The sequence below is a fragment of the Stenotrophomonas maltophilia R551-3 genome, assembly GCF_000020665.1.
In the GTDB taxonomy this organism is placed as follows: domain Bacteria; phylum Pseudomonadota; class Gammaproteobacteria; order Xanthomonadales; family Xanthomonadaceae; genus Stenotrophomonas; species Stenotrophomonas maltophilia_L.
The window spans coordinates 230,241-286,372 of the sequence record NC_011071.1; the positions used below are offsets into that span (position 1 = coordinate 230,241).

Consider the following 56,132-nt stretch of genomic DNA (forward strand, 5'->3'; position numbering starts at 1 on the left):
TCGTACCTGAAGACCTTCCGCCGCCATGCCGACCGCGTGCTGCCCGAACGCGGCCAGGTGACCATGACCCAGCCGTTCCTGAAGGCGTATTCGGAGCTGTTGATCCAGACCTGCCATCGCCGCGGTGCGCATGCGATGGGCGGCATGGCTGCGCAGATTCCCATCAACAACGATGCCGCTGCCAACGAGCAGGCGATGGCCCGCGTGCGTGCTGACAAGCTGCGCGAGGTCACTGCCGGCCACGACGGTACCTGGGTGGCGCACCCGGCGCTGATTCCGGTGGCGATGGCGATCTTCGACGAACACATGCCCGGTGCAAACCAGCACAGCGTGCTGCGCCAGGATGTGCGCGTCGGCCGCGACGAACTGATCGCGCGGCCGCCGGGCACCATCACCCGTGCCGGCTTTGAGGGCAACGTGGAAGTCTGTGTGCGCTACCTGGCGGCGTGGCTGGATGGCAACGGCTGCGTGCCGATCCATCACCTGATGGAGGACGCGGCCACCGCCGAGATCAGCCGCAGCCAGCTGTGGCAGTGGCTGCATACGCCGGGCCAGCAGCTGGACGATGGCACTGCGATCGATCTGGCGCTGCTGGATTCCACCCTGTCGCAGCTGCCGGCACGGCTGGGCGATACCGCCGCGCTGCCCGGTGGCACACACATCGGCGAGGCCATCGCGCTGCTCGGCGAACTGAGCCGCAGCGACGAACTGACCGATTTCCTGACCCTGCCGGCCTACGCGCGCATCGACTGACCGACCGCCCGCAATTCTGCCGTTTCCCTCCCCGCTGCACGCACGAACCGAACTGGAGAAAGACATGAGCAAGCTGCCCACTGCCGAACAGATCCAGCACGACTGGGACACCAACCCGCGTTGGGAAGGCATCCAGCGCAACTACAGCGCTGCCGACGTGGTGCGCCTGCGCGGCACCGTCCACATCGAGCACTCGCTGGCCCGCCTGGGTGCAGAGAAGCTGTGGGCATCGCTGCACGAGCGCGAGTTCGTCAACGCGCTGGGTGCACTGACCGGCAACCAGGCCATGCAGCAGGTCAAGGCCGGGCTGAAGGCGATCTACCTGTCCGGCTGGCAGGTGGCGGCCGACGCCAACCTGGCCGGGCAGATGTACCCGGACCAGTCGCTGTACCCGGCCGATTCGGTGCCGGCGGTGGTCAAGCGCATCAACAACACCCTGCTGCGCGCCGACCAGCTGCACCACGCCGAAGGCAAGGACGACATCGATTTCCTGCAGCCGATCGTGGCCGATGCCGAAGCCGGCTTCGGCGGCGTGCTCAACGCGTTCGAGCTGATGAAGGCAATGATCGAGGCCGGTGCCGCTGGCGTGCACTTCGAAGACCAGCTGGCGTCGGTGAAGAAGTGCGGCCACATGGGCGGCAAGGTGCTGGTGCCGACCCGCGAGGCGATCGAGAAGCTCAACGCCGCGCGCCTGGCCGCCGACGTGCTGGGCGTGCCGACCCTGCTGGTGGCGCGTACCGATGCCGAAGCCGCGGATCTGCTGACCAGCGACATCGATGGCAACGACAAGCCGTTCGCCACCGGTGAGCGCACCGTGGAAGGCTTCTACAAGACCCGCAATGGCCTGGACCAGGCGATCAGCCGCGGCCTGGCCTATGCGCCCTATGCCGACCTGGTGTGGTGCGAGACCGGCAAGCCGGACCTGGAATTCGCACGCAAGTTCGCCGAGGCGATCCATGCGAAGTTCCCCGGCAAGCTGCTGGCCTATAACTGCTCGCCCAGCTTCAACTGGAAGAAGAACCTGGACGACGCCACCATCGCCAAGTTCCAGAAGGAGCTGGGCAGCTACGGCTACAAGTTCCAGTTCATCACCCTGGCCGGCTTCCATGCGCTGAACTACGGCATGTTCAATCTGGCCCACGGCTATGCACGTCGACAGATGAGCGCGTTCGTGGAACTGCAGGAAGCCGAGTTTGAAGCGGCCGAGCGCGGCTTCACTGCGGTCAAGCATCAGCGTGAGGTTGGCACCGGCTACTTCGATGCGGTGACCCAGGCGATCCAGCAGGGCCAGTCGTCGACCACCGCATTGACCGGTTCGACCGAGGAAGAGCAGTTCCACGGCGGGCGCAGCGAACGCGCGGCGTGATGCGGTAGTGCCGGCCGCTGGCCGGCAACCACGCGATCCTTCGGGCACCACAGGGAAGCCGGCCAGCGGCCGGCTCTACCGAAGCCTCGAAATCCGATCAGGGTGGCCAGGGAAGGGCCAGACAACGCCGGCCGGTCGGGGGACCTGCCGGCGTTGTTGTATCGATCAAACGGTCGCCAATCCTGCCAGCGTCAATCAGGCGCACCCTGGGGCCGGAGAACTTGGCCGAATCCCTGTGAAGATGCCCAGCAGATTGATCCAGCAGGGCTTTTGTGCGGACACTCATGACCAGAACGGGCCATGCTGAATCTTCACATCGGATCGGTTCGCCGGAAGACTCAAAATGAGATAGGGCGCACACTTTAAAGCGGTGCTATGCTCCGCGGCTCACCAGGGGACGCTGGCGGCAGGTGCAGGGAATGACCGGCAGGGGTGCGGCCGAGAACAGTGATGTGACGTCAGGTATCGCCCGGGTGGCGATGGCCGAGATCGTGCATGCACTGTTGTCCGATGCCGAGGTTGCATTGTTCGCCAGATTCGCCCGCGCATGCAAGCTTCATGCCGGACAGTGGCTGTTCCAGCGTGGCCATCGCGGCGAGCGGATGTACGTGATCCTCGAAGGCCGGATCGAACTCGACTTCGGCGAGGACCTGGTGATCAAGACCCTTGGCCAGCATGAGTTCTTCGGAGAGCTCGGCCTGCTGGTCGGCGACCACCCGCGCAGCGCCAGTGCCCGCGCGCTGGTCGACTGTGAAGTGCTGGAGCTGGGGCCTACTGATTTCCATCGCCTGGTCGAATCCGATCCGGGCCTGGTCGCCTACTTCCTGCGCCGCACGATCATGCGCGTGCTGACCAACGAGCAGGCCCTGATCAGCCAGCTGCGCCGGCGCAACCACGATCTGGAAACCGCGCTGGACAACCTGTACATCACCACCCATCAGCTGACCCACACCCGTGAGCTGGTGCGTACCGATGAACTGACCGGGCTGCACAACCGCCGTGGCCTGACCCTGTACCTGCAGGAATGCCGAGCCGAGGCCGAGGGATTGCCGCAGGCGCTGCTGCTGATCGACTGTGACCGCTTCAAGCAGATCAACGACCGCCACGGCCACCAGGCCGGTGACCGCGTACTGCAGAGCATGGGCAACATCCTGCGTTCGATGGCCGGTGAGCAGGATCTGGCCTGCCGCCTGGGTGGCGACGAGTTCTGCCTGATCCTGCGCCGAGGCAACCACGAGATCGTGCAGCACGCCGCCGAGTTCATTCTCAGTGCGGTACACGGCCTGCTCGAGCGCAGCAATGGCACTCCGCATGTCAGCCTGGTCAGCATCGGCGCCAGCCTGCTGCCGACGGAATCGGGCTGGAGCGAGTGGTACGCCAACGCCGACCGCGCGCTGTACCAGGCCAAGCGCGATGGTGGCAACTGCCTGCGCTGGGCGGATGCAGCGGACATACCTTGATCGGGAGAGACCGGCGATGAATGGCGACAACGGAACGTCGACGCCGCACAACCAGCAACTGCGTGCGCTGCTGTTCACCGATCTGTGTGATTCGCTGCTGCTGGTCGAACGCATCGGCGATGTGGCTGCCGCCGAGCTGTTCCAGGAACACGACCGCTTGGTGCTGGCGCTGCAGCAGCGCTGGCACGGCCAGCTGATCGACCGCTCCGACGGATTGTTCATGCTGTTCGAGCGCCCGATTGATGCGCTCGGATTCGCCCTGGATTACCAGCGTGGCCTGCAGCCGCTGGGGCAGGCGCGTGATCTCCGACTGCAGGCGCGGGCCGGGTTGCACGTGGGTGAGGTCATCCTGTGGAACAACAGCTCGGAATCGATCGCGCTTGGAGCCAAGGCTGTGGAGGTGGAGGGCCTGGCCAAGCCGATGGCAGCGCGCCTGATGCAGTTGGCTCCCCCCGGACAACTGCTGATGTCGGCGGCTGCTGAATCGGTGGTGCGCCGTGCAGCGACGGAGCTGGGTGAACTGGGCGGTCGCCTGCAGTGGAGGTCATTCGGTCGCTGGCGCTTTCGCGGTGTGGCGCAACCGATGGAAGTGCTGGGCGTGGCGGTGGCGGGGAAGGGCATGCTTTCCCGGCCGCGTGCCAGCGACAAGGCACGCCCTGATGTTCCGGTCTGGCGGCGTCCGCTGGCGATGGCCGCGCAGGCGGCCCTGATTGTCTCTGTCGGGCTGGGCCTGTGGCTGCTGGCCCGGCCACAGCCGGCGATTGCCTTCGCCGAACGCGACTGGGTGGTGATGGCCGATGCGCGCAACCTGACCGATAACCCGGTCCTGGACGACGCCCTGAACCAGGCGTTGCGCATCGGGCTTGAGCAGTCGCGTTACGTAAACGTGATCAGCGACGTGAAGGCGCGCGACACCATGGCGCGCATGTTGATGCCAGAAAACACCGAGATCGATCGTACCGCCGCTGTCCAGATCGCAATGCGCGATGGCGCGCGCGCGGTACTGGATCCCTCGATCCGTGAGGTACACGGCCAGCTGCGTGTGGCCGTCGATGTCGTCAATCCTGCCACTGGCGAGACCGTCTACTCGGTTTATTCCGATGGCAAAGGCCTGCCTTCCGCGCTGACCTCCAGTGACCAAGTGGTGGTGCAATTGCGATCGCGGTTGGGCGAAGCGATGGCGCAGATCGGCAAGACATCGGCACCGTTGCCGCAGGTGGCAACAGCCAACCTCGACGCACTGCATGCCTACGCACGCGGACAGCTTGCCTATGGCCGCGGACAGACCGAGTCGTCATTGAAATTTTTCCAGATCGCAACGCGCATCGATCCCGACTTCGCCATGGCCTATGTCGGGCAGATGCGATCGATGTTCAGCCAGGGCCAGCTGGAGGACGCGCGCGGTTTGCTGACCAAGGTCAGGACGCTGCGTCATCGGCTGAGCACGCGTGAGGGCCTGTATCTGGATGCATGGCAGGTGGAGCTGGAGTCCGGTTCTGAATCCGCCGCTGGCGAGGCCTGGAAGGTACTGGCCGATCTGTATCCGGATCATCACGGGGCCAGCGTCAACCATGGTCTGGCCGAGTTCGTGCTGGGCCACTACGAAAAGGCGGAGCAGGCCGTTGCCCATGCCAACGTGGAGCAGAACCCGTTGCGCAGCGTGACGCTGGAGCTGCTCGGGCGCATCCAGTTGGCACGGGGAAAGGTCGATGAGGCGGTAGCAACGCTGCATCGTGCCATGCAGCTCGCCGAAGGTCGCCCGAACCGGCAGCTGGTTGCGGCGCTGGCCGTGTCCGGGCGAAATGCAGAGGCCAGTGCAGTGCTGGCGCGGTTGCCGGAGAACGGGCCGGGACGGTGGCTGGAAGGGACTTCACTGGCCATTGATGAGGGGCGATTCGAGGAGGCGTTGGCAGCCTCGGTCGCGTCCGCAGGCCGGTGCAATGGCGGTCCCTTCGCATGTGATCTGCTGGGCACGGTCAATTTGGCTGTTCACGCCGCGGCGGCTCGATGCGTAGCGCCACGCGACTTCGCAACGCAGGCCAGCGCGCTGCTGCGGAATGCGGCACGCCCCGACAACGGTGAACGCGGACAGTATCTGTATTTCGCTGCGGCCAGCTTGTATGCGGCACAGCGCTTGGGCCTGCAATCCTCGATCGGCCGGCAGGTGGCCGAGCTTGACGTATTGGCGGCCGACGCCGTCGACCCACGTGCGCGCCAGTTGGCGGCGGTGGTCAAGGCCAATGCGTTGCATCTGTCCGGTGACAGCGCGCAGGCAATCAAGATGCTGCAGGCGATGGTTGATGGCAGCGAGCTGTTCCAGGTCCACAGCGTGCTGGCAGCGGCCTACGCCGCACAGGGCGCGATACAGGAGCAGCAGTCGCAGCTGGACTGGATGCGTCGGCACCGCGGGCGCGCCTATACCGAATTCGCAGGCTCGTCCGTGTTGCAGGCATTGAATGTAGGCGACAGCCAGCGTGGGCCATCACGCCCGGGATGCGCCCTCTCACCGGACGCATCCTGAGCGATCGGCACCAAGGTCAGGGCGTCGGTGCCTGCGAACCGTCGATGAAGCAATGCGGATGGCTGAACACCGCGCGCTCGGTCAGCTGCTGCACCAGATTGTCGCGTGCAGCGGCCAGATCTTCATTGGAGGCCAGGTCGGCGGACAGCATGCAGCCCTGCGCGGCGGCACCCGCCTCGACACTGATCTGCTGCAGGGCTGTTGCCGGGTCCTGCTTGAATGCTGTGCGGAAGTCTGCGTCGGTGGTGAGCAGATCAAGCAGCGTGGTGGCGTCAGCGAGGGACAGTGGGGATTTGCGGTTGGTCATGAGCGTGGGATCCAAGGAGACAGGGAAGGTCGAACAAGTGGCGCGTGCCTTTGACCGTAGTCATAGCGGCGCGGATCGATGGGTCTTGAACGCGGTACTGGGCCATACTTACCCAGCTCCACCGGCAGCACATTGCCGGAATCCCATTTGCCACAGGAACGTCGATGACCTCTTCGCGGTACCGCCGATGCCACGCGCTGGCTGTTGTTCCCGATGAACAACCATCGTTCTCCCTGAACAGCCTGCTGGCTGGTGGAACCGGTGTGGAGTTCGTGCAGCAGTTGCAGGTGCGTGCTGCCCATCTCGATCAGCCTGTGACGCTCGATGCCGACGCTTGTGCGTTGCTGTTGCAGACCAGCGCGGAGCGCTGGCAGGTCTTGCCGGATGACCTGCAGAACCGCGCCCGAGTCGCATCGCTGCTGGAGGCGGGGTTGCTCATCGCCGAGGAGGGCGCGCCCGAGGCGGCGCGACAGGCCGACCAGCGTGTTCGCGACGGGCACTGGTGGGCCTTGTCAGCCATCCATCATCGCCATTCCCGCTGGGCGGGCGTAGACAGTGCCGGCGATATGGAGAAGCACCGGATGGTGACCGCACAGGACCTGGTGCAGCAGCTCGGCAAGCCACCGACCGAAGCCCCGGAGCGGCAGCCGGGTGCCATCGCTCTGCCGGTCGCGGCACCCGATGCCGTGGCGCAGCTGTTGGCTGCACGTACCACCTGCCGCAACTACGCCGAGGACAAGCCTCTATCGCTGGAGATGCTGGCCGGCATGATGCAGCACGTGCTGATGGCGCAGGCACAGGTGGAAACCGAACCCGGCGTGCGCTTCCTGAAGAAGAACGTACCGTCCGCGGGTAGCCTGCATCCGCTGGAAGCGTACGTGATTGCGCGCAAGGTCGATGGCCTGCAGCCTGGGTTGTATCACTACCATGCCGTGGCTCACGAGCTGGCACGGCAACAGGCGCAGCCCGCCCAGCTGGACGATTTCTGCCTGCGCCTGTTGTCGGGCCAGCACTGGTTCGCTTCGGCCCACGCCATGGTGGTGCTGGTCTGCCGTTTCGGTCGCAACTTCTGGAAGTACCGCAACCACGCCAAGGCCTATCGCGCCGTGAGCCTGGATGTCGGCCATGTGTCGCAGGCACTGTATACAGCGGCCACGGCCAATGGCTTGGGCGGCTTCGTCACCGCGGCGATCAATGAGACGGAGATCGAGTCGCTGCTGGGGTTCGACCCGATGGTCGACGGCGCAATGGCGGTGTGCGGATTCGGTTGGCGTGCGCAGAGCATGACCACGGCGGAGCTGGACCCTGCGGGGCATGTCTGGAAGCGCGAGGCCCGCGATTGAACAAGCCCGGCAGGGCGCTGGAGTACCCAGCGCCCCTTGTCGGGTGCATTACTGGATGATGCGGTGGACGTGACCGGCTTCGAAGGTGAAGACCACGGTCATGGCTGCGCGGTGGCTGGAGAGATAGTTCACCAGGGCATCGCGGGCCTGGCTCAGCTCTTCCTTGCTGGCCAGCTTGCCGGTGCTCAGGCAAGGCGGCACCTGCGCCATTGAGTCGAATGCCAGGCCGATCTGTCGGCAGGCCGGCAGCGGATTCCTGCTGAACTGCGCACGGAACACGTCGTCGCTGCACAGGCGATCGAGCAGGGCAATGGCGGTTTGCGGCTCAAAGCGCGGCGACTCGGTGGTGGTGTGTTCGCTGGAGAACGGGGCACGAGTGAACGGCAGCATCGGATTTACCTCTGAAGTGGATTGAGGGGCGTTCAAGCGGCCTGCGGTACGGCGGAGTGGTGCACGCTTCCCTGCAGATGCCCGGATTCGAACATGAAGGGGACATTGAATGCGGCGCGCTGGGCCAGGAGCGCGGCGATCTGCTGGCGCACCTGTTGGAACTCTTCCTTGCTGGCCAGGACGTTGTGGATGGCGCAGGGGCTTGTGCCGGAGTGTGCCTGCAGCCCATGCCGCGCCATCGCAGCGCCGGCATCGGCTGTGAACTCTGCGCGGAAGGCGTCGTCAGAACACAGCAGGTCGAGCAGCCGACCGGCATTGACAGTGGTCATCGGGGACTTTGCGGACATCGGAAACACTCCATGTGGGTCAATGTCCGCCGATTAAACCACGTGTGACTACCGCGAGCGTGCCGCAGCGCAGCGTCAAGCAAGGCGCGCCGAGCCGGTACAGGCCAGTGGTCCTGCTGGGCATGGCACCGTGGTTCCAGAAACGTTGGAAGAGCGCACCGGAGAGGCCAGCTTGACGTTCCTGCGACACAGTTTCAGGGCGGTGTCCAGGTCGGAGGCGTCGTCGGCGACCTGGCCCATCGAGCACGAATTTGGCCTAGATCCGCGTTCCGAGGGCGTCCTCGCCGTATGCGGTTTTGGCTGGCGCGCCCCGACCATAACCACGACCGAACTGGACCCGGCAGGTGTGATCTGGAATCCCGAGGACCGCGCGGTCTGAACCCGCGCGGCCCCCGCCACATCACGCCGCTTCGAAGTCCACCAGCACCGCACCGTCACCCACCTGGTCGCCGGCCTTGGCGCGGTAACCCTTCACCGTGCCGTCTGCCGGTGCCTGCAGGGTGTGCTCCATCTTCATCGCTTCCAGCACCACCAGCGGCGTGCCGCGCTTGACCTCGGTACCGGCCGCGACCAGTGTCGCGACGATCTTGCCCGGCATCGGTGCCAGCAGGCTGCCAGCGTCGGCCACGGCAGTGTCCGATTCGCCCACCGGATCATGCAGGGTGAAGCGGTGCTGGCCATCGGCGCCGAACAGGTACAGCTGGTCGCCCTCGCGCAGCAGCTGCAACGACCAGCGACGCTCGCCCAGCTGTACCGTCAGGCCCTGCGCATTGGCCGTACCGATTACCTGCACCGGCGCTGCGTCATCGCTTTGCACACGCCAGCCATCGGCCTGCACCCACACCTTCAGCGTGTGCGTGCGTTCGCCCTGCTGCAACGGCAGCGCGCGCGGTGTGGAGGCACCAAGGCGCCAGCCATCCTGCGCCTGCCACGGCGAATGCGGGTCGCGCGCGTCGATGCCGGCGTCTGCGGTGCTGGCAACAGCAGCCACCGCCGCCAGCTGCCACAGTGCGTCGTCGCTGTCGCCTGCCGCGCTCAATGCCGCCTGTTCGCGCTCGATCAGCGCAGTATCCAGCTTCGCGTGCGCAAACGAATCGGTGTTCACCAGCCGGCGCAGGAAGCCGGCATTGGTGGTCACGCCCACCACCTGGCAGTCGGCCAGGGCCTGGCTCATGCGGCGCAGCGCAGCGTCGCGGTCCACGTCCCAGACGATCAGCTTGGCAATCATGGGATCGTAGTACGGGCTGATGCTGTCGCCTTCCTCCACGCCGGTATCCACGCGCACATTCGCCGATGGCATCGGCAGGCGCAGGCGGCGCAGGGTGCCGGTGGAGGGCAGGAAGCCACGGTCGGCGTCCTCGGCGTACAGCCGCGCCTCGATCGCATGGCCATGGATGGCCAGCTGTTCCTGGCGAAGCGGCAGCGGCTGGCCCGAGGCCACGCGCAGCTGCCACTCGACCAGATCGGTGCCGGTGATGTATTCGGTGACCGGGTGCTCGACCTGCAGGCGGGTGTTCATTTCCATGAAATAGAAATCGCCGTCCGGGCCGGCAATGAACTCCACCGTGCCCGCGCCGACGTACCCCACCGCGCGCGCGGCATCGACCGCGGCCTTGCCCATCGCGGCGCGACGTTCGGCGCTCATGCCCGGCGCCGGTGCTTCTTCCAGCACCTTCTGGTGGCGGCGCTGCACCGAGCAGTCGCGCTCGAACAGGTAGACCGCCTCACCGTGGCTGTCGCCGAACACCTGGATCTCGATATGGCGCGGGCGCTCCACGTACTTTTCCACCAGCACGTGGTCGTTGCCGAACGCCGAGGCGGCCTCGCGCTGGCAGCTGGCCAGTGCATCGACGAAGTCCTCGCTGCGCTCGACCTTGCGCATGCCCTTGCCACCGCCACCGGCGCTGGCCTTGATCAGCACCGGGTAGCCGATGCCGTCGGCCTGCGCGCGCAGGAAGTCCGGTGCCTGCTGGTCACCGTGGTAGCCCGGGGTCAGCGGTACACCGGCCTTGGCCATCAGTGCCTTGGCCGCGCTCTTGTCACCCATCGCACGGATCGCACTGGCCGGCGGGCCGATGAAGGTGATGCCGGCGGCGGCGCAGGCATCGGCGAAGTCGGCGTTCTCAGACAGGAAGCCGTAGCCGGGATGGATCGCCTGCGCACCGCTGCGGCGCGCGGCGTCCAGCAGCACGTCGCCGCGCAGGTAGCTTTCGCGCGCGGCGGCCGGGCCGATGTGGATGGCTTCATCGGCCAGGCGCACATGGCGCGCGTTGCGGTCGGCATCGGAATACACCGCCACGGTAGCGATGCCCAGACGTCGGCAGGTAGCGATGACGCGGCAGGCGATTTCGCCGCGGTTGGCGATCAGGACTTTGGTGAACATGGCAACAGACTCGGTCATGGCACGGGTTACATGCGGAACACGCCGAAGCGCGTCTGCTGCGGGGCGGCGTTGAGGCTGGCCGACAGCGCCAGGGCGAGCACGCGGCGGGTGTCGACCGGATCGATCACACCGTCGTCCCACAGGCGCGCGCTGGCGTAGTACGGATGACCCTGCTGCTCGAACTGGTCGCGGATCGGCGCCTTGAACGCATCTTCTTCCGCCGCCGGCCACTGGCCGCCCTTGGCTTCGATGCCATCGCGCTTGACGGTTGCCAGCACACTGGCGGCCTGCTCGCCGCCCATCACGCCGATGCGCGCGTTCGGCCACATCCACAGGAAGTTGGGCGAGTACGCGCGGCCGCACATGCCGTAGTTGCCGGCACCGAACGAGCCACCGATCACCACGGTGAACTTGGGCACTTTGGCACAGGCCACGGCCATCACCAGCTTGGCCCCGTCCTTGGCAATGCCACCCTGTTCGTACTTGCGGCCGACCATGAAACCGGTGATGTTCTGCAGGAACACCAGCGGGATGTTGCGTTGGGTGCACAGTTCGATGAAGTGCGCACCCTTCAGTGCCGACTCCGAGAACAGGATGCCGTTGTTGGCGATGATGCCGATCGGGTAACCGTTCAGATGCGCAAAGCCGGTGACCAGCGTGGCGCCGTAGCGTGGCTTGAACTCATCGAAGCGCGAGCCATCGACCAGGCGCGCGATGACCTCGCGCACGTCGTAGGGCTTGCGCGTGTCGGCCGGGATCACCCCGTACAGATCGTGTGCCGGCAACAGTGGTTCCTCGTTGGCCTGCACCGCCATCGCCGGCTCCGGCTTGCGCCAGTTCAACTGCGCGATGATCGCGCGCACCCGTGCCAGCGCCTGCAGGTCGTTGTCGGCCATGTGGTCGGCCACGCCGGAAATGCGCGTGTGCACGTCGGCACCGCCCAGTTCTTCGGCCGTCACCACTTCACCTGTAGCCGCCTTCACCAGCGGCGGGCCGCCGAGGAAGATGGTGCCCTGCTCGCGCACGATCACCGTCTCGTCGCTCATCGCCGGTACGTAGGCACCGCCGGCGGTGCAGCTGCCCATCACGCAGGCGATCTGCGGGATGCCCCGCGCGGACAGATTGGCCTGGTTGTAGAAGATGCGGCCGAAATGATCGCGGTCCGGGAACACCTCATCCTGCAGCGGCAGGAAGGCGCCACCGGAATCGACCAGGTAGATGCACGGCAGATGGTTCTGCTCGGCGATCTCCTGCGCGCGCAGGTGCTTCTTCACCGTCATCGGGTAGTAGGTACCGCCCTTGACCGTGGCATCGTTGGCCACGATCACGCATTCCATGCCGCTCACGCGGCCGATGCCAGCCACCACGCCGGCGGCCGGCACGGCGTCTTCATACATGCCGTGCGCGGCCAGCGGCGCGATCTCCAGGAAGGCGCTGCCCGGATCGAGCAGGGCGTCGATGCGATCACGCACCAGCAGCTTGCCGCGTGCGGTGTGCTTGGCGCGTGCGGCTTCGCTGCCACCCAGCGCGGTGCGGGCGAGGGTGGCGTGCAGGTCATCAACCACGGCCTGCATGGCCGCGCGGTTGCTTTCAAACGTTTCGCTGCCCGGTTGCAGCTGGCTGTTCAGGACGGTCATCGCGGTGGCCTTACAGGGTGCGCTGGAACAGTTCGCGGCCGATCAGCATGCGGCGGATCTCCGAAGTGCCGGCGCCGATTTCATACAGCTTGGCGTCGCGCCACAAGCGGCCGGTCGGATATTCGTTGATGTAGCCGTTGCCGCCCAGGATCTGGATCGCCTGGCCGGTCAGCCAGGTGGCCTTCTCGGCGGCGTACAGAATGGCACCGGCGGCATCCTGGCGGGTGGTGCGGCCCTGGTCGCAGGCACGCGCCACGGCGTACACATAGGCGCGGCAGGCACCCAGCCCCACGTACATGTCGGCGATCTTGGCCTGGATCAGCTGGAAGCTGCCGATCGCTTCACCGAACTGGTGGCGCTCGTGCACGTAGGGCATGACCACGTCCATGGCCGCGGCCATCAGGCCCAGCGGGCCACCGGACAGCACCACGCGCTCGTAGTCCAGGCCGGACATCAGCACGCGCACGCCGCCACCGACCTGGCCCAGCACATTCTCTTCCGGTACTTCGCAATCCTGGAACACCAGCTCGCAGGTGGGCGAGGAACGCATGCCCAGCTTGTCCAGCTTCTGCGCGGTGGAGAAGCCCTTCATGCCCTTCTCGACCAGGAACGCGGTGATGCCCTTGGCGCCGGCGGCCATGTCGGTCTTGGCGTAGACCACCAGCACGTCGGCGTCCGGGCCGTTGGTGATCCACATCTTGTTGCCGTTGAGCACGTAGCGGTCACCGCGCTTGTCCGCGCGCAGCTTCATCGACACCACGTCCGAACCGGCACCCGGTTCGCTCATCGCCAGCGCGCCGACGAGGGCGCCGCTGCACAGGCCGGGCAGGAAGCGCTGCTTCTGTTCTTCGTTGCCGTTCTTGCGCAGCTGGTTCACGCACAGATTGGAGTGCGCACCGTAGGACAGGCCGATGCCGCCGGAGGCGCGCGAGATCTCTTCCATCGCCACCACGTGGGCCAGGTAACCCATGCCGGTGCCGCCGTATTCTTCTTCCACGGTGAGCCCGAGCAGGCCCTGTTCGCCCAGCTTCGGCCACAGTGCCAGCGGGAACTGATTGGTGGCGTCGGCTTCGGCGGCCAGCGGTGCGACCTCGGCGGCGGCAAAATGGGCCACGCTCTGGCGCAGCAGGTCGATGTCTTCGCCAAGGTCGAAGTTCAGGGATGGCACGTGCATTGTGGTGGCTCCACGACGGGATTGCAGGGAATGGACGCACCCGGCGGGGAGCGGGCGGCGGTTTCAGGGACCGCCACCCGCACGGGCGATTGGGCCCCAGCGTAGCGGGGTTCGGGAAAGAAGTGAATACAAATTCAACAATTGAATCTAGAATCAAAACATGGCCTACAAACGCTCCGCACTGATGGAAGAACGCCTGGCCGGGGTCCGCGAACGGATCCTGCTGGCGACCCGTGAACGGGTCGCCGCCGGCGGATGGCGCAACGCCCCGGTGACCGCTGTGGCAACCCAGGCGGGGGTGTCCACCGGCCTGATCTACCGGCACTTCCCGTCCAAGGCCGAGCTGTTCGTGGAGGTGCTCAACGCCGCGGTGGCCCACGAGGTGGCGATCATGGAGCGCATCGCCAGCGGCCCGGAGGTGGCCAGCGAGCGCCTGCGGCTGGCGATCACCGCCTTCGTCCGCCGTGCCCTGGCCGGACCGGGGCTGGCGCACGCCTTCATCGTTGAACCGGTCGATCCGGAGGTGGAAGCCGAGCGCATGCGCGGTCGCCGCGCCTTCGGCGACGTCTTCCTGCGGCTGGTGGAGGAGGGCGTGGCGGCCGGTGAGCTGCCGGCGCAGGACGCGCACGTGGCCGCCGCCTGCCTGGTCGGCGCCTTCACCGAAGCGATGGTCGGCCCCACCGCGCCCAGCCGGGAAGCACACCGCGACGAAGACGCGCTGGTGGACGCGATCTGCAGCTTCTGCCTGCGCGCGATCGGCGCTCGGTAATTCGGTAGAGCCGGCCGCTGGCCGGCTTCTGCACGATCTATCCGGCGGGATGGCGAAGCCGGCCAGCGGCCGGCACTACCGGGTCCGCATGCTGCGCCGCACCAGCAGTGACGCCTGTTGTCGCACGCAAAGCGCGTTCTATACTCGGTCCATCACGCAGTCGCTCAGCCGTGGTCCAACGACTATCAGCCAGGGGTAACGAAGAGTGCGGAATTACGATCTGGAGTTCCTGAAACGCTTCTCAATGGTGATCGCGCTGCTGGCGACCATCACCCTCGGCCTCATCCTCCTTGCCGCCTACATCCACACCCGGATTCCACCCGAGGTGTCGCCCACCGCGGTCAAACGCACCGAACAGCGCATCTCGCCCACCGGCGCGGTCTATGCCGGCAGCACCGGCGCCGCCGCGCAGGCTGCGGCAGCCGCAGCGGCACTGGCCAAGGCTGCGTCGCAGGTGGCGTACGGCGGCACCAAGGACGGCAAGGTGATCTTCGACAACCTGTGCACCGCCTGCCACACCACCGGCGTGGGCATGGCGCCGACGCTGGACCACTCGCACTGGGACAAGCGCATCGCACAGGGCAAGGACACCCTCTACAAGCACGCCATCGAGGGTTACACCGGCCCCGATGGCGGAATCATGCCGCCCAAGGGCGGCAACCCGGCGCTGACCGAGGAGCAGATCCACGCCACCGTGGACTGGATGCTGGGCAACCTGAAATAACCGGTAGTGCCGGCCGCTGGCCGGCAACCACGCATTGCACGAAGGTCATGAGGTTGCCGGCCAGCGGCCGGCACTACCAGGCTTTGCCCACCAAGGCCTGATCGCCCATATACCCCCGCTGCGCAGGCGGGGTTTCGCATTTCAGGGTTAGTCTGTGCGCCTCTTCCATGGAGTCGCCCGTCGATGCGTCGCCGTTCCCTCGTTCTTGCCCTGTCCCTGCTGCTGCCGGCCGGCGCCTTCGCCCAGGCCCAGCCGCAGGTCGCACCGGTCGCGTCACCCGCCGCCGCGCGCAACAGCGCCACCGTGGTGCTGACCGCCGCGCCGGCCGACTGGCGTGCACTGGATGGCCAGCACGTGCGCATCGCTGCGCCACTGATCCTGGCCGGCACCGATGGCCTTGAGCGCTTTGGGCAGCTCACCGTGGCCTTCGATGGCCGCCTCTGGCAGCCGACCGAAGTGGCCGCGCCGGGTACTGCCGGCTACGAGCAGGCGATGGCCGACAACCAGCGCCGTCGCCTGGTGCTGGACGATGGCAGCGATGCCCGTGATCCGGCCAGCGTGGCCTACCTGCCGGCCAACCCGGTACTGCGCACCGGCATGCAGCTGCGCAATGTGGAAGGCGTGGTGAACGTGGATGCACAGGGTCGGCCGCGCCTGCAGGTCGAAGGCGTGCTGAAGCTGCCGGAGCTAAAGCGTCCGGCGGTGCCGACGGTACCGGGCAGCCTGCATGTGGCCGCCTTCAACCTGGAGAATTTCTTCAATGGCGACGGCCAGGGCGGTGGCTTCCCGACCCTGCGCGGTGCGCGCACGCCGGATGAGCACAAGGCGCAGGTGGCCAAGCTGGTGACCACGGTCAACGCGCTGGGCGCCGATGTCGCTGCACTGATGGAGCTGGAGAACGACGGCTACGGCCCGCAGTCGGCCATCGCCGAACTGGTCGATGCGCTCAACCGCGATCGTGGCGGGCAGGGTGACTGGCGCTTCGTCGACGCCGGCAGCGGCCCCGGTGAAAACCCGATCCGGGTCGGCATCATCTACCGCAGCACGCGCCTGCAGCCGGTCGGCAAGCCGGCCACGCTGACCGGAGGCCCGTTCGTCGAGCACAGCCGCGTGCCGTTGGCGCAGGCCTTCCAGGGCAAGCAGGGCGCACCGTTCGTGGTGGTCGCCAACCACTTCAAGTCGAAGGGCTGCCGCGATGCGAGCGGCGCCGACGCCGACCGCAACGACAACCAGGGCTGCTGGAACGCCACCCGCGTGACCTCAGCGCAGCAGCTGCACGCCTGGCTGCAGACCGACCCGACCGGTACCGGTGCCAAGGACGCGGTGCTGCTGGGTGACTTCAATGCCTACGCGATGGAAGACCCGATCCGCACCCTGCATGACCTCGGCTGGCAGGACGCATTCAAGGTCGCCAAGGTCGAGCATCCCTACAGCTACGTCTACAACGGCTATACCGGCCGCCTCGACCACGCCCTGCTGAATCCGGGCATGGCCAAGCGCCTGCGCGGTGCCGCCGAGTGGCACAGCAATGCCGACGAACAGGACGCCAGCGGCTACCAGGGCCGCAACGTGCAGGGCCCGTGGCGCAGCTCCGACCACGATCCGCTGCTGCTGGGTTTCGACAAATAACGCACCGCCGGGGTCGGATCCCATTCCCATGGAATGGGATCCGACCCCGGGAATCGCTCACCCCCAGGCGATCAACCCGATCGCCAGCACCGCCAGTGCAAGACCGGCGCGGTTCCACTTCGTGGTCGCTTCGCCGAAAGCGAACACACCCACCAGCGCGCCCAGTACCACCACGCCGATGTTCATCCCGGCGAACACGGTGGCAGGGCTGTCCGGCATCGACTGGTGTGCATGTACATAGAAGAGAATGTTGCCGCCGTTGAGCAGGCCCAGCAGCGCGCCGGCGCCGAGGTTGCGCCAGGCCAGCCGGCTGCGGCCGCTGGCGTGTCGCCACAGCTGCAGCGCCAGCATCAGCACGAAGGCCACGCTGAAGCTGGCCAGCACCGCCGCCATCGACGGCGTGCCGGACAGCGCCACCTGCTTGAGCAGCACGTCCACCACCGCGAACCCGGCCCAGACGCCCAGCAGCCAGCCCCAGCCACCCGGTGAGGACGCCACCGCCGGTCCGCGTGGGCGCAGGCTGATCGCCACCATCGCCAGCAGGCCCAGGGCGAGACCCGCCAGCTTCCACGGCGTCGCAGTCTGGCCGAAGAACAGGAACGCGGCGGCCAATGACAGCAGCAGCGACAAGCGCTGTGCCACGTCGCTGCGCACGATGCCGGCCACCGCCACCGCGCGGCCCAGCACCAGGAAGATCGACGGCAGCACCACCGCCAGTGCCAGCAATGACAGCCACGGCGCATGTGGCGCGCGCAGTGCATCCAGCGGCGGCTGCAGCACCACGGCGGTGAGCGTTGCGGCCACCAGATAGTTCCAGGTGACCATCTGCGAAACATCCAACTGGCGGCGGCTGGCCAGCTTCAACAACACCGAAACCAGCACACTGCAGATCACGGCCAAGGACAGGTAGAGCATGGGGCGGGCACAGGGCAGGGGCGGGGGACGCTATCATGGTGCCATGCACAAGCCCTCGTTCCCTGTCGCCGCTGGCGAAACTGCATGCCTGGTGCTGGATGGCCCGGTTGGTCCGCTGGAGGTGGTCGTCGACCTGCCCAAGGCCGATGTGCCGGCGCAGCCGATCGTGGCGATCATCTGCCATCCGCTGTCCACCGAAGGCGGCACCCTGCACAACAAGGTGGTCACCATGACCGCCACCACCCTGCGCGAGCAGGGCATCGCCACGGTGCGCTTCAACTTCCGCAGCGTCGGCGGTTCGGCCGGTGAGTTCGACCACGGCGTGGGCGAGCAGGACGACCTGAAGGCGGTAGCCGCCTGGGTGCGCAGCCAGCGTCCGGATGACCGCCTGTGGCTGGCCGGTTTCAGCTTCGGCTCGTTCGTTTCGTTGAAGGCCGCTGCCGAGCTGCAGCCGGAAGCGCTGATCTCGATCGCGCCGCCGGCCGGTCGCTGGGACTTCGATGGCATCGCACCGCCGGCGCGCTGGCTGGTGATCCAGGGTGAGCAGGACGAGATCGTCGACCCGCAGGCCGTCTACCAGTGGCTGGACACGCTGGACTTCCCGCATGAGCTGGTACGCATGCCGGAGACCAGCCACTTCTTCCACCGCAAGCTGATCGATCTGCGCGGCGCGTTGACCCACGGCGTCAAGCACTGGCTGGGCGCGGCGGCATGAGTGCAACCGAGTTGACCCCGTCGCAGCGGTACGCGGAAGGGGTTGCCCGTGGCGATTGGCAGAACGACCCGGCCCAGCACGCAGCGCTGGCCGAGCTGGACCGCATCCACCTGGGCCTGCTGGACAGTGCCGAGGACGGCTGGCTGGATCGCCTGTCCTCGTTCTGGAAGAAGCCCGAGCCGGTCAAGGGCCTGTACTTCTGGGGCGGCGTCGGCCGCGGCAAGACCTTCCTGGTCGACCTGTTCTACGACGGCCTGCCGATCAAGCAGAAGTACCGCACCCACTTCCATCGCTTCATGCGCAGCGTCCATGAGCGCCTGCGCGAGCATCAGGGCCAGAGCGACCCGCTGGCGAAGATCGCCCAGGAATGGCGCAGCAACCTGCGCGTGCTGGTGCTGGACGAATTCTTCGTCACCGACATCGGCGACGCCATGTTGCTGGCGCGGCTGCTGGAGCGGATGTTCGCCGAGGGCGTGACCCTGGTCACCACCTCCAACACGGCGGTGGAAAACCTGTACCTCAACGGCCTGCAGCGTGAGAGTTTCATGCCGGCCATCGGCCTGCTGCAGCGCTTCTGCGTCGAGCTGTACGCCGAGGGCACCGAGGACTACCGCATGCGCGCGCTGACCCGCTCGCCGGTGTACCGAGCACCGCTGACCGCCGACAGCGACGAATGGCTGGCCACGCGCTGGAACGAACTGAGTGGCGGCCAACCTGCCAAGACCGGCAACATCGAGATCGAGGGCCGCAAGATCCCGGTCCGTGGTCGTGGCAAGAGCATTGCCTGGTTCGATTTCGCCGCCCTGTGCGAGGGCCCGCGTGGCCCGTCGGACTACATCGAGATCGCGCACGAGTTCAACACCGTGCTGCTGGGCGGCATCCCTGCGTTCGACCGCCTGAACGAAGATGCCGCGCGCCGCTTCGTCAATCTGATCGACGAGCTGTACGACCGCCATGTCAACCTGGTCTGTACCGCCAGCACTTCGCCGGTCGAGCTGTATTCCGGCACCCGCCTGCAGGGCGCGTTCGAGCGCACCGCCTCGCGCCTGATTGAAATGCAGAGCGCCGAATACCTGGGTACCCCGCACCGGGCGTGAGGGCGCCACCCAGGTAAATGCGTTGCCGGCCAGGGTTCCGGTAGTGCCGGCCGCTGGCCGGCATCCGCCGCGCAGTTATCGGGAGGGTGCCACGGCGTTGTCACGCGGCCGTTCATCCGGCCCGGCCGAGACATGCAGCCCTGAGCCGTTCCCGTGTTCCACCCGCACGCTCTCGCCGCGCTCCAGCAGCCGTAGCGGCTGGCCCTGGTAGCGCACCTCCAGCGCATCGTGGGCCTCTGCCAGTGACTGCACCAGCGGGCATAGCGCCATGGCCTTGGCCTCCAGCTGCTGGCTGCGCGCTTCCATGCGGCGGTCGACTTCGGCATCGAGGCGGTCGGCGCGGCGCTCCATGGCGCCGACGCGGCCGGTGAATACCTGCCACAACACGCTGCGGGTCATCGACCCGGCCATCGTCTCGGCCATCTGGTCGATGTGCGCGTCGAAGCCGTCGCCGAAGGCTTCCTGTTCCCAGTAGCCGCGGCCCAGGCTGGCGTCGATCCAGTCCTGCATCTCGCCGCGCATGGCACGCATCTGGCGGTTGCGGGACTTGCCGGTGATGGCCTCGAAGGCGGCATCCAGTGCGTCGAAGGTGACCCCGGAGACTTCGTGGGCCAGCGCCGTGGCCGCCGGCATCAGCCGGCGGGCGCCGGTCTCCATCTGCCGCAGGCGGGCGGCGTCGGCGGTGCTGACCGTCACCATCCTGCCGTCCAGGCTCAGCTCGCCGTCGTGGAACACCACTTCATGCGGTGCCTGTGGGCCGTGCCGCAGCCAGATGCCGCCGCTGTCCACCAGCACGTCGTAGTCGGTATGGATGCCGCACTGGTCTGAACGCAGTTCCGGTCCTTCGGCGGCCAGTGCCGGGGCAATGAACAGGGCGGGCAGCAGGGCCAGGGCGGGCAGTGACAGGCGCATCGGAACATCCTTCTCCGGAACCGAAGGTCCCCAGCATCCGCTGTCTGGGCGAGGCCGTCACCGGCCGGAAGTCACCCGTCCACCGGATTCCCACCGGCTGCCCACCACCTATCCACAGGGTTGTCCCTAGCCAGTTTCATCACTGTCATGTGAAGCTGTCATCGTTCCGCTGGTGGGGCGCTGATTGCTACCGCCGTGACGCTTTTCGGGCTTGACTGCGCAGCCCGTTCCAGCAGGTTCAAAGCGTCCAAACCAGGCGCCGACGGCCCGATCCTTGCGGCGCAAGGGATTGCCGAATTTCACTACATTTGGCGTTGACGGACCCCCTGACCCCCACTATCTTGTGGCTGACGGCGTTGGGAACCCCAAGCCGCCGGGTCCATGGAATGGATCGCCGGACCCTCCGGTGATGCGCCCTCCACGCCCGAAGCGGCACCGGTCAGCACTACCAGCAGCAGCCACAGGCGCAGGTCTCAATTCCTGCGACGCCGGTCTGCAATGCTGGGGTGTCATGTCCCGGGCCGCGTCATCCGATGCACCGAGCCACCATCCATCACGCCAAGAGGACTCACGCCGTGACCACCGAATCCAGCGCCACCATCGAGAAGGAAAGCGAATTCCTGTTGACGTCGCCGCCGACGGCCAACGCGATGAGTGTGACCAAGCGCAATGGCACGACCGAGCTGGTGGATCTGAACAAGATCGTGCGCGCGGTGCAGCGTTCCTCCGAAGGCCTGCACGCCGTCGATCCGATGCGCGTGGCAACCCGCACCATTTCCGGCCTGTACAACGGCGCCACCACCCGCGAGCTGGACGAACTGTCCATCCGCACCGCCGCCCTGCTGATCGGTGAAGAGCCCGAGTACGGCCGCCTGGCCGCACGCCTGCTGGCCAACTACATCGCCAAGGAAGTCTCGGGCCAGGAAATCTACGCCTTCTCGCAGTCGGTTGGTCGTGGCCACGAAGTGGGCCTGATCAACGACCGCCTGCTGAACTTCGTGCAGACCAACGCACGCAAGCTCAACGATGCGATCGACATGTCGCTGGACCTGAACTTCGATTACTTCGGCCTGCGCACCCTGTACGACCGCTACCTGCTGCGCCATCCGCACACCCGCAAGGTGATCGAGACCCCGCAGCAGTTCTTCCTGCGTATCGCCAGCGCGCTGAGCGAGGACGTGCCGGAGGCCCTGGCGCTGTACAAGCGCATGGGCAACCTGGACTACCTGCCGTCCAGCCCGACCCTGTTCAACTCCGGCACCACCCACGAGCAGCTGTCCTCGTGCTTCCTGCTGGATTCGCCGCAGGATTCGCTGGAGTCGATCTACTCCAAGTACGGCGATATCGCCCAGCTGTCGAAGTTCTCCGGCGGCATCGGCGTCAGCTACACCCGCGTGCGTTCGCGCGGTTCGCTGATCAAGTCCACCAACGGCCATTCCAACGGCATCGTGCCGTGGCTGAAGACCATGGATTCGTCGGTGGCTGCAGTGAACCAGGGCGGCAAGCGCAAGGGCGCGGCCTGCGTGTACCTGGAAACCTGGCACGCCGACGTCGAGGACTTCCTTGAACTGCGTGACAACACCGGCGACGAATCGCGCCGTGCGCACAACCTGAACCTGGCCAACTGGATCCCGGACCTGTTCATGAAGCGCGTCGAGGCCGACCAGGAATGGTCGCTGTTCGATCCGCGCGTGGTGCCGGAGTTCACCGACCTGTTCGGTGAAGCCTTCGAAGCCGCCTACCTGCAGGCCGAGGCACAGGGCAAGGCCAACCGCACCATCTCCGCGCGCAAGCTGTACTCGCGGATGATGCGCACCCTGGCCGAGACCGGCAACGGCTGGATGACCTTCAAGGACAAGTGCAACCGCGCCAGCAACCAGACCCTGCGCGCCGGCAACGTGATCCACCTGTCCAACCTGTGCACCGAAATCCTGGAAGTCACCTCGGCCGAAGAGACCGCGGTGTGCAACCTGGGTTCGATCAACCTGGGCAACCACTTCGACGGCAACGGCGAGTTCGATTTCGACAAGCTGGCCGACACCGTGCGTCTGGCCGTGCGCCAGCTCGACCGCGTGATCGACCTGAACTTCTACCCGATCGAATCGGCGCGCCGTGGCAATCTGCGCTGGCGCCCGGTCGGCCTGGGCTGCATGGGCCTGCAGGACGTGTTCTTCCGCAAGCGCCTGCCGTTCGACGGCGCCGAAGCCCGCGCGCTGTCGAAGAAGATCGCTGAGACCATCTACTTCCACGCGCTGGAAACCTCGGTCGAACTGGCCCAGGAACGCGGCAAGCACCCGTCCTTCGCCGACACCCGTGCGGCCAGCGGCGAGCTGCAGTTCGATGCCTGGAACGTGGTGCCCGAAGACGCCGAGCGTTGGGATAGCCTGCGCGAGCGCATCAAGGAACATGGCCTGCGCAACTCGCTGATGATCGCCATCGCACCGACCGCGACCATCGCCTCGATTGCCGGCTGCTACGAGTGCGTTGAGCCGCAGGTGTCCAACCTGTTCAAGCGCGAAACCCTGTCCGGTGACTTCCTGCAGGTCAACCGCTACCTGGTGAACGAGCTGAAGAAGCTGGGCCACTGGACCCCGGAAATGCGCGACGCGATCAAGCTGGCCGAAGGCTCGATCCAGGGCATCACGCAGATTCCGGAAACGCTGCGCCACGTCTACCGCACCGCGTGGGAACTGCCGATGCGTTCGCTGATCGACATGGCCGCCGACCGTGGCGCCTTCATCGACCAGTCCGCCTCGCTCAACCTGTTCATGGAAAGCCCGAACATCGGCGCGATGTCCTCCATGTACATGTACGCCTGGAAGCAGGGCATCAAGACCACCTACTACCTGCGTTCGCGTCCGGCCACCAAGATCGCCAAGACCACGGTCAGCCACGCCGCAGGCGCGGCCCCGGAGAAGGTGTTCAGCCCGGAAGAGGCCATCGCCTGCTCGCTGGAGAACCCGGAAGCCTGCGAGGCTTGCCAGTAATACACCGCGCCGTGGATCAACGCGCGGTGGGTGCCGACCGTTGGTCGGCACTGCTGCTCCACTACGGAAACATCAAGGTAGCGCCGGGCCACGCCCGGCGTTTTGACCCGAGAAGACAAGGAAACACCCATGGCCGACAAGCCCAAGCAGATGCTGCTCGATCCCGGTTTTGAACTGACCCTGCGCCCCATGCGCTACCCGCAGTTCTATGACATGTACCGGAATGCGATCAAGAACACCTGGACGGTGGAAGAGATCAACTTCCAGATCGACATCAGCGACCTGCACAGCAAGATGTCGCCGGGCGAGCGTCACCTGATCCACCGACTGGTCGCGTTCTTCGCCACCGGCGATTCGATCGTGTCCAACAACCTGGTGCTGAACCTGTACCAGCACTTGAACGCACCCGAGGCGCGCATGTACCTGTCGCGCCAGCTGTACGAGGAAGCGCTGCACGTGCAGTTCTACCTGACCCTGCTCGACAACTACCTGCCGGATCCGGACGAGCGCGTCAAAGCCTTCGCCGCGGTGGAGAACATCGACTCGATCAAGAAGAAGGCCGATTTCTGCTTCAAGTGGATCGACTCGATCCAGAACCTGAAGCGCATCGAGACCCGCGAAGAGCGTCGCCAGTTCCTGCTCAACCAGATCTGCTTCGCTGCGTGCATCGAAGGCCTGTTCTTCTTCGCCGCGTTCGCTTACGTCTACTACTTCCGTTCGCGCGGCCTGCTCAACGGCCTGGCTTCGGGCACCAACTGGGTGTTCCGCGACGAAAGCGCGCACATGGACTTCGCCTTCGAGTGCGTGGACGTGATCCGCGAGGAAGAGCCGGACCTGTTCGACGACAAGATGAAGCAGGATGTCTATGACATGCTGGCCGAAGCGATCGAGTGTGAAGTGCAGTTCGCCGAGGACGTGCTGTCCGGTGGCGTGGCGGGCATCTCCACCCGTGACATGCGCCAGTACCTGCAGCACTGCGCCGACAACCATTTCCATCGCCTGGGCATGGAGCGCAAGTACAACGTGCGCAACCCGCTGAGCTTCATGGAACTGCAGGACGTGCAGGAACTGACCAACTTCTTCGAACGCCGCGCCTCGGCCTACCAGGTGGGCGTGCAGGGCGAAGTCGCCTTCGACATGAACTTCTGATCGAACCAGTCAGGCCTGTCGCAACGAGAAACCCCGGCCAACGCCGGGGTTTTTTGTTGGTAGCGCCGGGCCATGCCCGGCGGAAACCGTCCGGCACGACGGACAACGTCGGCCGCGCTGCGCGCTCGCCGGGCATGGCCCGGCGCTACCGTATGTCTTACCGCCGCCCTTCCACCGCCATCCGCACCGCCAGCCCGGCCAGCACCGTGCCCATCAGCCAGCGTTGCACCACCTGCCAGGTCGGGCGCGCGGCGAGGAAGCCGGCGATGCTGCCCGCGGTCAGCGCGATGATGCCGTTCACGGTCACACTCACCGCGATCTGGGTGGAGCCCAGCACCACCGATTGCAGCAGCACGCTGCCTTCGCTGTCCGGGTGCAGGAACTGCGGCAGCAGCGACAGGTACATCACCGCCACTTTCGGGTTCAACAGATTGGTCAGGAAGCCCATCGTGAACAGCTTGCGCGGGCTGTCCTGCGGAAGCTCGCGTACCGCGAACGGCGAGCGGCCGCCGGGCTTGAGCGCCTGCCAGGCCAGGTACAGCAGGTACAGCGCGCCACCAATGCGCAGCGCGTCGTAGGCGAACGGTACGGTCATCAGCAGGGCGGTGATGCCCAGCGCCGCGCACAGCATGTAGAACACGAAGCCCAGCGCCACCCCGCCCAGTGAGATCAGGCCTGCCACCGGCCCCTGGCAGATCGAACGCGAGATCACGTAGATCATGTTCGGCCCGGGCGTGAGCACCATGGCCAGCGAAACCAGCGCAAAGGCCAGCAGGTCGGAAGTGGCGGGCATGGGCAGTCCTGGCAGTGGGCGTGGCGCAGTGTAACGCCTGCCACAGGCGCGGCCTGCGCAGGCACCGCTGCCGGGTGACCGTTGCACGTGCATTTCGATGGCCATCACGCCGGTCGCTTAGAATCCGCAGCACCCCACACTGAAACACCCCCATGACCCCGATCCACGAGACCGTGCCGCCCACCGAAGTACGCATGGCCGAAATCGTCTTCCCCAACCATACCAACCACCTTGGCACCCTGTTCGGTGGCCAGGCGCTGGCGTGGATGGACAAGGCCGCCTTCCTGGCCGCCGCACGCTATTCGCGCCGCACCGTGGTGACCGCGCGCAGCGACCAGGTCGACTTCAAGCTGCCGATCCGGATCGGCCAGATGGTGGAAACCATTGGCCGCATCGTCGAAGTCGGCCGCAGCTCGATGAAGGTGGAGGTGGAACTGGTCGCCGAAGACCTGCACAGCGGCGAGCGCAAGCTGTGCACCCGCGGCCACTTCGTGATGATCGCGCTGGACGAGGAAGGCCACCCGATCGCGGTGCCGCCGCTGCCGACAGCCTGATCCGCCGGCTGAACCTGCGCTTGCGGGGGCGGCGCCGCGCCCCCATCTGGCAGCCATGACCCCGCCACTGACCGACTTCATCGACCGCGCCCAGCGCCTGTTCGTACTGACCGGCGCCGGCTGCAGCACCGCCTCGGGCATTCCCGATTACCGCGATGCCGACGGCCAGTGGAAACGCACGCCGCCGGTGACTTACCAGGCCTTCATGGGCGAGGCGGCCACCCGCCAGCGCTACTGGGCGCGCAGCCTGCTGGGTTGGCCGCGCTTCGGCCTGGCCCAGCCCAACGGCACCCACCAGGCCCTGGCGGCCCTGGAAAGCCGCGGCACGCTGCAGGTGCTGCTGACCCAGAATGTGGACGGCCTGCACCAGCGTGCCGGCAGCCACAACGTGATCGACCTGCACGGCCGTCTGGATCTGGTGCGCTGCATGGGCTGCGAGCGTCGCAGTGATCGTGAGGACTTCCAGCAGCGCCTGTTGGACGCCAATCCCGGCTGGGACGCGCTGGAGGCCGGCATCGCGCCCGATGGTGATGCCGATCTGGAGACCGATTTCTCTGCGTTCGTGGTGCCCGAGTGCCCGCACTGCGGCAGCGTGCTGAAGCCGGACGTGGTGTTCTTCGGCGAGAACGTGCCGCGTGAACGCGTGGCGGCGGTGCACGATCACCTGCAGCAGGCTGACGCCGTACTCGTAGTGGGTTCGTCGCTGATGGTCTATTCCGGTTTCCGCTTCGTGCAGGCCGCAGCCAAGGCGGGGCTGCCGGTAGCCGCGCTGAACCGTGGCCGCACCCGCGCCGACGACCTGCTGTTGTTCAAGGACGAGCGGGATTGCGCGGAAGCACTGGCTGGGTTCGTCCTCGGGTAGCGCCGGGCCATGCCCGGCGGAAACGGGGTGCCGCGCTGCGCGCCGGCGCTACCCACATCGCGCCCCCACGAAACAGCGATCCATCCAGACGGTTGATTCGCAGGCCGTGCGGCGGTGCAATACGCCCCCCCATCCGCTTCTCCCCCGCCTCGCCGTGACCCAGCTGTTTTCGCCGATCTCGTTCGGCCCCCTGACCCTGTCCAACCGCATCGTCATCGCGCCGATGTGCCAGTACTCCGCCGAAGACGGTCGCGCCAGCGATTGGCACGCCATGCACCTGGGCAACCTGGCGCAGTCCGGTGCCGGCCTGCTGATCCTGGAAGCCACCGCGGTCGAACCGCGCGGCCGCATCAGCTGGGCCGACCTGGGCCTGTGGGACGACGGCACCGAGGCCGCGCTGGCACAGGTGCTGACCAGCGTGCGCCGCTGGTCGCCGATGCCGCTGGGCATCCAGCTGGGCCATGCCGGCCGCAAGGCCTCGGTGAGGCGTCCGTGGGACGGTGGTGGTCAGTTGCCGGCCGACGATGCGCGTGGCTGGGCCACCGTGGCGCCGTCGCCGCTGCCGTTCCATGCCGCCGATCCGGCACCGCAGGAACTGGACGAGGCCGGCATCGCCGAGGTCATCGCCGCCTTCGCCGCCAGTGCGGTTCGCGCCGAGCGCCTGGGCTTCGAGCTGATCGAGCTGCATGCCGCGCACGGTTATCTGCTGCACCAGTTCCTGTCGCCGCTGAGCAACCGCCGCACCGATGGCTACGGTGGCTCGCTGCCGAACCGCCTGCGCCTGCTGGTGGAGGTGTTTGATGCTGTGCGTGCGGCGGTGTCCGACAAGGTCGCGGTGGGCGTGCGTATTTCCGCCAGCGACTGGGTCGATGGTGGATGGGACCTGGTGCAGAGCGAAGCGCTGGCACAGGTGATGGACGCGCGCGGCTGCAACTTCCTGCATGTCTCCAGCGGCGGCCTGGACGAGCGCCAGAAGATCACCGTCGGCCCGGGTTACCAGGTGCCGTTCGCGGCGGCGATCAAGGCCAAGGTGCGCATGCCGGTTATCGCGGTGGGCATGATCACCGAACCGGAGCAGGCCGAGTCGATCCTGCGCCATCGCCACGCCGATGCGGTAGCGCTGGCGCGCGGCATCCTCTACGACCCGCGCTGGCCGTGGCATGCCGCCGCCGCGCTGCGTGACAGTGTGGACGCGGCGCCGCAGTACCTGCGCTGCGAGCCGCGTGATGCGCGCGGCGTGTTCAAGACGCGCTGAGGCTCACACCCGCCAGGCCGGCGCCATGCCGGCCTGCAGGTGCTCGAACAGCGCGCGGATCTTGGCGGTGAAGTCGCGGCGGTCGCTGACGCAGAAATAGACCTCCATCGGCGCCGGGCGCCATTCGCTGTCGGCACCGAACACCGCCTGCAGGCGGCCATCGCGCAGGTAGGGCTCGGCCACGAATGCAGCCAACCGCGTGATGCCGGCACCGGCCACCGCCAGCGTCGCCAGCGCATCGATGTCATCGCAGACCATGCTCGGTGGCAGTGCCGCGTCCACGCGCTGGCCATCCTTCAGCAGTCCCCAGCGCAGCGGCCGGCCGTCGGTGGGAAAGCGGTGCAGCAGCCCGCGATGGCCGCTCAGCTCGGAGGGTTGCTGCGGGGTGCCGTGTGCCTTCAGGTAGGCCGGCGAGGCGCAGAACACGAACGGCACGCGCGCCAGCTGCCGTGCGACGACCCCGTCCTCCAGCTGTGCACCGATGCGGATGCTGGCATCCACCGCTTCCGGGCCGTGCTGCACGGCGCGATCGGTCAGCCGCAGCTCCAGCTGCAGTTGCGGGTAGCGCTGCTGCAGCGAAGGCAGCAACGGCGCAAGCACGTGGCGACCGAACGCGCTGCTGCTGGCGATGCGCAGCGGTCCTGCCGGTTCGATGTCACCGGAGGTGACCATCGCCTGCGCGCGCGCCAGGTCGGCTTCGATGTGGCGCACCTGCGCCAGGTACAACGCGCCGGCCTCGCTGAGGGCCAGCTGGCGCGTACTTCGGTTCAGCAACCGTACGCCCAGATGCGCCTCCAGCCGGTTGATGTTCTGGCCGACTGCGGTGGCGCTGATGCCAAGGATGCGGGCCGCAGCGGCAATGCTGCCGGTCTCTGCGGTGCGGGTGAAGCTGCGGATCAATTGCAACAGGTTCATGACCGACCAGCTTGCCATGGAGAAACCCAAGTATCGCTTGGGACTGAACCAAGCAGGTCGGTTGCATCGGTGACCATCGATCCGCCGGGCCGGGCGCTGCCCTACACTCGGGCGATGCGCCCCGATTCCATCCTGACCCTGTCCTGCCCCGACCGTACCGGTATCGTCTACCGCGTGTCCGGCCTGCTGTTCGACCACGGCTGCAACATCCTCGACGCCCAGCAGTTCGGCGACGAGGAAAGCGGCCGCTTCTTCCTGCGCGTGCATTTCGACCGCGATGCTGGTCTGCCGCTGGAGACCGTGCACGCGGCCATGGCTACGCTCGCCGCCGGCTTCGGCATGGACTGGCAGCTGCACGATGGCCGCCGCCGCGCGCGCCTGCTGGTGCTGGTCAGCAAGCAAGGACACTGCCTCAATGACCTGCTGTTCCGCGCCCACAGCGGCCAGCTGAAGGTCGACATCGCGGCGGTGGCGTCCAACCACGCCGATTTCGCAGCGCTGGCCGCGTCCTACCAGGTGCCGTTCCACCACCTGCCGGTGACCGCCGATACGCGTGCGGTGCAGGAACAGCAGATCATCGACCTGGTCGAACGCGAACGCATCGACCTGGTGGTACTGGCGCGCTACATGCAGATCCTGTCACCCACGTTGTGCCGCGCCCTGGCCGGCCGTGCGATCAACATCCACCACAGCTTCCTGCCCAGCTTCAAGGGCGCGCAGCCGTATCATCAGGCGCACGCACGCGGGGTCAAGATCATCGGTGCCACCGCGCACTACGTCACCGAGGATCTGGACGAAGGTCCGATCATCGAACAGGACGTGGCCCGCGTGGACCACGCGATGGTTCCGCGCGAACTGGTGCGGCTGGGCAGCGATACCGAATCGCTGGTGCTGGCACGCGCCGTGCGCCGCCATGTGGAACACCGCATCCTGCTCAACGGGCACCGTACGGTCGTGTTCCGGTAGTGCCGGCCGCTGGCCGGCAACAGCAGAGATCCCGGGGTTGCCGGCCAGCGGCCGGCACTACCGTTTCGGGTCGGATTACCGGTAGCGCCGGGCCGTGCCCGGCGGTTGTGGGTCAGGCGATCGCGATCCCCGCCTTGCCAAGCGCCTCGCGCACCATCGCGTCGTTGGCGTCGGTTACCGGCTTGGTCAGCTCCCACAGGAATCTCACCCGGAAGCCGGACTTCACCGCGTCCTGCGCGCTCCACAGCACGCAGTAGTCGCGGGCCAGGCCGCACACGTGCACCTCGCGGATGCCACGCTCGTGCAGGCAACCGGCCAGGCCGGTGGCGGGGCGGGTACCGTCGGGCCCGTGGTTCTCGCGGAAGGCACTGTATGAATCCACTTGCTGGCGGGTGCCCTTGCGCAGGATCAAGTCGGCCACGGTCCAGTCCACGCCGGGATGCAGGGCGGCACCGGCGCTGCCCTGCACGCAGTGGTCCGGCCACAGGGTCTGCGGCTGCGCGTGCAGCAGGATGGTCTCGAAGGGCCGTCGGCCGGGGTGCTGGCTGGCGAACGAGGCATGGTCGGCCGGGTGCCAGTCCTGGGTCGCCACCACGGTGCGGTAGCGGCGCTGCGCCAGCAGTTCGGCAATCGGTGCTACCAACGCATCGCCCTGGTCGCAGGCCAGTGTGCCACCGGGCATGAAGTCCGGCTGCAGGTCGATCACCAGCAGGGCGACATCGGCGGGCAGGGCGGTCATGGCAGATCCGGTACAACGAAAGGGGCGACCAGCGTGGCCGCCCCATGCGCACACGTCAATCGCCCTGCGGCGTCTCAGCGTCCTGCCCGTAGTACAGCAGGCCGATCTTGATCCGTTCGCGGCCGTTCTCGCGGCGGTGGCGGTTGGCATCGCGCAGCGAGTACACGCAGCCGCAGTATTCCTGCTGATAGAACTGCTCGCGCTTGCTGATCTCGACCATGCGGCTGGCGCCGCCGCCCTTGCGCCAGTTGTAGTCCCAGTACTGCAGGCCTTCATAGCGGGATGCGGCGCGGATGCCACAGTCGTTGATCTGCGCCATGTTCTTCCAGCGCGAAATGCCCAGCGACGAACTGATGGTGTCGTAGCCATGCTCGTGCGCATACAAGGCGGTGCGCTCGAAACGCATGTCGAAGCACATCGTGCAGCGGATACCACGCTCGGGCTCGTTCTCCATGCCGCGTGCACGGCTGAACCAGTTGTCCGTGTCGTAATCGCAGTCGATGAAGGGAATGTTGTGCTGTTCGGCGAAGCGGATATTCTCCTGCTTGCGCAGCTCGTACTCCTTCACCGGGTGGATGTTGGGGTTGTAGAAGAAGATCGCGTAGTCGATCCCGGAGGCGGTGATCGCCTCCATCACTTCGCCGGAGCAGGGTGCGCAGCACGAGTGCAGCAGCAGGCGCTGGCCGTTTTCGGGCAGGGACAGGGTGGGGCGTTGGAGCTCGGTCATCGTCAGGTACCGCATGGACCGCCGGCAACGGCGGTGGCCATGCATCAGCGCGTGGGTGAACAGGTCTGGCCGGAAACCGTGAACAGGACGCACGCGGCCGCACCGCCTGCACGCGCAGGACAACGACGGCCCCGGCAACCTCCCCGCGGAGATTCCAGGTCGAGTCCGGGGACAGTCGTGTCCCCCGGCCGGGGCCGGTATTCGGGCTGATGGACACGGGCCGCAGCCCACCTACTACCCGCCGCTTCCCAGGCGTGAGCCCAGTGCTGTTGGCAGGATTCGTTTCCATTCACCGCTGCGGGGCAGCTCCGGAATGGGCGCGCGAGGCGCCTTCACCGGATTCCCGTTTAAATCCCTGCCGCCATCAACGCCACGGCAGGGATACCTTCGGCGTGCCCACGGTGGACGCGTCGAGGGCAATGGTCAAGGGCCAATGAAAGCGCAGGGCTGTGGCTCGTTTCTCAGGCTGTGAGAGCGCCTCTTGCGATACTGGGCACCGACAGACGGGAGGTGGCTCGTGGCGGCGAAGTACTGCGATCTGGTCATGAAAGGCGGCATCACCAGCGGCATCGTGTATCCCAATGCGGTACTGGCGCTGGCCCGCGAATATCGTTTCAAGAGCATCGGCGGCACCTCGGCCGGCGCCATCGCCGCGGCGGTGGCGGCCGCGGCGGCGTGCGGTGATCGCCGCCAGCAGGCGGGTGAACACCTGCCCGGCGATGCAGGCTACAGCGGGCTGTCGGCGGTGTCGGCGCAGCTGTCGCGGCGTGGCTTCATCTACAGCCTGTTCCAGCCGGCGAGAGGCGCTCGTGCAGCGTATCGGCTGCTGGTGGTGCTGACCGGCAATGCCCGCCTGCCGCACAAGCTGCTGTGCCTGGCCGTTGCGGTGTTCGAGATTGCACCGCTGGAAGTGCTGGTATCGCTGTCGCTGCTGCTCGGCCTGGGCTGGTGGGGCGGTGGCTGGAGCGGCGTGGCTGCCACGCTGCTGCCATCACTGCTGTGCGCTTACGGTGCCGGCGTGGCCGGTGCCGCGCTGCGGGTGGCCCGGGTGGCGCGGCGCAATCTGCTGGGCCTGTGCAGCGGCCTTGGCCGTGATGCACGCAGACCGGCATTGACCGAATGGTTGCATGAAAGCCTGCAGCAGCTGTCCGGCAAGCCGCTGGATGCACCGCTCACCTTCGCCGACCTGCACGATGCGCCGCGCTATGCCGGCGAGCCGGACAGCCCGCATGCAATCAGCCTGCAGATGATCACCACCTGCGTGTCGCACAACGAGCCACGTACGTTGCCGCTGGGTGGCGCGCAGTTCTGGTTCCTGCGCGAGGAGTTCGAGCAGCTGTTCCCGGCCAGCGTGGTGCAGTGGCTGGTGACGCAGGCCGGCCCGCCGCTGGAGGTGGAGGGGCGCCGGTACTACCACCTGCCGCAGGGGCCGAAGCTGCCGGTGCTGGTGGCCACGCGCATGAGCCTGAGCTTCCCGTTGCTGATCAGCGCGGTGCCGCTGCACGAGCCCTCTCGCCGCGAGCGTCGCTGCGAACCGACCGCACCTGCGGCCGACCAGGAGCACAATGTGGCCGACAGCATGGAAGGGCTGACCAGTGCCGGGCAGACCTGTGGCCCGGTGATCACCGCATTCCGCATCTGCTGGTTCTCCGATGGTGGCATCAGCAGCAACTTCCCGATCCACCTGTTCGATGCCGCGTTGCCGCGCTGGCCGACCTTCGCCATCAATCTGGTCTACCCGCAGCACGCCGAAGACGTGAGCCACGGCAGCAGTGGCCGCCAGGCGCTGGAACACGCGGTGTTCCTGCCCACCGAGAACCGCCACGGTTGGCAGCGTACCTACCAGTCGATCGCCACACCGCTGGCCGCTGCGGAGCTGGGCCGTTTCCTGTTCGCGGTGGTGGCGACCATGCAGAACTGGCGCGACCTGCTGCAGGCGCGCGCGCCGGGTTACCGCGACCGCATCGTGCATGTGAGCCTGCAGGGCGACGAGGGCGGCATGAACCTGGACATGCCGCAGGACGTGCTGACCCGCATCGCCGACAAGGGCAGCCTGGCCGGTGCACGCTTCTGTTCGTTCTCGTTCGAGAACCACTACTGGATCCGCTGGCGCAACCTGGCCTCGGCCTACCAGCGCTACACGCTGGAAGTGGCGCGTACCGATGACCCGGCACAGCAGGTGCTGGCCTACCGCGCAGCGTATGCGATGGTCGCCAGTGGCCAGCCGGCGCCGCCGTCGTACAAGCTGGGCTCGGAAGACAAGCGGCTGGCCTCGCAGCAGCTGTGGGGATTGATGGTCGAGCAGGGGCGCAGCTGGGACGACCTGGGCCCGGACCTCACCGACGGTGCACCGCGCCCGCTGCCGCAGATGAAGGTGACGCCGATCTATTGAGCACTGTCCGGTAGCGCCGGGCCATGCCCGGCGGCTTTTTCCATCGCAGCACTCGCCGGGCATGGCCCGGCGTTACCGTCTATCGCCACGGCGCCACCACCGCATCACCCTGCAATGGCGCATACAACGGCAGCGCCAGTTCCTGCTTCACCCAGCCCGGATTGAGCGCACGCAGTCCTGCCAGATACTCGCGCGCCAGCGCGGTATCGCCCTGTCGCATCGCCAATCGTGCGGCGCGCGCCCAGGTGCGGTCCCAGCCGTGTGCCAGCGACAACGACGTTGCCAGCGCTGCGCGCGCACCTGCCACATCACCCTTCTCCCAACGCTCCTCGGCGTGGATGATCGCTTCGTTCGACAGGCGCATGTCGTACAGCTCGCGCAGCCTCGCCACCGCAAGCGGGTCGGCGTCCACGCGCAGGTCGGTGTCCTGCCAGTCGCCACCGGGCGTACGCACCAGCAGCGCCGCCGACCACTGCCCGCTGCGTTGACCACCCGCTGCCTGACCGGCTTCCAGCGCCGCCAGCAGGCGCACCGCCAATTCACCGTGTGATGCGGCGAAGACGCGTTGCATCGCCGCCAGCACCTCTGGCCCGGCCAGGCCATTGCCCTGCACGCTCAGCATGCCCTCACCCTGCGCACCGGCCCAATCCGCCTGCTGCGCAGTAGCGCCGGTGTACTGCGCATTGCCGCCGCGTGCGCTGACCAGCCCCACCTGGCGCTCGGCAAGCGTGGTGCCATCGAAGTTGCCGTCTTCATCCAACAGCTGCTTCAGCACCTGCGAAGGCGTGCGGCCTTTGGCCAACAGCTCAAGGCCGTTGGAGCCATAGGTCGGGTTGGTCTCGAACTGGCTGGCGACCGCGCCCACCTTCGCCTGTGCCCACGGCACACCCACGCCCCCGACCGCCAGGTTGTGCGTAGCCACCGCCACCCCGCAGTCGCCGACCTCATTGCAGGCCGCAATGGAAAAGGTGGCCCACGCCGGCGCAGCGAAGGCGGTAAGCAGCAGGGCCAGGCAGGAACGCAACGGGGACATGGCCATCTCCAGGGCAGGCATTGCAATGGGATGCAGCCTACGCACGAAAGGTTTAGTAGATCCACGCCATGCGTGGATCTACCGTGTCGACCAAGGTCGACACCCACCAACAGCAGCAGGAAACTGTCGAAGGCGGGGTGGTGTCGGATTGCGGGGTGTCCGCGGCATGGATGCCGCGGCCAAGCCCCCAGGGACGGGTTCACGGCGTCCCCGCAATCCGACATCACCCCGCCATCCCACGGAATGCCAGCTTTTGCCGTTGCTGTTGCCGTTGCTTCGGCCTCTGCAGGTGCAGGGCGCAGCCCTGCCGAACCACCCCTACCTCCCCGGCAACTGCGCGAACGCGCGCTGCATGCAGTCCTCGCGCGGGCACACCCGGCACCCCGGTCCGATCGACACCGAATTACCCGGGCTCTGCACATCCAGCCCCAGTGAATACACCAGCCGCTCGGCGTGCTGCAGATCGCAGCCCAGCGCCACCGCGAACGTCTTGCGCGGCTGGCCATGGCCCACCGGCCCGCTGCTGACCTGCCGCGCCAGCCAGAAATGGCGGCGGCCATCGGGCATGCGCGCGGTCTGCGTCAGGATGCGCCCCGGCTGGTTGAACGCCTCGTAGACGATCCACAGCGGGCACGAGCCACCCACCTGCGAGAAGTGGAAATCGGTGGCGGAGTGGCGCTTGGATACGTTGCCGGCGCGGTCCACCCGGATGAAGAAAAACGGCAGGCCGGGTGCGCTGCGCCGTGCCAGCGTGCTCAGCCGGTGGCAGACCGCTTCGAAGCCGACGCCGAACTGATGCGCCAGCAGTTCGATGTCGTAGCTGCTGGCTTCGGCCGCACGCAGGAAGCGCATGTACGGCATCACCAGCGCGCCGGCGAAATAGTTGGAAAGACCGATCCGTGCCTGCGCGATGCGCGCGTCATCGGTGAAGCCGGCACGCGCCACCACCGCATCGATCTGCGGCAGGTAGCCGTGCAGTGCCAGCTCGGCGGCCATCTGGAATGCCTGCTGGCCAGGCTCCAGATAATCGGGCAGCCACAGCCGCCGCGCACCGGCGTCGTACTGGCGCTTTTCGCGCCCGGCCTGCAGTGCGGCCACCTCCACCAGCACGCCATGGCGGTCGGCCAGCAGCTGGCGCAGCCGTGGTGCCACATGCCCCGGTGACAGCCCCCACTCGGCGAACAGCTGCTCGGCCAACTCATCCAGCTCGGGGATGTGGTTGTGCATGCGGTTGAAGAACTCGCGTACCTGGTCGCCAGCGGGCAAGGTGCTGCCGGCGCCGGGCTCACCCAGCTGGAACTCCAGTGCGGCGGCATGCTCGCGCAGCGCCAGGTGGCGGCGGTGCAGGTCCAGCAGCGCGCGGCTGACCTGCGGCAGGTTGCCGGCCAGCGCGCGCAGCTCCGTGGCGCTGACCTCGGCCAAGCCCAGGTCGCGCAGGGTCTCGCCCAGCGCTTCCTGCAGCGCGGCGGGCTCATCGTCGTCGAACAGGGCGGAAACATCGCCCAACACCTCGCCCAGCTTCTTCTGCACGGCCGGCGTGAGTGGACGCTTGTTGCGCTCGATCTGGTTCAGGTAGCTGGCCGACAGCCCCAGCGCCTGCGCCAGGGCCGCCTGGCTGTAGCCGCGCTGTTCGCGCAGCCGCAGCAGGCGAAGGCCGAGTTGCCGCTGGGTGGCTGAATAATTCACAGAATTAACATGAATCGTCTGGCGTGTTGGCCAGATTAAGCGGATTCAGCCCGGAAATCGAGGTGGCTGCTGTGAATAATGCCAAGCATCTTTCGCACCCCGTGGGATTGTCGTCATGACTGTTGCAGCGCCCCGTATCCGCATGCTGATCGATGGCCAGTTCGTTGAATCGGCTACTTCCCACTGGCAGGACGTGATCAATCCGGCCACCCAGGACGTGCTGGCCAAGGTGCCGTTCGCCACCACCGGCGAAGTGGACGCCGCCGTCGCCGCCGCCAAGGAAGCCTTCAAGACCTGGCGCAAGACCCCGATCGGCACCCGCGCGCGCATCTTCCTGAAGTACCAGCAGCTGATCCGCGAGAACATGAGCGAGCTGGCGCACATCCTCACCGCCGAGCAGGGCAAGACCCTGCCCGACGCCGAAGGCGATGTGTTCCGCGGCCTGGAAGTGGTCGAGCACGCTGCCGCCATCGGCAACCTGCAGCTGGGCGAGCTGGCCAACAACGTGGCCACCGGCGTCGATACCTACTCGATCATGCAGCCGCTGGGCGTGTGCGCCGGCATCACCCCGTTCAACTTCCCGGCGATGATCCCGTTGTGGATGTTCCCGATGGCCATTGCCACCGGCAACACCTTCATCCTCAAGCCGTCCGAGCAGGACCCGATGGTCACCATGCGCCTGGTCGAGCTTGCTCTGGAAGCAGGCATCCCGAAGGGCGTGCTGAACGTCGTCCACGGCGGCGAGGAAGTGGTCAACGCGATCTGCGACCACCCGGACATCAAGGCCGTGTCGTTCGTCGGTTCCACCCGCGTCGGCACCCACGTCTACAACCGCGCCTCGCTGGCCGGCAAGCGCGTGCAGTGCATGATGGGTGCCAAGAACCACGCCGTGGTGCTGCCGGACGCCAACAAGGAACAGACCCTCAACGCGATGGTCGGTGCCGCCTTCGGTGCCGCGGGCCAGCGCTGCATGGCCGCCTCCACGCTGGTGCTGGTCGGTGAAGCACGCAACTGGGTGCAGGACCTGGTCACCAAGGCCAAGACCCTGAAGGTCAGCGCCGGCACCGTGTCCGGCACCGACGTCGGTCCGGTCATTTCCTGCAGCGCCCGCGAGCGCGTGGAAGGCCTGATCGCCTCGGGCGTGGAGCAGGGCGCCAAGCTGGTGCTGGATGGCCGCAAGCCGCAGGTCGATGGCTTCGAGAAGGGCAACTTCGTCGGCCCGACCATCTTTGCCGGTGTCACCACCGACATGCGCATCTACCAGGAAGAAATCTTCGGGCCGGTGCTGGTCATCCTCGAAGCAGAAACGCTGGAAGACGCCATCGCGATGGTCAACAGCAACCCGAATGGCAACGGCACCGCACTGTTCACCCAGTCCGGCGCGGCCGCGCGCAAGTTCCAGGAAGACATCGACGTCGGCCAGGTCGGCATCAACGTGCCGATCCCGGTGCCGGTGCCGCTGTTCTCGTTCACCGGTTCGCGCGCCTCCAAGCTGGGTGACCTGGGCCCGTATGGCAAGCAGGTGGTGCTGTTCTACACCCAGACCAAGACGGTCACCGCGCGCTGGTTCGATGACGAGACGCTGAGCCACGGCGTCAACACCACGATCAGCCTGAAGTAACGGCAGGAGCAGCCATGAGCCACTCGATGACGACGGAACTGGAAGAAGCGCAGCAGGCGTACCGCGAGGCGGCGCGCGACTTCGCACAGGCCGAACTGGCGCCGCACGCCGCGCGATGGGATGCGGAGGGCATCTTTCCGCGCGAGGCGATCGCCAAGGCCGGTGAACTGGGCTTCTGCGGCCTGTACATGGACCCGGAAGTGGGCGGCAGCGGCCTGAGCCGACTGGACGCCGCCGTCGTCATCGAGGAGCTCGCCAACGTCGATCCGTCGACCGCGGCGTACATCAGCATCCACAACATGGCGTCGTGGATGGTGTCCAAGTGGGGCCAGCCGGCGCTGCGCGACGCGTGGGGAACCGATCTGTCCTCGGGCAGCAAGCTGGCCTCGTACTGCCTGACCGAACCGGGTGCAGGTTCCGATGCGGCCTCGTTGAAGACCACCGCCGTGCGCGACGGTGACTTCTATGTGCTGAACGGCTCCAAGGCCTTCATTTCCGGCGCCGGTGCCACCGAACTGCTGGTGGTGATGGCGCGTACCGGTGGTGCCGGTGCCGGTGGTGTCAGCGCGATCGCGGTGCCGGCCGACCTGCCGGGCATCAGCTTCGGCCGCAAGGAAGAGAAGATGGGCTGGAACAGCCAGCCCACCCGCGGCATCACCTTCGAGAACGTCCGCGTGCCGGTCAGCCACCTTCTGGGAGAGGAAGGCGGCGGCTTCAAGCTGGCGATGAAGGGGCTCGATGGCGGCCGCATCAACATCGCCGCCTGCTCGCTGGGCGCTGCGCAGGGGGCGCTGGATGCCGCACGCCGCTACATGGGCGAGCGCCGTCAGTTTGGCAAGACCCTGTCCGAATTCCAGGCGCTGCAGTTCAAGCTGGCCGACATGGCCATCGAACTGGTGGCCGCACGGCAGATGGTGCACACCGCCGCGCGCAAGCTCGATGCCGGCGCCAGCGATGCCAACGTGTGGTGCGCGATGGCCAAGCGCTTCGCCACCGATGCTGGCTTCAACATCTGCAACGAAGCACTGCAGATCCACGGTGGCTACGGCTACATCCGCGAATACCCGATCGAACGCCTGCTGCGCGATTCGCGCGTGCACCAGATCCTGGAAGGCACCAACGAGATCATGCGGGTGATCGTTGCCCGTCACCTGCTCAACACCGAAGAGGAACTGCGATGAAGGATTGGCGTACCCAGGAACACGTGGGCCTGAAGGTCGAGGCCGATGGCCACACCGCGGTCATCACCCTGCACAACCCGCCGGCGCATACCTGGACCGTGCACAGCCTGTCAGCGCTGCGCGACCTGGTGGGCGCGCTCAACGCAGACCGCGAGATCTACGCGCTGGTGATCACCGGCGATGGCGAGAAGTTCTTCTCCGCTGGTGCCGACCTCAACCAGTTCGCCTCGGGCGACAAGGCCGCCGCACGCGAAGCCGCACGCCGCTTCGGCGAAGCCTTCGAAGCGCTGTCCGCGTTCCGTGGCGTGTCCATCGCCGCCATCAACGGCTACGCCATGGGCGGTGGCCTGGAATGTGCGCTGGCCTGCGACCTGCGCATCATCGAAGACCACGCCCAGGTGGCGCTGCCGGAGGCCACCGTCGGCCTGCTGCCGTGCGCCGGTGGCACCCAGAACCTGCCGCGCCTGGTAGGCGAGGGCTGGGCCAAGCGCATGATCCTGCTGGGCGAGCGCATCAACGCCGAGACCGCACTGCGGATTGGCCTGGCCGAAGAAAAGGTCGGCAAGGGCGAAGCCAAGGCACTGGCGCTGGAATGGGCGGCCAAGGCCGGCAAGCAGAGCCCGACCAGCATCGCCGCCTGCAAGACCCTGGTGCAGGCCACCCGCACCGGCACCCACGCCTCGGCGCTGGTGGCCGAGCGCGAAGCCTTCGTCGACCTGTTCGACACCGCCGACCAGGTCGAGGGCGTGAGCGCCTTCCTGGAAAAGCGCGCCGCGCAGTGGAAGAACGCATGAGCACCGACACCGCTGCCGATGACGCACCGGTGCTGTTCGAAGAGCGCGCAGCCGGCAACGGCACGCGCATCGGCATCGCCACGCTCAATGCGCCGCGTACGCTCAACGGTTTCTCGCTGCCGATGGCGCACCTGCTGCTGAAGCAGTTGAATGCCTGGGCTGACGACGACGGCATCGCCATGGTGGTGCTGCAGGGCGCCGGTGAAAAGGCGTTCTGCGCCGGCGGAGACCTGCACAGCCTGTACAAGAGCATGGCCGCCTTCCGCGAGGCCGGCCGCAGCGACATCCGCGAGAACGACTACGCCGCCGAGTTCTTCGACGTTGAATACCGCGTCGATTACCTCATCCACACCTACGCCAAGCCGATCCTGTGCTGGGGCCACGGCATCGTGATGGGCGGCGGCATCGGCCTGATGTCCGGCGCCAGCCACCGCGTGGTCAGCGAGCGCTCCAAGCTGGCCTTCCCGGAAATCACCGTCGGCCTGTTCCCCGATGTGGGTGGCAGCTGGCTGCTGCCGCGCGTGCCGGGCAAGGGCGGCCTGTTCCTGGCCCTGACCGGCGCGCTGCTGAACCCGGGCGACGCCATCTACGCCGGCCTGGCCGACGTGCATGTGGCCGAAGAACGCCGCAGCGCGGTGTTCGATGCGCTGCTGCAGGTCGCGTGGTCCAGCAACGCCGCACACAACCACGAACGCCTCAGCCATCTGCTGCAGTCGCATGCCAGCGACGCCGCCACCGGTCCACTGCTGGCCAATGCGGCGCAGGTCGAGGCGCTGTGCGAAGGCGATGAGCTGCAGGCCATCGTCGCGCGCATTGCTGGTCTGCAGACCGACGATGCCTGGCTGCAGGCCGCACAGAAGACCCTCGCCGCCGGTGCACCCGGCTCGGCAAGGCTGTCGTACGAACTGCAGCGCCGCAGTGCCGGCCAGGACCTGGCCGAAATCTACCGCCTGGAGTACATCGTCGCCCTGCATTGCGCCGCCCACGGTGATTTCGCCGAAGGCATCCGCGCGCTGCTGATCGACAAGGACCGCAATCCGCAGTGGAACCCGGCCACCCTGGCCGAGGCCACCGGCGCGTGGGCCGACACCTTCTTCGCTTCCCCCTGGGCCGATGCCGCGCATCCGCTGGCCGACCTGGGCACTCCCCTTGTTGAAAGGAGCCTTGCATGAGCCGCATTGCATTCATCGGGTTGGGCAACATGGGTGGCCCGATGGCCGCCAATCTGGTCAAGAACGGCCATACCGTGCGCGTGTTCGATCTGGTCCCGGCCGCGGTGCAGGCCGCCGTCGATGCCGGCGCCAGCGCGGCCGCATCGGCGCGCGAAACCCTGGCCGATGCCGAGGTGGTGATCTCGATGCTGCCGGCCAGCCGCCACGTCGAAGGCGTGTACCTGGGCGATGACGGCATTCTTGCCGCGATTCCGGCCGGCGCACTGGTCATCGACTGCAGCACGATCGCACCGGCCAGCGCCCGCAAGGTCTCTGAAGCCGCTGCCGCACGTGGCCTGCAGATGATCGACGCACCGGTGTCCGGCGGTACCGCCGGTGCCCAGGCCGGCACCCTGACCTTCATCGTCGGTGGTGAGGAGGACGCGCTGGAACGCGCGCGCCCGGTGCTGCAGGCGATGGGCAAGAACATCTTCCACGTGGGCGCCAGTGGTGCCGGCCAGGTCGCCAAGCTGTGCAACAACATGGCGCTGGGCGTGATCATGGCCGTCACCGGCGAGGCCATCGCCCTTGGCGTGGCGCATGGGCTGGACCCGAAGGTGCTGTCGCAGATGATGGCGGTCAGCACCGGCCGCAGCTGGGCCACGGAAGTGTGCAACCCGTGGCCGGGCGTGCTGGAAAATGCGCCGGCCTCGCGCGGCTACAGCGGCGGCTTCGGCAGTGATCTGATGCTCAAGGACATGGGTCTGGCGGTGGAAGCGGCGATGAGTGTCGGCGCCTCGATCCCGCTGGGCGAAGTGGCCCGCAACCTGTACTCGATGAATCACCAGGCTGGCCGCGGCAAGCTGGATTTCTCCAGCGTCGTGCAGCTCATTACGAGCGAGAAGTAAGCGAATGCGTCCCCGGCCACGTGCCGGGGCCCACCCGGGGTGGGATGGGCGGATGCATGGTTTCGACCGGCATCCGCCCATTTTTTTGGGGTCGGATCCCTTTCGCAAGGCGAAAGGGCTCTGACCCCGGCCGCATCAGGCAACGATCAGCGTCACGTCGATGTTGCCGCGGGTGGCGTTGGAGTACGGGCACACGATGTGCGCCTTCTGCACCAGGTCTTCCACCTGCTCGCGCGGCACGCCCGGCACGTTGATGGTCAGCTCGGCTTCGATGCCGAAACCGGTCGGGATCTGGCCGATGCCGACATTGCCGGTGACGGTGGTCTCTGCCGGCAGCGCGACCTTGGCCTGGCCGGCGACGAACTTCAGCGCGCCCAGGAAGCAGGCCGAGTAGCCGGCGGCGAACAGCTGTTCCGGGTTGGTGCCCGGGCCGCCGGCGCCGCCCAGCTCGCGCGGGGTCGACAGCTGGATGTCCAGCACGTTGTCGGAAGAGACGGAACGGCCTTCACGGCCGCCGGTGGAGGTGGCCTGGGCGGTGTACAGAACCTTTTCGATGGACATCGGGATGCTCCTGGTCGGTGGGTGGGTGTTGCGTTGGAGCCTACTTTGCCCGGTTTTCGCGTACGTTGGGTTGCAATGCGTACGAAAAACTTGATCGATCGTCCTGCTGGCCTAGATCGTCCACTCGCGGTCGGTGGTGAACATGATGGTCAGCCAGCGATCCGGCGAGGCCTCGCCCAGCGCATCGCCGATCTCGTCGCGCAGCTGGTCCCATTCCACCAGAGGCCGCGGCGGGTCGTTTTCCGGCACCACGAAGAACAGCTCGATCTGCTCGCCACGCCCCACCTGGGCCACGTAGCTGCGGTGCTCGACGAAGCCGTGCTTGGCCACGATCCCGCGTGCCACTGCATCCACATGGGCCTGCAGTTCCGGCGGGGTGACCAGCAGGATGCCGGCCAGCGCCCGGCGCACGGTGCCGAGCGGGGCGATCATCACCAGCACGCAGACGAAGGCGAGGATGGCCGGGTCGATATAGGGCCCCACCCAGGCCCACGAGGTGCCCTGCACCAGCACGCCGCCGAGGAAGGCGACCATGTAGCAGGCGGACATGCTGGCGGCGACCACCCAGTTCTTGGCATCCAGCGCGATGAATTCCGAACCGATGCGGCGGTTGGCGCGCAGCACGAACCAGCCCAGCGCGCTCTCGGCCACCAGTGACAGGCCGGCGAAGATGATCGCCGGGCCCAGCGCGATGTGGCGACCACCGGACATCAACGCATCCACCGCATTGACCAGCGCATACAGCGCCGCGCCGATCATCAGCGTGCCGCTCACCCCCAGTACGATGGGTTCCAGGTGCCAGAAGCCCATGGTGAAGCGCTGGTTGAGCCGCGACTGCAGCGCATCGGTCTGCGTGGACAGCGCGATCAGCCGCGCGACCAACAGCGACAGCCAGGTCATCACCACGTCGATCAGACCATAGATGCCGTCGAAGATGATCAGTGAGGAATTGGCCAGCAGGCCGAACACCACGGCCGCAGCGGCCAGCAGCAGTGCGCCGGCGATCGACAGGCGCAGAACGCCCTGTTCGGTGGCGGGGTCGAAGAAGTGCGTGTGGTCGGCGGCCATGCTGTGATTGTAGAGCGGAGCCATGCTCCGCTGCGTTTCGCTGCCTTCGCCGGCCAACCGCTCTACCCCCGTAGGGCCGCTTCCCGTAGACTGCGCGCCTCCCACGTACCGACGTCCGCCTGCAGTGATCACGCCACCCTGACCCTTGCCGCACATCGGCAGCCGGCCTTCCCGGCTCAGGAACCCGTGTCTTTCCACTGCAGCGCCATGCGGCCACGCCCGCCTGCGCGCGGAGCTTTCCCATGCAAACGTCCTACCCCCTGCGCCAGCAATGGCTTGGCAACATCCGTGGCGACCTGCTGTCCGGCATCGTCGTCGCCCTGGCCCTGATTCCCGAGGCCATCGCGTTCTCGCTCATCGCCGGCGTCGACCCCAAGGTCGGCCTGTACGCCGCGTTCTCGATTGCCGTCATCACCGCCATCGCTGGCGGCCGCCCCGGCATGATCTCCGCAGCCACCGGTGCGATGGCGCTGGTGATGGTCGACCTGGTCAAGGACCACGGCCTGCAGTACCTGTTCGCCGCCAGCATCCTGGCCGGCCTGCTGCAGGTGCTGGCCGGTGTGTTCAAGCTCGGCTCGTTGATGCGCTTCGTCTCGCGCTCGGTCATCACCGGTTTCGTCAACGCGCTGGCGATCCTGATCTTCCTGGCACAGATGCCCGAGCTGATCGGTCGCGGCCCTACGGTCTACGTGCTGTGCGCCGCCGCGCTGGCGATCATCTACCTGCTGCCGCGCATTACCCGCGCGGTGCCGTCGCCACTGGTGGCCATTGTGGTGCTGACCGCCGTGGTGATCGGCTTCGGCGTAGACGTACGCAGCGTCGGCGACATGGGCCAGCTGCCCGACAGCCTGCCGCATTTCCTGCTGCCCGATGTGCCGCTCACCTGGGAGACGCTGCGCATTCTGCTGCCGGTGTCGGCCACACTGGCCGTGGTCGGCCTGCTTGAATCGATGATGACCTTGCAGATCGTCGAGGACATCACCGAAACGCCCAGCGAGCGCAACCGCGAATGCGTCGGCCAGGGCGTGGCGAATACGGTCACCGGCTTCCTCGGCGGCATGGCCGGCTGCGCGATGATCGGCCAGTCGGTGATCAACGTGACCTCCGGTGGCCGCGGCCGCCTGTCCTGCCTGGTGGCCGGCGTGTTCCTGCTGATACTGGTGGTGTACGGCAGCGAACTGGTGCGGCAGATCCCGATGGCGGCGCTGGTGGCGGTGATGATCATGGTCAGCATTGGCACCTTCAGCTGGCGCTCGCTGCGCGACCTGCGCACGCATCCGCGCAGTTCGTCAGCAGTGATGCTGCTGACCGTGGTGGTCACCGTAGCCACCCACGACCTGGCCAAGGGCGTGCTCAGCGGTGTGCTGCTATCGGCCCTGTTCTTCGCGCGAAAGGTTGGTCGCATGCTGGATGTGCAGCGCGACGATGCCGGTGATACGCAGGTCTACCGCGTGCGCGGGCAGGTGTTCTTTGCCTCGGCAGGGCAGCTGGGTGCGGCGTTCGATTACCAGCACGTGGCGCCGAAGGTGCTGATTGATCTGCGCGATGCGCACCTGTGGGACCTGACTGCCGTGGCCGCGCTGGAGCGGGCGCAGGAAAAGCTGGCCGCGCATGGTGCGGAGGTGACGGTGGTGGGGCTCAATGCGGCCAGCCAGACGTTGATCGAACAGGTGGGTGGTGCGCGCGGGCGGCATTGATCGCGTACGGCATGCTGGTAGCGCCGGGCCATGCCCGGCGAGCGCGGCATGGTGGGACAAATTGCAACTCTTCTCATTGCTAAAGCCTCGAGAGCCAAGCAGGTTGAAGGCGCGCGATTCTGCGTTCTTCAGGGGAAGATGCATCGATGAAGTCGAAGCCCTCGCTGTCATTCAAGTGCCTGCTGGCCTTTGCGTTGGCGCTCGGTTCGACGACGTGGCCTGGATTGGCAGCGTTGGATCGCCTCTCTGCCGCTGTGGAACGAACCATGCTGTATCGCGTGGGGAGTGCTGAGGCGATCGCAGTTGCCCAATGGCTGGATTCACGCGAAAACGCCCATCGAAGAACTCTGGCGCTAGGGATACTGACCGTTCGACATCGTTGCGATCGGCGGAAGGATCCATATCTGTCGGCGAACGCCCACCCCCTCGTGCTTCCCCACAGTGGTGCGCCCGGCGAGAAGATCGCCATCACCAACGATCTTCCCGGACGCGGGAGCGAGACATGGACGTTCGCATGGGCCGGAGATGGTCAGGACGCACACTGGCAGCAGACCGACTATGGATGGCACCTGCGGAGCACCTAGGCAGTGCTCTGGGCAGAACAGACGCCAGCCCTCAAAAATACTGCGAGCCGCTGTCGCCGCCGCCCAGCCCGCCCTGGCCGCCCTGGCCGCCAGCCGGAGCCGGGCCCAACCGGCGCTCGCCGCGCGGCTGACCGGGCGCATTCAGCCGCCCGGTGTAAACTATTGATCTCACTGGCAATGCCAGTCTCCACGATCAACACCCCGATGACGTCCGCCACCGCCCGTTACGCCGATTCCCTGCGCCTGTCCGTTGCCCCGATGATGGACTGGACGGACCGCCACTGCCGCGTGTTCCATCGCGTGCTGGCGCCGGGTGCGCGCCTGTACACGGAGATGGTGCACGCCAACGCGGTCATCCACGGCGACCGCGAGCGCCTGCTCGGCTTCGACCGCAGCGAGCAGCCGCTGGCGCTGCAGTTGGGTGGCAGTGATCCGGCCCTGCTGGCGCAGGCCGCACGTATCGCTGCCGAGTGGGGCTATGACGAGGTCAACCTCAACTGCGGCTGCCCGTCTGATCGTGTGCAGGCCGGCCGCTTCGGCGCCTGCCTGATGCGCGAGCCGGCGCTGGTGGCCGAGTGCGTGGCGGCCATGGTCAATGCGGTTGATATCCCGGTGACGGTGAAGTGCCGGCTGGGCGTGGACGAGGACAACGACTACGACGTGTTCGCCGCCTTCGTCGACCGCCAGGTCGCCGCCGGTGCGGCGATGGTGGTGGTGCACGCGCGCAACGCGTGGCTGAAGGGCCTGTCGCCGAAGGAGAACCGCGAGGTTCCCCCGCTCAAATACGACTGGGCCTACCGCTTGAAGCAGGAGCGCCCGGCACTGCCGGTGGTGCTCAATGGCGGCCTGGCCAGCCTCGAGGCGGTGCAGGCGCAGGCCGTGCACGTCGATGGCGTGATGCTGGGCCGCGCGGCCTACCACGATCCCTATCTGCTGCATCAGCTGGAGGCGTTGCATACCGGCGCCCCGCTGCAGGCCCGTGGCGACCTGCTGCGCGCGCTGCGGCCCTATGTGGAAGCGCGGCTGGGCGAAGGCCTGGCGCTGAAGCACATCACCCGCCACGTGCTTGGCCTGTTCCACGGCCAGGCCGGCGGCCGCGCATTCCGCCAGGTGCTGAGCGAGGGCGCACACCGCCCGGGCGCCGATTGGCGCCTGATCGAGCAGGCGCTGGCGGTCACCGAACGTGCATCTGATCGCGCCGTAGCGTGACCGCAGTCACATTCCTGACTTGACAAGGGGCGGCGATTCGTCCCGAATGTTCACTTAGCTGAACGACTTGGAGTTGAAGCCGGAAAAGTTCAGACCGGATTCACCGCTGTAAACCAAGAATTTGCAAAAGATTTGTAAAACGCTGGGTTTCGAACCCGGCGCCGGATTTACGACTTTTGAACGAATCGCCGTGCTCGGCTAGGATCGCACTGATGTCTTCCGCTCCCTTCCATCGCCGCATTGCCCTGGCCACCTGCGTGGTGCTGGCGGCTGCGCCGCTGTCTTCGGCGCTGGCGCAACAGCCGCCGCGCGGCGACCAGGGGCGGGCGGAGATGATGGAGCGGGGTGAGCGCGGTGGCCGTGGCGACGAGCGTTCGCTGTCCGATGCCGTGCGCCGCGTGCAGCGCACCACCGGCGGCCACATCCTCGGCGCCGAGCGCGTGCCGTTCGATGGTCGTGATATCAACCGGGTGAAGTACATGGACGATCGGGGCCGGGTCCGCTACATGGACGACCCTGCGCCGTCGCGTTCACAGCCGCGCACGCCGCGGTCGGATATGTCATCACTACGCGGCGATAACCCCTGAACAGGGATAGTCGTCGCTATCAACCCGTACCCCACAGGCCTCCGGGCCACACCCAGGACACTAGGGAGAGTTCATGCGTATCCTTCTGGTCGAAGACGAAGCCCCGCTGCGTGAGACCCTGGCAGCCCGGCTCAAGCGCGAAGGCTTTGCCGTCGATGCTGCGCAGGACGGCGAGGAAGGCCTCTACATGGGGCGCGAAGTCCCGTTCGATGTCGGCATCATCGACCTCGGCCTGCCCAAGATGTCGGGCATGGAGCTGATCAAGGCCCTGCGGGACGAAGGCAAGAAGTTCCCGGTGCTGATCCTGACCGCGCGTTCGAGCTGGCAGGACAAGGTCGAGGGCCTGAAGCAGGGTGCCGACGATTACCTGGTCAAGCCGTTCCACGTCGAAGAGCTGCTGGCCCGCGTCAATGCGCTGCTGCGCCGCGCCGCTGGCTGGAGCAAGCCGACGCTGGAATGCGGCCCGGTTGCGCTGGATCTCGCCGCCCAGACCGTCAGTGTGGCCGGCAGCAATGTCGACCTCACCAGCTACGAGTACAAGGTGCTGGAGTACCTGATGATGCATGCCGGTGAACTGGTCTCCAAGGCCGACCTCACCGAGCACATCTACCAGCAGGACTTCGACCGCGACTCGAACGTGCTGGAGGTCTTCATCGGCCGCCTGCGCAAGAAGCTGGACCCGGATGGCGAGCTGAAGCCGATCGAGACCGTGCGCGGACGCGGCTACCGTTTCGCGATTCCGCGCAACGAGGGCTGAGCCGGCTCACCCTGGCGATACCATGATGTCCGGCCGTCTGTGGTTCTTCCGACGCTGGCGGCCGCGCTCACTGCAGGCGCGCCAGATGCTCGCCGCGTCCGTGGGCCTGGTCGCGTTCCTGGCACTGGCCGGTTACGCGCTCGATGCCGCCTTCGCCGATACGGCGAAGGCGAACCTGCGTGAGCGCCTGAAGAACTACGCCACCGCCTACGCGGCCGGCATCGACTTCACCCGCGACCGCTCGTTGTACATCCGCGAGCAGCCGCCGGATTCACGTTTCGACGTACCCGGCAGTGGCCTGTACCTGCAGGTGGTGATGCCGCACGGCAAGGGCAATTCGATGTCCGCCGAAGGCCCGATGCTGCCCACCGTCGGCGGCGGCCTGCTGGCGCCGCGCCAGGAAGTGTTCGAAGGCCCGTTGCCGATGATCCAGATCGACGGCAGCCAGGGCTCGGTGTACCGCTATGGCCTGGGCCTGGTGTGGGACGCCGACGCCGATCCCGCCACCGAGTTCCCGTACACCATCTACGTGATGGAAGACTCACGCGCGCTGGGTGCGCAGCTGCGTGTGTTCCGTGGCCGGGTGTGGTTCTACCTGGGCGGCATCGGCCTGATCCTGCTGTTGCTGCAGACCGTCATCCTGCAGTGGAGCCTGCGCCCGCTGCGCCGCGTGATCACCGAGCTGACCAAGGTGCAGCGTGGCGAGACCGCGCGCATGAGCGAGCGCCACCCGCGCGAGCTGGAACCGCTGACCGACAGCATCAACGCCTTCATTGAAAGCGAGCGCGAGAATCTCGAGCGCCAACGCAACACCCTGGCCGACCTCGCGCACAGCCTGAAGACACCGATCGCGGTGCTGCGCACGCAGATGGACAGCGGCGCGGGCGACGGCGCGCTGCGCGAGGAACTGGACGTGCAGCTGCAGCGCATGAACAACCTTGTCTCCTACCAGCTGGCACGTGCGGCGTCGTCGGGTCACAAGCTGTTCTCCGCGCCGCTGCCGATTGAATCCAACGCCGAGGAAATCGTGCGTGGCCTGGAGAAGGTCTACGCCTCGAAGGGCGTGCTGTGCGAATTCGATATCGACCCGGCCGCGCGCTTCCACGGCGAACCGGGTGACCTGCAGGAACTGCTGGGCAACCTGCTGGAGAATGCCTTCAAGTGGGCCAACCGCCGCGTGCTGCTGACCGCGCAGCCGCTGCCGGCACCGAACGCACGCCGTGCCGGCCTGCTGCTGGCGGTGGACGACGATGGCCCGGGCATCGCCCCGGACGACATCGGCAAGGTGCTGCAGCGTGGCGTACGTGGCGACGAGCGCGTGCAGGGCCACGGCATCGGCCTGTCGATCGTGCAGGACCTGATCAAGGACTACCGCGGCGAGCTGACCGTGGGCCGTTCCAGTGAACTCGGCGGCGCCCGCTTCGAAGTGCAGCTGCCGCCGGGGCCGTAAGCCTCTTGCAACCTGATCCGCCGGGCATGGCCCGGCGCTACCGGTCGACGTGCACCCAAGGTAGCGCCGGGCCATGCCCGGCGAACGAATGAATCAATCCACCATCTTCGGCGGCTCGCCATAGAACCGCCGCAGCTGCGCGGCCACCTCCGGCAACGCCTGCTGCAGCAGATCCGGGGCCGAGAAGTGGTACTCGCTGGCCACCGCGAAGAACTCTTCCGGCGCCTCGGCCGCATACGGATCAATCAACGTTTCCTCGCCGGCATCCACCTGCACGCAGAAGGCGTCGTACGCGCGCTGGAAGGTGGCTGCCCACTCGCGCTGCCATTCGCGCGGTAGTGGCGGCGTGCCGTCCATCGCACCATCCAGCGCATCCAGCTTGTGCACCATCTCGTGCACCGCCACGCAGTAGCCCTCGTGCGGCGCCGCCAGGTCGGCCTGCACATCGGCCCAGGACAGGATCAACGGACCGCTGTCCCACGACTCGCCAATCAGTTCGTCATCCCACTCATGCAGTACGCCCGCCGCATCCATGTGGCTGCGGTGTACGCGGAATGCATCGGGGTAGACGATCAGCTGCGACCAGCCTTCCAGGCCCACTTCGCCGAATTCCAGCAACGGCAGGCAGCACAGCGCCGCCAGCAGCACGCCATCGCCGGCCTGCAGCTGCAGCTCGCCGATCGGCGTGATGGTCTTCTCATGCAGGAAGCGCGTGGCCAGCACGCGCAGGCGTGCGCGGCGTTCGTCGTCCAGTCCGTGCAGCCAGGCCGCGCGGCGGCAGGCGTCATCCCAAAGTGCATTGTCGATCGGCCGCGGCGCAGGCCGCAGCCACTGCAGCAACGACTTGATCAGCGGAACATTCCCGGCAGGTAGCTGTGCCACTTCGGTGCGCGGATGCGCTGCAGCACGTCGTCGTCGCTGCCACCGCCACCGGTGCTGGTGGCGCTGCTGGCGGCCGGGCGTACCGGTGCCGGCTTGGTGGTGGCTGCCGAGGTGGTTGCGGTCGGTGCGCGCTGCGAGGCGGCATCACCGTTGGAAGACACGCAGGCGCCGCGGCTGTCGTCCAGCGCTGCTGTCGCAGACGCCGCGAAGGGCATCATCAGCAGGATCAGGCAATGGGCATAACGGCGCATTGACGACATCCACGTTAAGGGAGGGTGAGTTCCCGATTCTAGCCCGAACCCGGCGCCCAGTTGGAAGCCCCTGCGGAACCCAGCGTGGCGGGCGTCGCTGGCGGCTTTCCCGCATAATTCCTTCCTGACTTCGTGGAAGCTGCCGTGGACGATCGCCAATTGCTGGCCAAACTCGCTGCCGGTCGCCTGTCCGGCGACGCCCTGGCCCGTGAGCTGGGCCAGACCCGGGCGGCTATTTGGAAGCGTATTCAAGGGCTTAGGGCCGCCGGTGTGGATGTCGAGGGCCGCGCTGGCGAAGGCTATGGCCTGACCCGCCCGGTCGACCTGCTGGACCCGGATGCGATCCGTGCCGGTCTGCCGGCCGGGGTTCTGCCGCTGCTGCACGACCTGCAGGTAGCCTGGACGGTGGACTCGACCAACGCCGAATTGCTGCGTTGCAGCGCGCCCCAGCGCGGGGTCAGCGTCCTGCTGGCCGAACGCCAGACCGGTGGCCGTGGCCGTCGTGGGCGTGCCTGGGCCTCGCCGCTGGCCGCGCATATCTACCTGTCGGTGCTGCGCCTGTACTCCGGTGGCCTCGGCCGCCTCGCCGGGCTGAGCCTGGTGGCGGGCATCGCCGTGGCCGAAGCGCTGCACGATCTGGGCTACACCCAGGCCCAGCTGAAGTGGCCAAATGACCTGATCGTCGATGGCCGTCGCAAGCTGGTTGGCCTGCTGGCCGAGGGCGGTGGCGAATACGCCGGCCCGGCACGCGCGGTGATCGGCATCGGCATCAACACACACATGCCGCCGTCGTTCGCCGAACAGATCACCCAGCCGTGGGTGGACCTGGACACGCTGGCCGGCAAGCCGGTGGACCGCAACGTGGTCGTTGCTGCCGTGCTGACGCGCCTGCTGCCGGCGCTGGAAGAATTCGATCGCGAAGGCCTCGCTCCGTTCCTGCCGCGCTACGCCGCATTCGACATGCTGGCTGGCCGCGAAGTGCGCGTGGAACTGGACGGGCAGTGGCAGCACGGCACCGCACTTGGCTTGGCTGACGACGGCGCACTGCGCGTGCGCATCGATGGCCAGGAACGCCTGCTGCACGCCGGCGAAGTCAGCGTGAGGGCGGCATGAGCGATTGGTTGTTCGACCTGGGCAACTCGCGCTTCAAGTTCGCGCCGTTGCAGGGTGACCGCGCCGGCGACGTGCAGGCCTGGGCGCACGGCGCCGAAGGCATGGCCGGACAGCCGCCGCACAGCCTGCCCAGCGGCACCACCGCGTTCGTGGCCAGCGTGGCCGCACCCTCGCTGACCAGCGCCATGCTGGACCAGCTGCAGCGCCGCTTCGAGCACGTGCATGTCGTGCGCACCAGCGCCGAATGCGCGGGCGTGCGCATTGCCTATGCCAAGCCGGAAAAATTCGGCGTCGACCGCTTCCTGGCCCTGCTGGCTGCGGCCAAGGCGCAGCGCCCGGTGCTGGTGGTCGGCGTGGGCACCGCACTGACGATTGATCTGCTCGACGCCAATGGCCAGCATCACGGCGGGCGCATTTCCGCATCGCCCACCACCATGCGCGAAGCGCTGCACGCCCGTGCCGTGCAGCTGCCCGCTACCGGTGGTGACTACAGCGAGTTCGCCAACGACACTGCCGACGCGCTGGCCTCCGGCTGCGACGGCGCGGCCGTGGCGCTGATCGAACGCAGTGCACAGCAGGCGCACGCGCTGCTGGGCGTGGCACCGTCGCTGCTGGTGCACGGTGGTGGCGCACCGGCGCTGATGCCGTTGCTGCCCGGCGCCGATTACCACCCGTCGCTGGTGCTGGATGGCCTCGCCCGCTGGGCGGTGCACCAGCCCGCAGGCTAGTATCCGCGCATGCTGACCCGTGCCCTGATCGTCGTACTGGCCATCCTCAATCTTGGCGTCGCCTGCTGGTGGCTGCTGCGCGATGCACCGCAACCGCCCGCGCCGCCGCCGCAACCGGCTGGCGTGGCCGAGTTGCGCTGGGTGCCGGGAGGTGTGGATGCGACTGCCGCTGCCGAAGCCAGTGCTGCCGCCCCGACCGCGCCGTTGATGGAGCGCGAACCGGCGGCGAAGACGGCTGTGGCTGCCACGCCTGCACCAGCTACGCCGGCTCAGCCGGAGGTCGCCAAGCCGCAGGTGGCTGAGGCTACGCCGGTTGCTGCCGCTGCCAAGCCGGGAACACCGCCTGCACCGGCCCCAGCGCCGGAAAAACCCGTAACCCCGCCCGTGGCTGCCGAGCCGCCGCGCTGCATCGCGCTGGGCCCGTTCGCCGACCGCGCCGCCGCGACCAGTGCGCAAGGCAAGGCCAGTACTGTGCTCAGCCAAGTGCGCCTGCGCGAACAGCCTGCTGCCAGCGGCAGCGCACGTTTCCGGGTGATGCTGCCGGCCGCCGCCAATCGCGAAGAAGCCCAGGCCACGGTGAAGCGCATCGTCGCCGCCGGCCTGAGCGACTACTACATCATCAGCCAGGGCGAGGACATCAACGCCGTGGCGCTGGGCCAGTACCGCAACCGCGAAGGCGCCGAGCGCCGCATGGCAGCGGTGCAGGCCGCGGGCTTCCAGCCGCGCCTGGTCGCCAGCGGCGACGCCGGCCAGTGGTGGCTGGAAGGGCAGCTGGCGGCGGGCACGCAGCCGGCTCAGGCCCAGCAGCGCAGCGGGGCGGCACAGAGCCGGTCGCTGGAATGCACGCGGTTGCGCTAGAATCCCCGGACCGCGGCGCTGCCGCCGGTGATCCACCCATGCCGCTTTAGCTCAGTTGGTAGAGCAACTGTCTTGTAAACAGTAGGTCATCCGTTCGATTCGGATAAGCGGCACCATCAAGCAACTGTAGTTGTGCCCGCACAGCCGCGGCACGGACGTTGGTCGAGCACTGCTCCCTGTCGCGTCTCCTTCCTTCTTTCGCTGCTGATCTTCTATCCGGGGCGTGATCCATCGCCGTGCATTTCCCCGAGCGCGTTCCGCAGGGTTGAGAATGTGTAGCCTGTAGGCTACAGTCATCCATGAAGATCCAGCGTACCCGTCAGTTCGCGACATGGATTGACGCTCTCAAGGACGTAACCGGGCGCGCTCGCATCCTGGCCCGCATCGGTCGGCTCAGCGAAGGCCATCTGGGCGATCACCGCTATCTGGCCGATGGCGTTTCCGAACTGCGCATCGATGTGGGACCGGGTTACCGCGTGTACTACACCCAGCGCGGCAGGCAGTGGGTGATTCTGCTGGCTGGCGGCGACAAGGGTTCACAGCAACGCGATATCGAGAAGGCCAGGGAGATTGCGCGTGCCCTGTAGGCGTCGAACGGGCTGCAGGTGAAACGACTCAATACCGAAGTACTGGAGCTGTCCCATCATGGTCATCAAGAAGAAAGTTGAACTCAAAGCATTTGACGTGGCCGAGCACCTTCGCACACCGGAGGAGATGGCGGCCTATCTCGATGCCTGCATCGAAGAAAGCGATGGCGATTCTGCGTTCATTGCCAAGGCGCTCGGCGACATCGCGCGCGCTCAAGGGATGAGCAAGGTCGCACGAGCGGCGGGCCTCTCGCGTGAGAGTCTGTATCGCGCACTGTCGGGCGAGCGCAGCCCTGATTTTGCGACCATCCTCAAAGTGACCCGCGCCTTGGGTGTTCGCCTGCATGCCAGCGCAGCATAAGCACATGCGCCGATCTTGATGCGTCGGCACAACGCCGGTCGCAAAGGCGGTGGAACGAACATGAAAAACCGCCTTTCGGCGGTTTTTCGTCCCGAGCAGGTGAGTCAATTCAATGACGCAGCAAAGGAGGAGTCGTTGGGCCATTCTGGTTCGAAGCAGCTCGTGTGTCACGCGGCGCATCGATGCATTGCTTGTCAACCGTTGCCAGCTCAAGACGTCAGGCGCGAACAGGCTCAATCAAACCGGATGATGCGGATCAACCCCTTGGTCGACGATCCGTCTCCGAAGGCGGCCAACGTGCCACAGGGGAATACCTCTTTCGCACCGTCATGGTTGACGAATGAGATCGCGCACTGTGCCCGCGTGCCAGGCGTGATCCGGGTGATGGCACGGTCATTCAGCACGAAGCTCTACCACATGAGTTCGGGGCTTATCGAAAGCGCCATGGGGCGCGCGGTGGAGTCGATCATCTCTGCAACAGCGCCGCCGCGCGAATCTACTTCGTCCAGCTGCAGCTCAACGAGAACAGGTTTCAGGTTTGGATAGGGTGTGCTCATCCCAGGAGCGGGTCTGCCTGATTCGATAGCCGGGGTAGTGACGCGCTGAACCTGTACGTTGGGGATCCCACTGTTCTGTATTGCGGCCAAGCGGTATTGATGAAGGGCGACATCGCAATCTTCCATGAAGGACGGTCGGGTCCGCGCGGCATCATGCCATGTGATCGCCCTGCTGCACCGCCGCGAGTGGTGTCACACCGCTCTGGCTAGACTGTGCTTCTTTTTCCCCACCGCAGGAGGCACCCATGGCCCATCCCATTTCCGTATCCCTGATTGGCGTTCCCACCGATGTGGGTGCGGGCCATCGTGGTGCCCGGCTGGGGCCGGAAGCACTGCGCGTGGCGGGCCTGCCGGAGGCGCTGGAGGCGCGCGGCGTGGACGTGCGCGACCTGGGCAACCTGGATGGCCCGCGCAACCCGTGGACCGCGCCGGTGGAAGGCTACCGCCATCTGGATGAAGTGGTGGCGTGGAACCATGCGCTGATGGAAGCCAGCTACGCCGAACTGCAGGCCGGCCGCATGCCGATCATGCTCGGTGGCGACCATTGCCTGGGCATCGGTTCGATCACTGCGGTGGCGCGCTGGTGCCGCGAACAGGGCAAGACCCTGCGCGTGCTGTGGCTGGATGCCCATTCGGATTTCAACACCAGCGACGTGACCCCGTCGGGCAACATCCACGGCATGCCGGTGGCCTGCCTGTGCGGCCTCGGCCCGGATGCGTTGACCCG

General features: G+C 66.9%; 53 protein-coding genes, 1 tRNA gene, 1 pseudogene and 1 riboswitch (2 of these 56 cut by a window edge). Of the genes and pseudogenes, 37 read left to right on the plus strand and 18 right to left on the minus strand.

What is annotated here, in order from left to right; genetic code table 11:
• The 4 genes from aceB to SMAL_RS00960 all read left to right on the plus strand — a co-directional run.
• Positions 1–753 carry the 3' portion of a malate synthase A gene (gene aceB, locus SMAL_RS00945; RefSeq protein ID WP_012509738.1) on the plus strand. 885 nt of this gene lie to the left of the window's left edge, so only the last 753 of its 1,638 coding nucleotides appear in the window; its start codon lies beyond the left edge, outside the window; its stop codon occupies positions 751–753.
• Between the two features lie 64 nt (positions 754–817).
• A complete protein-coding gene (aceA, locus tag SMAL_RS00950) occupies positions 818–2,119 on the plus strand; it encodes an isocitrate lyase (protein WP_004135729.1) in 1,302 nt (433 codons plus the stop codon).
• Between the two features lie 419 nt (positions 2,120–2,538).
• Positions 2,539–3,579, plus strand: coding sequence for a GGDEF domain-containing protein (locus SMAL_RS00955; RefSeq protein ID WP_012509739.1), 1,041 nt, complete (start codon positions 2,539–2,541; stop codon positions 3,577–3,579).
• Between the two features lie 16 nt (positions 3,580–3,595).
• A complete protein-coding gene (locus SMAL_RS00960) occupies positions 3,596–6,100 on the plus strand; it encodes a putative peptide modification system cyclase (protein WP_012509740.1) in 2,505 nt (834 codons plus the stop codon).
• A 16-nt stretch (positions 6,101–6,116) separates the two neighbouring features.
• On the opposite strand, the gene SMAL_RS00965 is transcribed toward SMAL_RS00960, so the two are convergent.
• Positions 6,117–6,407 carry an NHLP-related RiPP peptide gene (locus SMAL_RS00965; protein ID WP_012509741.1) on the minus strand — a complete coding sequence of 97 codons (291 nt, stop codon included), beginning with the start codon at positions 6,405–6,407 and terminating at the stop codon, positions 6,117–6,119.
• Positions 6,408–6,571: 164 nt separating this feature from the next.
• On the opposite strand from SMAL_RS00965, the gene SMAL_RS00970 reads away from it, so the two are divergent.
• Positions 6,572–7,750 (plus strand): putative peptide maturation dehydrogenase, encoded by a 1,179-nt coding sequence (locus tag SMAL_RS00970; protein WP_012509742.1) that lies wholly within the window; start codon positions 6,572–6,574, stop codon positions 7,748–7,750.
• A gap of 48 nt (positions 7,751–7,798) precedes the next feature.
• Here SMAL_RS00970 and SMAL_RS00975 read toward each other — a convergent pair whose 3' ends face one another.
• Together SMAL_RS00975 and SMAL_RS00980 are read right to left on the minus strand one after the other, a co-directional pair.
• Positions 7,799–8,140 carry an NHLP-related RiPP peptide gene (locus SMAL_RS00975; RefSeq protein WP_012509743.1) on the minus strand — a complete coding sequence of 114 codons (342 nt, stop codon included), beginning with the start codon at positions 8,138–8,140 and terminating at the stop codon, positions 7,799–7,801.
• Positions 8,141–8,172: 32 nt separating this feature from the next.
• Positions 8,173–8,487, minus strand: a complete 315-nt coding sequence (locus SMAL_RS00980) for an NHLP-related RiPP peptide (protein WP_012509744.1) — start codon at positions 8,485–8,487, stop codon at positions 8,173–8,175.
• A gap of 238 nt (positions 8,488–8,725) precedes the next feature.
• Between SMAL_RS00980 and SMAL_RS21295 the strand changes: the two are divergent.
• Positions 8,726–8,866: pseudogene (locus SMAL_RS21295) on the plus strand (putative peptide maturation dehydrogenase); the annotation flags it as partial.
• 21 nt (positions 8,867–8,887) lie between these two features.
• Here the strand turns inward: SMAL_RS21295 and SMAL_RS00990 are convergent.
• From SMAL_RS00990 to SMAL_RS01000, 3 genes are read right to left on the minus strand one after another with little or no spacing between them, the layout of a single operon-like run.
• Positions 8,888–10,888 carry an acetyl/propionyl/methylcrotonyl-CoA carboxylase subunit alpha gene (locus tag SMAL_RS00990; RefSeq protein WP_428999157.1) on the minus strand — a complete coding sequence of 667 codons (2,001 nt, stop codon included), beginning with the start codon at positions 10,886–10,888 and terminating at the stop codon, positions 8,888–8,890.
• Between the two features lie 8 nt (positions 10,889–10,896).
• Positions 10,897–12,507 carry a carboxyl transferase domain-containing protein gene (locus SMAL_RS00995; protein WP_012509746.1) on the minus strand — a complete coding sequence of 537 codons (1,611 nt, stop codon included), beginning with the start codon at positions 12,505–12,507 and terminating at the stop codon, positions 10,897–10,899.
• A 10-nt stretch (positions 12,508–12,517) separates the two neighbouring features.
• A complete protein-coding gene (locus tag SMAL_RS01000) occupies positions 12,518–13,681 on the minus strand; it encodes an isovaleryl-CoA dehydrogenase (RefSeq protein WP_012509747.1) in 1,164 nt (387 codons plus the stop codon).
• A gap of 160 nt (positions 13,682–13,841) precedes the next feature.
• Here SMAL_RS01000 and SMAL_RS01005 point away from each other — a divergent pair, with 160 nt between their 5' ends.
• The 3 genes from SMAL_RS01005 to SMAL_RS01015 all read left to right on the plus strand — a co-directional run bounded on the left by SMAL_RS01005 (position 13,842) and on the right by SMAL_RS01015 (position 16,803).
• Positions 13,842–14,450: a TetR/AcrR family transcriptional regulator gene (locus SMAL_RS01005; protein WP_012509748.1), complete on the plus strand. Its 609-nt coding sequence runs from the start codon at positions 13,842–13,844 to the stop codon at positions 14,448–14,450.
• 205 nt (positions 14,451–14,655) lie between these two features.
• Positions 14,656–15,174, plus strand: a complete 519-nt coding sequence (locus SMAL_RS01010; RefSeq protein WP_012509749.1) for a c-type cytochrome — start codon at positions 14,656–14,658, stop codon at positions 15,172–15,174.
• Positions 15,175–15,357: 183 nt separating this feature from the next.
• The gene (locus SMAL_RS01015; RefSeq protein ID WP_012509750.1) at positions 15,358–16,803 is read left to right on the plus strand and encodes an ExeM/NucH family extracellular endonuclease; all 1,446 of its coding nucleotides are present in this window, start codon (positions 15,358–15,360) and stop codon (positions 16,801–16,803) included.
• A gap of 57 nt (positions 16,804–16,860) precedes the next feature.
• On the opposite strand, the gene SMAL_RS01020 is transcribed toward SMAL_RS01015, so the two are convergent.
• Entirely contained in the window at positions 16,861–17,718 is an 858-nt protein-coding gene (locus SMAL_RS01020) for an EamA family transporter (protein ID WP_012509751.1), read from the minus strand.
• Positions 17,719–17,761: 43 nt separating this feature from the next.
• On the opposite strand from SMAL_RS01020, the gene SMAL_RS01025 reads away from it, so the two are divergent.
• Both SMAL_RS01025 and zapE read left to right on the plus strand, forming a co-directional pair.
• Positions 17,762–18,433, plus strand: coding sequence for an alpha/beta hydrolase (locus tag SMAL_RS01025; protein WP_012509752.1), 672 nt, complete (start codon positions 17,762–17,764; stop codon positions 18,431–18,433).
• Positions 18,430–19,530 (plus strand): cell division protein ZapE, encoded by a 1,101-nt coding sequence (zapE, locus tag SMAL_RS01030; RefSeq protein ID WP_012509753.1) that lies wholly within the window; start codon positions 18,430–18,432, stop codon positions 19,528–19,530. The genes SMAL_RS01025 and zapE overlap by 4 nt, the downstream gene beginning before the upstream one ends.
• A 75-nt stretch (positions 19,531–19,605) precedes the next feature.
• Here the strand turns inward: zapE and SMAL_RS01035 are convergent, their stop codons facing one another.
• Complete coding sequence (locus SMAL_RS01035) at positions 19,606–20,442, minus strand: DUF2884 family protein (protein ID WP_012509754.1); 837 nt, start codon at positions 20,440–20,442, stop codon at positions 19,606–19,608.
• 575 nt (positions 20,443–21,017) lie between these two features.
• On the opposite strand from SMAL_RS01035, the gene SMAL_RS01040 reads away from it, so the two are divergent.
• Complete coding sequence (locus tag SMAL_RS01040; RefSeq protein ID WP_004136104.1) at positions 21,018–23,429, plus strand: ribonucleoside-diphosphate reductase subunit alpha; 2,412 nt, start codon at positions 21,018–21,020, stop codon at positions 23,427–23,429.
• 129 nt (positions 23,430–23,558) lie between these two features.
• Entirely contained in the window at positions 23,559–24,578 is a 1,020-nt protein-coding gene (locus SMAL_RS01045; protein WP_012509755.1) for a ribonucleotide-diphosphate reductase subunit beta, read from the plus strand.
• Positions 24,579–24,735: 157 nt separating this feature from the next.
• Here the strand turns inward: SMAL_RS01045 and SMAL_RS01050 are convergent, their stop codons facing one another.
• Positions 24,736–25,371 (minus strand): LysE family translocator, encoded by a 636-nt coding sequence (locus SMAL_RS01050; protein ID WP_012509756.1) that lies wholly within the window; start codon positions 25,369–25,371, stop codon positions 24,736–24,738.
• A 152-nt stretch (positions 25,372–25,523) separates the two neighbouring features.
• On the opposite strand from SMAL_RS01050, the gene SMAL_RS01055 reads away from it, so the two are divergent.
• The 3 genes from SMAL_RS01055 to SMAL_RS01065 all read left to right on the plus strand — a co-directional run bounded on the left by SMAL_RS01055 (position 25,524) and on the right by SMAL_RS01065 (position 28,042).
• Positions 25,524–25,925, plus strand: coding sequence for an acyl-CoA thioesterase (locus SMAL_RS01055; protein ID WP_004136204.1), 402 nt, complete (start codon positions 25,524–25,526; stop codon positions 25,923–25,925).
• A gap of 55 nt (positions 25,926–25,980) precedes the next feature.
• Entirely contained in the window at positions 25,981–26,787 is an 807-nt protein-coding gene (locus tag SMAL_RS01060; protein ID WP_012509757.1) for an NAD-dependent protein deacetylase, read from the plus strand.
• 154 nt (positions 26,788–26,941) lie between these two features.
• On the plus strand, positions 26,942–28,042 hold the full coding sequence (locus SMAL_RS01065; RefSeq protein ID WP_012509758.1) for an NADH:flavin oxidoreductase/NADH oxidase: 1,101 nt from the start codon (positions 26,942–26,944) through the stop codon (positions 28,040–28,042).
• Positions 28,043–28,045: 3 nt separating this feature from the next.
• On the opposite strand, the gene SMAL_RS01070 is transcribed toward SMAL_RS01065, so the two are convergent.
• Complete coding sequence (locus SMAL_RS01070; protein ID WP_012509759.1) at positions 28,046–28,957, minus strand: LysR family transcriptional regulator; 912 nt, start codon at positions 28,955–28,957, stop codon at positions 28,046–28,048.
• A 114-nt stretch (positions 28,958–29,071) separates the two neighbouring features.
• Between SMAL_RS01070 and purU the strand changes: the two genes are divergently transcribed.
• Positions 29,072–29,923, plus strand: coding sequence for a formyltetrahydrofolate deformylase (gene purU, locus SMAL_RS01075; protein ID WP_012509760.1), 852 nt, complete (start codon positions 29,072–29,074; stop codon positions 29,921–29,923).
• Positions 29,924–30,035: 112 nt separating this feature from the next.
• Here purU and SMAL_RS01080 read toward each other — a convergent pair whose 3' ends face one another.
• A complete protein-coding gene (locus SMAL_RS01080) occupies positions 30,036–30,662 on the minus strand; it encodes a nicotinamidase (protein ID WP_012509761.1) in 627 nt (208 codons plus the stop codon).
• A 55-nt stretch (positions 30,663–30,717) separates the two neighbouring features.
• Positions 30,718–31,404 carry an epoxyqueuosine reductase QueH gene (locus SMAL_RS01085; protein ID WP_012509762.1) on the minus strand — a complete coding sequence of 229 codons (687 nt, stop codon included), beginning with the start codon at positions 31,402–31,404 and terminating at the stop codon, positions 30,718–30,720.
• 160 nt (positions 31,405–31,564) lie between these two features.
• Positions 31,565–31,779: riboswitch (cobalamin riboswitch) on the minus strand.
• Between the two features lie 154 nt (positions 31,780–31,933).
• Between SMAL_RS01085 and SMAL_RS01090 the strand changes: the two genes are divergently transcribed.
• Positions 31,934–33,781, plus strand: a complete 1,848-nt coding sequence (locus SMAL_RS01090; protein ID WP_050767046.1) for a patatin-like phospholipase family protein — start codon at positions 31,934–31,936, stop codon at positions 33,779–33,781.
• A 79-nt stretch (positions 33,782–33,860) separates the two neighbouring features.
• Here SMAL_RS01090 and SMAL_RS01095 read toward each other — a convergent pair whose 3' ends face one another.
• Positions 33,861–34,814, minus strand: a complete 954-nt coding sequence (locus SMAL_RS01095) for a DUF1028 domain-containing protein (RefSeq protein WP_041864614.1) — start codon at positions 34,812–34,814, stop codon at positions 33,861–33,863.
• Positions 34,815–35,132: 318 nt separating this feature from the next.
• The gene (locus SMAL_RS01100; protein ID WP_012509765.1) at positions 35,133–36,500 is read right to left on the minus strand and encodes a helix-turn-helix domain-containing protein; all 1,368 of its coding nucleotides are present in this window, start codon (positions 36,498–36,500) and stop codon (positions 35,133–35,135) included.
• Positions 36,501–36,615: 115 nt separating this feature from the next.
• Here SMAL_RS01100 and SMAL_RS01105 point away from each other — a divergent pair, with 115 nt between their 5' ends.
• Genes SMAL_RS01105 through mmsB form a run of 5 tightly spaced genes read left to right on the plus strand, consistent with a single transcriptional unit; the run spans position 36,616 to position 42,155 of the window.
• Positions 36,616–38,121: a CoA-acylating methylmalonate-semialdehyde dehydrogenase gene (locus SMAL_RS01105; RefSeq protein WP_012509766.1), complete on the plus strand. Its 1,506-nt coding sequence runs from the start codon at positions 36,616–36,618 to the stop codon at positions 38,119–38,121.
• A gap of 14 nt (positions 38,122–38,135) precedes the next feature.
• On the plus strand, positions 38,136–39,302 hold the full coding sequence (locus SMAL_RS01110; RefSeq protein WP_004136621.1) for an acyl-CoA dehydrogenase family protein: 1,167 nt from the start codon (positions 38,136–38,138) through the stop codon (positions 39,300–39,302).
• Positions 39,299–40,096: an enoyl-CoA hydratase gene (locus SMAL_RS01115; RefSeq protein ID WP_012509767.1), complete on the plus strand. Its 798-nt coding sequence runs from the start codon at positions 39,299–39,301 to the stop codon at positions 40,094–40,096. Before SMAL_RS01110 ends, SMAL_RS01115 begins: the two co-directional genes overlap by 4 nt.
• Entirely contained in the window at positions 40,093–41,268 is a 1,176-nt protein-coding gene (locus SMAL_RS01120) for an enoyl-CoA hydratase/isomerase family protein (RefSeq protein WP_012509768.1), read from the plus strand. Before SMAL_RS01115 ends, SMAL_RS01120 begins: the two co-directional genes overlap by 4 nt.
• Positions 41,265–42,155, plus strand: coding sequence for a 3-hydroxyisobutyrate dehydrogenase (gene mmsB, locus SMAL_RS01125; protein ID WP_004136647.1), 891 nt, complete (start codon positions 41,265–41,267; stop codon positions 42,153–42,155). Before SMAL_RS01120 ends, mmsB begins: the two co-directional genes overlap by 4 nt.
• Before the next feature lie 135 nt (positions 42,156–42,290).
• On the opposite strand, the gene SMAL_RS01130 is transcribed toward mmsB, so the two are convergent.
• Both SMAL_RS01130 and SMAL_RS01135 read right to left on the minus strand, forming a co-directional pair.
• Entirely contained in the window at positions 42,291–42,716 is a 426-nt protein-coding gene (locus tag SMAL_RS01130) for an organic hydroperoxide resistance protein (RefSeq protein ID WP_012509769.1), read from the minus strand.
• Positions 42,717–42,827: 111 nt separating this feature from the next.
• Entirely contained in the window at positions 42,828–43,808 is a 981-nt protein-coding gene (locus SMAL_RS01135) for a cation diffusion facilitator family transporter (protein ID WP_041864615.1), read from the minus strand.
• 218 nt (positions 43,809–44,026) lie between these two features.
• Between SMAL_RS01135 and SMAL_RS01140 the strand changes: the two genes are divergently transcribed.
• The 6 genes from SMAL_RS01140 (at position 44,027) to SMAL_RS01160 (ending at position 50,068) form a co-directional block, all read left to right on the plus strand.
• The gene (locus SMAL_RS01140) at positions 44,027–45,481 is read left to right on the plus strand and encodes a SulP family inorganic anion transporter (RefSeq protein WP_012509771.1); all 1,455 of its coding nucleotides are present in this window, start codon (positions 44,027–44,029) and stop codon (positions 45,479–45,481) included.
• A 146-nt stretch (positions 45,482–45,627) separates the two neighbouring features.
• A complete protein-coding gene (locus SMAL_RS20995) occupies positions 45,628–46,065 on the plus strand; it encodes a hypothetical protein (RefSeq protein ID WP_157628454.1) in 438 nt (145 codons plus the stop codon).
• A 177-nt stretch (positions 46,066–46,242) separates the two neighbouring features.
• Positions 46,243–47,274: a tRNA dihydrouridine(20/20a) synthase DusA gene (gene dusA, locus SMAL_RS01145; protein WP_012509772.1), complete on the plus strand. Its 1,032-nt coding sequence runs from the start codon at positions 46,243–46,245 to the stop codon at positions 47,272–47,274.
• 212 nt (positions 47,275–47,486) lie between these two features.
• Entirely contained in the window at positions 47,487–47,861 is a 375-nt protein-coding gene (locus tag SMAL_RS01150) for a hypothetical protein (RefSeq protein WP_005407693.1), read from the plus strand.
• Between the two features lie 73 nt (positions 47,862–47,934).
• Positions 47,935–48,618, plus strand: coding sequence for a response regulator transcription factor (locus SMAL_RS01155; protein ID WP_004136763.1), 684 nt, complete (start codon positions 47,935–47,937; stop codon positions 48,616–48,618).
• A gap of 25 nt (positions 48,619–48,643) precedes the next feature.
• Complete coding sequence (locus tag SMAL_RS01160; RefSeq protein WP_041864616.1) at positions 48,644–50,068, plus strand: ATP-binding protein; 1,425 nt, start codon at positions 48,644–48,646, stop codon at positions 50,066–50,068.
• A 93-nt stretch (positions 50,069–50,161) separates the two neighbouring features.
• On the opposite strand, the gene SMAL_RS01165 is transcribed toward SMAL_RS01160, so the two are convergent.
• Both SMAL_RS01165 and SMAL_RS01170 read right to left on the minus strand, forming a co-directional pair.
• A complete protein-coding gene (locus SMAL_RS01165; RefSeq protein ID WP_012509774.1) occupies positions 50,162–50,950 on the minus strand; it encodes a M90 family metallopeptidase in 789 nt (262 codons plus the stop codon).
• Entirely contained in the window at positions 50,917–51,201 is a 285-nt protein-coding gene (locus tag SMAL_RS01170; RefSeq protein WP_012509775.1) for a hypothetical protein, read from the minus strand. The genes SMAL_RS01165 and SMAL_RS01170 overlap by 34 nt, the downstream gene beginning before the upstream one ends.
• Before the next feature lie 144 nt (positions 51,202–51,345).
• On the opposite strand from SMAL_RS01170, the gene birA reads away from it, so the two are divergent.
• The 8 genes from birA to rocF form a co-directional block, all read left to right on the plus strand.
• Complete coding sequence (gene birA, locus SMAL_RS01175; protein WP_012509776.1) at positions 51,346–52,314, plus strand: bifunctional biotin--[acetyl-CoA-carboxylase] ligase/biotin operon repressor BirA; 969 nt, start codon at positions 51,346–51,348, stop codon at positions 52,312–52,314.
• Complete coding sequence (locus tag SMAL_RS01180) at positions 52,311–53,042, plus strand: type III pantothenate kinase (protein ID WP_012509777.1); 732 nt, start codon at positions 52,311–52,313, stop codon at positions 53,040–53,042. The genes birA and SMAL_RS01180 overlap by 4 nt, the downstream gene beginning before the upstream one ends.
• A gap of 9 nt (positions 53,043–53,051) precedes the next feature.
• Positions 53,052–53,900, plus strand: a complete 849-nt coding sequence (locus tag SMAL_RS01185; protein WP_012509778.1) for an SPOR domain-containing protein — start codon at positions 53,052–53,054, stop codon at positions 53,898–53,900.
• 40 nt (positions 53,901–53,940) lie between these two features.
• Positions 53,941–54,016: transfer RNA gene (locus SMAL_RS01190), tRNA-Thr, on the plus strand.
• A gap of 183 nt (positions 54,017–54,199) precedes the next feature.
• Positions 54,200–54,487: a type II toxin-antitoxin system RelE/ParE family toxin gene (locus tag SMAL_RS01195; RefSeq protein ID WP_012509779.1), complete on the plus strand. Its 288-nt coding sequence runs from the start codon at positions 54,200–54,202 to the stop codon at positions 54,485–54,487.
• Between the two features lie 58 nt (positions 54,488–54,545).
• Complete coding sequence (locus tag SMAL_RS01200) at positions 54,546–54,848, plus strand: addiction module antidote protein (RefSeq protein WP_012509780.1); 303 nt, start codon at positions 54,546–54,548, stop codon at positions 54,846–54,848.
• 60 nt (positions 54,849–54,908) lie between these two features.
• Positions 54,909–55,394, plus strand: a complete 486-nt coding sequence (locus SMAL_RS21000; protein ID WP_157628455.1) for a hypothetical protein — start codon at positions 54,909–54,911, stop codon at positions 55,392–55,394.
• 256 nt (positions 55,395–55,650) lie between these two features.
• Positions 55,651–56,132: the 5' portion of an arginase gene (rocF, locus tag SMAL_RS01210; RefSeq protein ID WP_004137058.1), read on the plus strand. Its footprint extends 439 nt past the window's final position; 482 of the gene's 921 nt are visible here — the first part of the coding sequence; it begins with the start codon at positions 55,651–55,653; its stop codon lies off the right edge, out of view.

Bases quoted from the DNA above. Each gene is read 5' to 3' on its own strand.
- SMAL_RS01130 (WP_012509769.1), bottom strand. From the start codon at position 42,716: ATGTCCATCGAAAAGGTTCTGTACACCGCCCAGGCCACCTCCACCGGC.
- SMAL_RS00990 (WP_428999157.1), bottom strand. From the start codon at position 10,888: ATGACCGAGTCTGTTGCCATGTTCACCAAAGTCCTGATCGCCAACCGC.
- zapE (WP_012509753.1), top strand. From the start codon at position 18,430: ATGAGTGCAACCGAGTTGACCCCGTCGCAGCGGTACGCGGAAGGGGTT.
- SMAL_RS20995 (WP_157628454.1), top strand. From the start codon at position 45,628: ATGAAGTCGAAGCCCTCGCTGTCATTCAAGTGCCTGCTGGCCTTTGCG.
- dusA (WP_012509772.1), top strand. From the start codon at position 46,243: ATGCCAGTCTCCACGATCAACACCCCGATGACGTCCGCCACCGCCCGT.
- SMAL_RS21000 (WP_157628455.1), top strand. From the start codon at position 54,909: ATGAAAAACCGCCTTTCGGCGGTTTTTCGTCCCGAGCAGGTGAGTCAA.
- aceA (WP_004135729.1), top strand. From the start codon at position 818: ATGAGCAAGCTGCCCACTGCCGAACAGATCCAGCACGACTGGGACACC.
- SMAL_RS01060 (WP_012509757.1), top strand. From the start codon at position 25,981: ATGACCCCGCCACTGACCGACTTCATCGACCGCGCCCAGCGCCTGTTC.
- SMAL_RS01115 (WP_012509767.1), top strand. From the start codon at position 39,299: ATGAAGGATTGGCGTACCCAGGAACACGTGGGCCTGAAGGTCGAGGCC.
- SMAL_RS01080 (WP_012509761.1), bottom strand. From the start codon at position 30,662: ATGACCGCCCTGCCCGCCGATGTCGCCCTGCTGGTGATCGACCTGCAG.
- SMAL_RS01025 (WP_012509752.1), top strand. From the start codon at position 17,762: ATGCACAAGCCCTCGTTCCCTGTCGCCGCTGGCGAAACTGCATGCCTG.
- SMAL_RS00975 (WP_012509743.1), bottom strand. From the start codon at position 8,140: ATGCTGCCGTTCACTCGTGCCCCGTTCTCCAGCGAACACACCACCACC.
- SMAL_RS01120 (WP_012509768.1), top strand. From the start codon at position 40,093: ATGAGCACCGACACCGCTGCCGATGACGCACCGGTGCTGTTCGAAGAG.
- SMAL_RS01200 (WP_012509780.1), top strand. From the start codon at position 54,546: ATGGTCATCAAGAAGAAAGTTGAACTCAAAGCATTTGACGTGGCCGAG.
- SMAL_RS01095 (WP_041864614.1), bottom strand. From the start codon at position 34,814: ATGTCCCCGTTGCGTTCCTGCCTGGCCCTGCTGCTTACCGCCTTCGCT.
- purU (WP_012509760.1), top strand. From the start codon at position 29,072: ATGCGCCCCGATTCCATCCTGACCCTGTCCTGCCCCGACCGTACCGGT.
- SMAL_RS01000 (WP_012509747.1), bottom strand. From the start codon at position 13,681: ATGCACGTGCCATCCCTGAACTTCGACCTTGGCGAAGACATCGACCTG.
- SMAL_RS01170 (WP_012509775.1), bottom strand. From the start codon at position 51,201: ATGCGCCGTTATGCCCATTGCCTGATCCTGCTGATGATGCCCTTCGCG.
- SMAL_RS01005 (WP_012509748.1), top strand. From the start codon at position 13,842: ATGGCCTACAAACGCTCCGCACTGATGGAAGAACGCCTGGCCGGGGTC.
- SMAL_RS01150 (WP_005407693.1), top strand. From the start codon at position 47,487: ATGTCTTCCGCTCCCTTCCATCGCCGCATTGCCCTGGCCACCTGCGTG.
- SMAL_RS01195 (WP_012509779.1), top strand. From the start codon at position 54,200: ATGAAGATCCAGCGTACCCGTCAGTTCGCGACATGGATTGACGCTCTC.
- SMAL_RS00965 (WP_012509741.1), bottom strand. From the start codon at position 6,407: ATGACCAACCGCAAATCCCCACTGTCCCTCGCTGACGCCACCACGCTG.
- SMAL_RS00955 (WP_012509739.1), top strand. From the start codon at position 2,539: ATGACCGGCAGGGGTGCGGCCGAGAACAGTGATGTGACGTCAGGTATC.
- SMAL_RS01045 (WP_012509755.1), top strand. From the start codon at position 23,559: ATGGCCGACAAGCCCAAGCAGATGCTGCTCGATCCCGGTTTTGAACTG.
- SMAL_RS01155 (WP_004136763.1), top strand. From the start codon at position 47,935: ATGCGTATCCTTCTGGTCGAAGACGAAGCCCCGCTGCGTGAGACCCTG.
- SMAL_RS01050 (WP_012509756.1), bottom strand. From the start codon at position 25,371: ATGCCCGCCACTTCCGACCTGCTGGCCTTTGCGCTGGTTTCGCTGGCC.
- SMAL_RS01160 (WP_041864616.1), top strand. From the start codon at position 48,644: ATGTCCGGCCGTCTGTGGTTCTTCCGACGCTGGCGGCCGCGCTCACTG.
- SMAL_RS01070 (WP_012509759.1), bottom strand. From the start codon at position 28,957: ATGAACCTGTTGCAATTGATCCGCAGCTTCACCCGCACCGCAGAGACC.
- SMAL_RS01055 (WP_004136204.1), top strand. From the start codon at position 25,524: ATGACCCCGATCCACGAGACCGTGCCGCCCACCGAAGTACGCATGGCC.
- SMAL_RS00960 (WP_012509740.1), top strand. From the start codon at position 3,596: ATGAATGGCGACAACGGAACGTCGACGCCGCACAACCAGCAACTGCGT.
- SMAL_RS01110 (WP_004136621.1), top strand. From the start codon at position 38,136: ATGAGCCACTCGATGACGACGGAACTGGAAGAAGCGCAGCAGGCGTAC.
- SMAL_RS00995 (WP_012509746.1), bottom strand. From the start codon at position 12,507: ATGACCGTCCTGAACAGCCAGCTGCAACCGGGCAGCGAAACGTTTGAA.
- SMAL_RS01015 (WP_012509750.1), top strand. From the start codon at position 15,358: ATGCGTCGCCGTTCCCTCGTTCTTGCCCTGTCCCTGCTGCTGCCGGCC.
- SMAL_RS00970 (WP_012509742.1), top strand. From the start codon at position 6,572: ATGACCTCTTCGCGGTACCGCCGATGCCACGCGCTGGCTGTTGTTCCC.
- SMAL_RS01180 (WP_012509777.1), top strand. From the start codon at position 52,311: ATGAGCGATTGGTTGTTCGACCTGGGCAACTCGCGCTTCAAGTTCGCG.
- SMAL_RS01090 (WP_050767046.1), top strand. From the start codon at position 31,934: ATGAAAGGCGGCATCACCAGCGGCATCGTGTATCCCAATGCGGTACTG.
- SMAL_RS01035 (WP_012509754.1), bottom strand. From the start codon at position 20,442: ATGCGCCTGTCACTGCCCGCCCTGGCCCTGCTGCCCGCCCTGTTCATT.
- SMAL_RS01085 (WP_012509762.1), bottom strand. From the start codon at position 31,404: ATGCGGTACCTGACGATGACCGAGCTCCAACGCCCCACCCTGTCCCTG.
- SMAL_RS01185 (WP_012509778.1), top strand. From the start codon at position 53,052: ATGCTGACCCGTGCCCTGATCGTCGTACTGGCCATCCTCAATCTTGGC.
- SMAL_RS01135 (WP_041864615.1), bottom strand. From the start codon at position 43,808: ATGGCTCCGCTCTACAATCACAGCATGGCCGCCGACCACACGCACTTC.
- mmsB (WP_004136647.1), top strand. From the start codon at position 41,265: ATGAGCCGCATTGCATTCATCGGGTTGGGCAACATGGGTGGCCCGATG.
- SMAL_RS01140 (WP_012509771.1), top strand. From the start codon at position 44,027: ATGCAAACGTCCTACCCCCTGCGCCAGCAATGGCTTGGCAACATCCGT.
- SMAL_RS01105 (WP_012509766.1), top strand. From the start codon at position 36,616: ATGACTGTTGCAGCGCCCCGTATCCGCATGCTGATCGATGGCCAGTTC.
- SMAL_RS00980 (WP_012509744.1), bottom strand. From the start codon at position 8,487: ATGTCCGCAAAGTCCCCGATGACCACTGTCAATGCCGGTCGGCTGCTC.
- SMAL_RS01020 (WP_012509751.1), bottom strand. From the start codon at position 17,718: ATGCTCTACCTGTCCTTGGCCGTGATCTGCAGTGTGCTGGTTTCGGTG.